This is a genomic window from Armatimonadota bacterium (genome assembly GCA_031459765.1).
GTDB classification, from domain to species: domain Bacteria; phylum Sysuimicrobiota; class Sysuimicrobiia; order Sysuimicrobiales; family Kaftiobacteriaceae; genus Kaftiobacterium; species Kaftiobacterium secundum.
On the sequence record JAVKHY010000009.1, the window covers coordinates 1 to 56,305 of the forward strand.

The 56,305-nt window shown below is 69.1% G+C and carries 60 protein-coding genes (1 of these 60 cut by a window edge); 9 read left to right on the plus strand and 51 right to left on the minus strand.

All coding sequences use genetic code 11. The annotated features are described in order from the left end of the window. The 7 genes from QN141_10300 to QN141_10330 form a co-directional block, all read right to left on the minus strand. The coding region (locus QN141_10300) for a 2-oxoacid:acceptor oxidoreductase family protein (GenBank protein ID MDR7558866.1) at positions 1-177 on the minus strand (177 nt) is incomplete at its 3' end. 3 nt (positions 178-180) lie between these two features. Continuing rightward, positions 181-933 (minus strand): thiamine pyrophosphate-dependent enzyme, encoded by a 753-nt coding sequence (locus QN141_10305; protein ID MDR7558867.1) that lies wholly within the window; start codon positions 931-933, stop codon positions 181-183. Continuing rightward, the gene (locus QN141_10310; GenBank protein MDR7558868.1) at positions 930-2,003 is read right to left on the minus strand and encodes a 3-methyl-2-oxobutanoate dehydrogenase subunit VorB; all 1,074 of its coding nucleotides are present in this window, start codon (positions 2,001-2,003) and stop codon (positions 930-932) included. Before QN141_10310 ends, QN141_10305 begins: the two co-directional genes overlap by 4 nt. Before the next feature lie 3 nt (positions 2,004-2,006). Then, the gene (locus tag QN141_10315; GenBank protein MDR7558869.1) at positions 2,007-2,240 is read right to left on the minus strand and encodes a 4Fe-4S binding protein; all 234 of its coding nucleotides are present in this window, start codon (positions 2,238-2,240) and stop codon (positions 2,007-2,009) included. Then, positions 2,241-2,906 (minus strand): hypothetical protein, encoded by a 666-nt coding sequence (locus QN141_10320; protein ID MDR7558870.1) that lies wholly within the window; start codon positions 2,904-2,906, stop codon positions 2,241-2,243. 73 nt (positions 2,907-2,979) lie between these two features. Beyond that, entirely contained in the window at positions 2,980-4,272 is a 1,293-nt protein-coding gene (locus QN141_10325) for an acetyl-CoA hydrolase/transferase C-terminal domain-containing protein (GenBank protein MDR7558871.1), read from the minus strand. A gap of 2 nt (positions 4,273-4,274) precedes the next feature. Continuing rightward, positions 4,275-5,342: an alanine dehydrogenase gene (locus QN141_10330; protein MDR7558872.1), complete on the minus strand. Its 1,068-nt coding sequence runs from the start codon at positions 5,340-5,342 to the stop codon at positions 4,275-4,277. Between the two features lie 196 nt (positions 5,343-5,538). Between QN141_10330 and QN141_10335 the strand changes: the two genes are divergently transcribed. Next, positions 5,539-6,564 carry an ATP-dependent 6-phosphofructokinase gene (locus QN141_10335; protein MDR7558873.1) on the plus strand — a complete coding sequence of 342 codons (1,026 nt, stop codon included), beginning with the start codon at positions 5,539-5,541 and terminating at the stop codon, positions 6,562-6,564. A 16-nt stretch (positions 6,565-6,580) separates the two neighbouring features. After that, positions 6,581-7,675: a tagatose 1,6-diphosphate aldolase gene (locus QN141_10340; GenBank protein ID MDR7558874.1), complete on the plus strand. Its 1,095-nt coding sequence runs from the start codon at positions 6,581-6,583 to the stop codon at positions 7,673-7,675. 3 nt (positions 7,676-7,678) lie between these two features. Here the strand turns inward: QN141_10340 and QN141_10345 are convergent, their stop codons facing one another. The 7 genes from QN141_10345 to QN141_10375 all read right to left on the minus strand — a co-directional run bounded on the left by QN141_10345 (position 7,679) and on the right by QN141_10375 (position 14,580). After that, complete coding sequence (locus QN141_10345) at positions 7,679-8,602, minus strand: hexose kinase (protein ID MDR7558875.1); 924 nt, start codon at positions 8,600-8,602, stop codon at positions 7,679-7,681. Next, positions 8,599-9,513 (minus strand): ROK family protein, encoded by a 915-nt coding sequence (locus tag QN141_10350; protein MDR7558876.1) that lies wholly within the window; start codon positions 9,511-9,513, stop codon positions 8,599-8,601. The genes QN141_10345 and QN141_10350 overlap by 4 nt, the downstream gene beginning before the upstream one ends. A 7-nt stretch (positions 9,514-9,520) precedes the next feature. Then, positions 9,521-10,414, minus strand: coding sequence for a carbohydrate ABC transporter permease (locus QN141_10355; protein ID MDR7558877.1), 894 nt, complete (start codon positions 10,412-10,414; stop codon positions 9,521-9,523). Continuing rightward, on the minus strand, positions 10,411-11,307 hold the full coding sequence (locus QN141_10360; GenBank protein ID MDR7558878.1) for a sugar ABC transporter permease: 897 nt from the start codon (positions 11,305-11,307) through the stop codon (positions 10,411-10,413). Before QN141_10360 ends, QN141_10355 begins: the two co-directional genes overlap by 4 nt. 88 nt (positions 11,308-11,395) lie before the next feature. Continuing rightward, entirely contained in the window at positions 11,396-12,694 is a 1,299-nt protein-coding gene (locus QN141_10365) for a sugar ABC transporter substrate-binding protein (GenBank protein ID MDR7558879.1), read from the minus strand. Positions 12,695-12,709: 15 nt separating this feature from the next. Further along, positions 12,710-13,525 (minus strand): glutamine amidotransferase, encoded by an 816-nt coding sequence (locus tag QN141_10370; GenBank protein MDR7558880.1) that lies wholly within the window; start codon positions 13,523-13,525, stop codon positions 12,710-12,712. Beyond that, positions 13,522-14,580, minus strand: a complete 1,059-nt coding sequence (locus QN141_10375) for an SIS domain-containing protein (protein ID MDR7558881.1) — start codon at positions 14,578-14,580, stop codon at positions 13,522-13,524. The genes QN141_10370 and QN141_10375 overlap by 4 nt, the downstream gene beginning before the upstream one ends. A gap of 133 nt (positions 14,581-14,713) precedes the next feature. Here QN141_10375 and QN141_10380 point away from each other — a divergent pair, with 133 nt between their 5' ends. After that, positions 14,714-15,478, plus strand: a complete 765-nt coding sequence (locus QN141_10380; GenBank protein MDR7558882.1) for a DeoR/GlpR family DNA-binding transcription regulator — start codon at positions 14,714-14,716, stop codon at positions 15,476-15,478. Here the strand turns inward: QN141_10380 and QN141_10385 are convergent. From QN141_10385 to QN141_10500, 24 genes are all read right to left on the minus strand, one after another. Next, positions 15,475-16,482, minus strand: coding sequence for a phosphoglycerate dehydrogenase (locus QN141_10385; protein MDR7558883.1), 1,008 nt, complete (start codon positions 16,480-16,482; stop codon positions 15,475-15,477). The two genes, QN141_10380 and QN141_10385, sit on opposite strands and share 4 nt — an antisense overlap. 1 nt (position 16,483) lies before the next feature. Beyond that, positions 16,484-18,013 (minus strand): FGGY family carbohydrate kinase, encoded by a 1,530-nt coding sequence (locus QN141_10390; GenBank protein ID MDR7558884.1) that lies wholly within the window; start codon positions 18,011-18,013, stop codon positions 16,484-16,486. Position 18,014: 1 nt separating this feature from the next. Next, positions 18,015-18,599: a glucose-6-phosphate isomerase family protein gene (locus QN141_10395; GenBank protein ID MDR7558885.1), complete on the minus strand. Its 585-nt coding sequence runs from the start codon at positions 18,597-18,599 to the stop codon at positions 18,015-18,017. Next, on the minus strand, positions 18,599-20,029 hold the full coding sequence (locus tag QN141_10400; GenBank protein MDR7558886.1) for an NAD-dependent succinate-semialdehyde dehydrogenase: 1,431 nt from the start codon (positions 20,027-20,029) through the stop codon (positions 18,599-18,601). Before QN141_10400 ends, QN141_10395 begins: the two co-directional genes overlap by 1 nt. 26 nt (positions 20,030-20,055) lie before the next feature. Continuing rightward, positions 20,056-21,102 (minus strand): alcohol dehydrogenase catalytic domain-containing protein, encoded by a 1,047-nt coding sequence (locus QN141_10405; GenBank protein ID MDR7558887.1) that lies wholly within the window; start codon positions 21,100-21,102, stop codon positions 20,056-20,058. Next, entirely contained in the window at positions 21,102-22,154 is a 1,053-nt protein-coding gene (locus QN141_10410) for a Gfo/Idh/MocA family oxidoreductase (GenBank protein MDR7558888.1), read from the minus strand. The genes QN141_10405 and QN141_10410 overlap by 1 nt, the downstream gene beginning before the upstream one ends. 7 nt (positions 22,155-22,161) lie before the next feature. Further along, entirely contained in the window at positions 22,162-22,881 is a 720-nt protein-coding gene (locus QN141_10415) for an SDR family NAD(P)-dependent oxidoreductase (protein ID MDR7558889.1), read from the minus strand. Between the two features lie 67 nt (positions 22,882-22,948). Further along, complete coding sequence (locus QN141_10420) at positions 22,949-23,719, minus strand: GntR family transcriptional regulator (protein MDR7558890.1); 771 nt, start codon at positions 23,717-23,719, stop codon at positions 22,949-22,951. Further along, positions 23,716-24,750 carry an ABC transporter permease gene (locus QN141_10425; GenBank protein MDR7558891.1) on the minus strand — a complete coding sequence of 345 codons (1,035 nt, stop codon included), beginning with the start codon at positions 24,748-24,750 and terminating at the stop codon, positions 23,716-23,718. Before QN141_10425 ends, QN141_10420 begins: the two co-directional genes overlap by 4 nt. Next, positions 24,750-26,261, minus strand: coding sequence for a sugar ABC transporter ATP-binding protein (locus tag QN141_10430; protein ID MDR7558892.1), 1,512 nt, complete (start codon positions 26,259-26,261; stop codon positions 24,750-24,752). Before QN141_10430 ends, QN141_10425 begins: the two co-directional genes overlap by 1 nt. Positions 26,262-26,270: 9 nt before the next feature. Beyond that, positions 26,271-27,029 (minus strand): glucose 1-dehydrogenase, encoded by a 759-nt coding sequence (locus QN141_10435; GenBank protein ID MDR7558893.1) that lies wholly within the window; start codon positions 27,027-27,029, stop codon positions 26,271-26,273. A gap of 73 nt (positions 27,030-27,102) precedes the next feature. Beyond that, positions 27,103-28,188, minus strand: coding sequence for a sugar ABC transporter substrate-binding protein (locus QN141_10440; GenBank protein ID MDR7558894.1), 1,086 nt, complete (start codon positions 28,186-28,188; stop codon positions 27,103-27,105). 295 nt (positions 28,189-28,483) lie between these two features. Further along, a complete protein-coding gene (locus QN141_10445; protein ID MDR7558895.1) occupies positions 28,484-29,551 on the minus strand; it encodes an aldose 1-epimerase in 1,068 nt (355 codons plus the stop codon). A gap of 37 nt (positions 29,552-29,588) precedes the next feature. Further along, complete coding sequence (locus QN141_10450; protein ID MDR7558896.1) at positions 29,589-30,548, minus strand: ABC transporter permease; 960 nt, start codon at positions 30,546-30,548, stop codon at positions 29,589-29,591. 14 nt (positions 30,549-30,562) lie between these two features. Beyond that, positions 30,563-31,462, minus strand: coding sequence for an ABC transporter permease (locus tag QN141_10455; GenBank protein ID MDR7558897.1), 900 nt, complete (start codon positions 31,460-31,462; stop codon positions 30,563-30,565). A gap of 41 nt (positions 31,463-31,503) precedes the next feature. Further along, entirely contained in the window at positions 31,504-33,051 is a 1,548-nt protein-coding gene (locus QN141_10460) for a sugar ABC transporter ATP-binding protein (protein ID MDR7558898.1), read from the minus strand. A gap of 77 nt (positions 33,052-33,128) precedes the next feature. Next, positions 33,129-34,568, minus strand: coding sequence for a sugar ABC transporter substrate-binding protein (locus QN141_10465; GenBank protein MDR7558899.1), 1,440 nt, complete (start codon positions 34,566-34,568; stop codon positions 33,129-33,131). A 310-nt stretch (positions 34,569-34,878) separates the two neighbouring features. After that, on the minus strand, positions 34,879-35,463 hold the full coding sequence (locus QN141_10470; GenBank protein MDR7558900.1) for a DJ-1/PfpI family protein: 585 nt from the start codon (positions 35,461-35,463) through the stop codon (positions 34,879-34,881). Then, positions 35,463-35,882, minus strand: coding sequence for a hypothetical protein (locus tag QN141_10475; protein MDR7558901.1), 420 nt, complete (start codon positions 35,880-35,882; stop codon positions 35,463-35,465). Before QN141_10475 ends, QN141_10470 begins: the two co-directional genes overlap by 1 nt. A gap of 128 nt (positions 35,883-36,010) precedes the next feature. Beyond that, the gene (locus QN141_10480) at positions 36,011-37,024 is read right to left on the minus strand and encodes an ArsA family ATPase (GenBank protein MDR7558902.1); all 1,014 of its coding nucleotides are present in this window, start codon (positions 37,022-37,024) and stop codon (positions 36,011-36,013) included. Then, on the minus strand, positions 37,005-38,024 hold the full coding sequence (locus tag QN141_10485) for a TRC40/GET3/ArsA family transport-energizing ATPase (protein ID MDR7558903.1): 1,020 nt from the start codon (positions 38,022-38,024) through the stop codon (positions 37,005-37,007). The genes QN141_10480 and QN141_10485 overlap by 20 nt, the downstream gene beginning before the upstream one ends. Beyond that, positions 38,011-38,292, minus strand: coding sequence for a hypothetical protein (locus tag QN141_10490; protein ID MDR7558904.1), 282 nt, complete (start codon positions 38,290-38,292; stop codon positions 38,011-38,013). The genes QN141_10485 and QN141_10490 overlap by 14 nt, the downstream gene beginning before the upstream one ends. Beyond that, on the minus strand, positions 38,289-38,735 hold the full coding sequence (locus tag QN141_10495) for a hypothetical protein (protein MDR7558905.1): 447 nt from the start codon (positions 38,733-38,735) through the stop codon (positions 38,289-38,291). Before QN141_10495 ends, QN141_10490 begins: the two co-directional genes overlap by 4 nt. A 119-nt stretch (positions 38,736-38,854) precedes the next feature. Beyond that, positions 38,855-40,630 carry a carbon starvation CstA family protein gene (locus QN141_10500; GenBank protein ID MDR7558906.1) on the minus strand — a complete coding sequence of 592 codons (1,776 nt, stop codon included), beginning with the start codon at positions 40,628-40,630 and terminating at the stop codon, positions 38,855-38,857. A 143-nt stretch (positions 40,631-40,773) separates the two neighbouring features. Between QN141_10500 and QN141_10505 the strand changes: the two genes are divergently transcribed. Both QN141_10505 and QN141_10510 read left to right on the plus strand, forming a co-directional pair. Further along, complete coding sequence (locus QN141_10505; protein ID MDR7558907.1) at positions 40,774-41,313, plus strand: nitroreductase family protein; 540 nt, start codon at positions 40,774-40,776, stop codon at positions 41,311-41,313. A 169-nt stretch (positions 41,314-41,482) separates the two neighbouring features. Further along, positions 41,483-41,905, plus strand: coding sequence for a hypothetical protein (locus tag QN141_10510; GenBank protein ID MDR7558908.1), 423 nt, complete (start codon positions 41,483-41,485; stop codon positions 41,903-41,905). Between the two features lie 97 nt (positions 41,906-42,002). Here QN141_10510 and QN141_10515 read toward each other — a convergent pair whose 3' ends face one another. From QN141_10515 to QN141_10565, 11 genes are all read right to left on the minus strand, one after another. Further along, positions 42,003-42,461, minus strand: a complete 459-nt coding sequence (locus QN141_10515; GenBank protein MDR7558909.1) for a heme-binding domain-containing protein — start codon at positions 42,459-42,461, stop codon at positions 42,003-42,005. A 60-nt stretch (positions 42,462-42,521) separates the two neighbouring features. Then, positions 42,522-42,812 carry a hypothetical protein gene (locus QN141_10520; protein ID MDR7558910.1) on the minus strand — a complete coding sequence of 97 codons (291 nt, stop codon included), beginning with the start codon at positions 42,810-42,812 and terminating at the stop codon, positions 42,522-42,524. A gap of 30 nt (positions 42,813-42,842) precedes the next feature. Next, positions 42,843-43,013: a hypothetical protein gene (locus QN141_10525; GenBank protein ID MDR7558911.1), complete on the minus strand. Its 171-nt coding sequence runs from the start codon at positions 43,011-43,013 to the stop codon at positions 42,843-42,845. 5 nt (positions 43,014-43,018) lie between these two features. Then, positions 43,019-43,585: a cytochrome c oxidase subunit 3 gene (locus tag QN141_10530; GenBank protein MDR7558912.1), complete on the minus strand. Its 567-nt coding sequence runs from the start codon at positions 43,583-43,585 to the stop codon at positions 43,019-43,021. Between the two features lie 4 nt (positions 43,586-43,589). Next, positions 43,590-43,796 carry a cytochrome C oxidase subunit IV family protein gene (locus QN141_10535; protein MDR7558913.1) on the minus strand — a complete coding sequence of 69 codons (207 nt, stop codon included), beginning with the start codon at positions 43,794-43,796 and terminating at the stop codon, positions 43,590-43,592. Positions 43,797-43,800: 4 nt separating this feature from the next. Then, positions 43,801-45,678 carry a cbb3-type cytochrome c oxidase subunit I gene (locus tag QN141_10540; GenBank protein MDR7558914.1) on the minus strand — a complete coding sequence of 626 codons (1,878 nt, stop codon included), beginning with the start codon at positions 45,676-45,678 and terminating at the stop codon, positions 43,801-43,803. Continuing rightward, positions 45,675-46,394 (minus strand): cytochrome c oxidase subunit II, encoded by a 720-nt coding sequence (gene coxB / locus QN141_10545; GenBank protein ID MDR7558915.1) that lies wholly within the window; start codon positions 46,392-46,394, stop codon positions 45,675-45,677. The genes QN141_10540 and coxB overlap by 4 nt, the downstream gene beginning before the upstream one ends. After that, positions 46,391-47,050, minus strand: coding sequence for a winged helix-turn-helix domain-containing protein (locus tag QN141_10550; protein MDR7558916.1), 660 nt, complete (start codon positions 47,048-47,050; stop codon positions 46,391-46,393). Before QN141_10550 ends, coxB begins: the two co-directional genes overlap by 4 nt. Positions 47,051-47,172: 122 nt before the next feature. Beyond that, the gene (locus QN141_10555; GenBank protein ID MDR7558917.1) at positions 47,173-47,577 is read right to left on the minus strand and encodes a carboxymuconolactone decarboxylase family protein; all 405 of its coding nucleotides are present in this window, start codon (positions 47,575-47,577) and stop codon (positions 47,173-47,175) included. 106 nt (positions 47,578-47,683) lie between these two features. Then, on the minus strand, positions 47,684-49,582 hold the full coding sequence (asnB, locus tag QN141_10560) for an asparagine synthase (glutamine-hydrolyzing) (GenBank protein ID MDR7558918.1): 1,899 nt from the start codon (positions 49,580-49,582) through the stop codon (positions 47,684-47,686). A 15-nt stretch (positions 49,583-49,597) separates the two neighbouring features. Further along, positions 49,598-51,094 (minus strand): hypothetical protein, encoded by a 1,497-nt coding sequence (locus tag QN141_10565; GenBank protein MDR7558919.1) that lies wholly within the window; start codon positions 51,092-51,094, stop codon positions 49,598-49,600. A gap of 90 nt (positions 51,095-51,184) precedes the next feature. Here QN141_10565 and QN141_10570 point away from each other — a divergent pair, with 90 nt between their 5' ends. After that, positions 51,185-52,606 (plus strand): NAD(P)/FAD-dependent oxidoreductase, encoded by a 1,422-nt coding sequence (locus tag QN141_10570; GenBank protein MDR7558920.1) that lies wholly within the window; start codon positions 51,185-51,187, stop codon positions 52,604-52,606. 110 nt (positions 52,607-52,716) lie between these two features. Continuing rightward, positions 52,717-53,268, plus strand: coding sequence for a DinB family protein (locus QN141_10575; GenBank protein ID MDR7558921.1), 552 nt, complete (start codon positions 52,717-52,719; stop codon positions 53,266-53,268). Here the strand turns inward: QN141_10575 and QN141_10580 are convergent. Both QN141_10580 and QN141_10585 read right to left on the minus strand, forming a co-directional pair. Further along, positions 53,198-53,725, minus strand: coding sequence for a hypothetical protein (locus tag QN141_10580; protein MDR7558922.1), 528 nt, complete (start codon positions 53,723-53,725; stop codon positions 53,198-53,200). The two genes, QN141_10575 and QN141_10580, sit on opposite strands and share 71 nt — an antisense overlap. Next, on the minus strand, positions 53,722-53,940 hold the full coding sequence (locus tag QN141_10585) for a hypothetical protein (protein ID MDR7558923.1): 219 nt from the start codon (positions 53,938-53,940) through the stop codon (positions 53,722-53,724). Before QN141_10585 ends, QN141_10580 begins: the two co-directional genes overlap by 4 nt. Before the next feature lie 554 nt (positions 53,941-54,494). Between QN141_10585 and QN141_10590 the strand changes: the two genes are divergently transcribed. Then, positions 54,495-55,724, plus strand: coding sequence for a hypothetical protein (locus tag QN141_10590; GenBank protein MDR7558924.1), 1,230 nt, complete (start codon positions 54,495-54,497; stop codon positions 55,722-55,724). Continuing rightward, on the plus strand, positions 55,721-56,305 hold the 5' end (the start) of the coding sequence (locus QN141_10595) for a BTAD domain-containing putative transcriptional regulator (protein MDR7558925.1). 1,530 nt of this gene lie beyond the right edge of the window; only the first 585 of its 2,115 coding nucleotides appear in the window; its start codon is at positions 55,721-55,723; its stop codon lies beyond the right edge, outside the window. The genes QN141_10590 and QN141_10595 overlap by 4 nt, the downstream gene beginning before the upstream one ends.

Below are 56,305 nucleotides of genomic sequence, written 5' to 3' on the forward strand. Positions count from 1 at the left end.
CTCGGGGGAGATCACGACGGTGCAGGTGGCGGTCCCCCCCCGCTGCTCCGGGCCGTAGGAGGGCATCCAGGTGGCGTGCTTGCCCTCCAGCACGGCGGCCCGCGTCAGCATCTCCCCCAGGAACAGGATCCCCTGCCCTCCGAATCCGGCGATGATCAGCTCCATCGAGGCGGCCATCGGTCAGAGACGCTCCTTGCCCTCGGAGGTGACGAACTCTCCCAGAGGATACGCCGGCAACATGTTGGCTTCCAGCCAGCGGACCGCCTCGATCGGCGAGAGCCCCCAGGTCACCGGGCAGGTGGAGAGGACCTCCACAAGCGAGAACCCCTTGCCGTCGAGCTGCGCCTGGAAGGCCTTGCGGATGGCCCGCTTGGCCCGAGTGATGTGCGCCACCCCGCACAGGGCCACCCGGGCCAGGTAGGCCACGCCTTTGAGGGTGGCCAGCATCTCCGCGACGTGGAGCGGATGCCCGGCCACACGAACGTCCCGACCGAAGGGCGTGGTCGTGGTCCGCATCCCGGGCAGCGTCGTCGGCGCCATCTGCCCTCCGGTCATCCCGTAGACGGCATTGTTGATGAAGATGACCGTGATCTGCTCGCCGCGGTTGGCGGCGTGCACGATCTCCGCCGTCCCGATGGCGGCCAGGTCCCCGTCGCCCTGGTAGGTAAAGACGACCCGGTCCGGCAGGACGCGCTTGATCCCCGTGGCCACCGCCGGGGCCCGGCCGTGGGCCGCCTGCTGGAAGTCCACGTTGAAGTAGTTGTAGGCGAAAACGGAGCAGCCCACCGAAGCCACGCCGATGGTGCGCCCGCGGATGCCCAGCTCGTCCAGCACCTCGGCCACCAGCCGGTGCGCCACGCCGTGGGTGCAGCCGGGGCAGTAGTGCATCGGCGTCTCGGTGAGCGACTGGGGACGGGTGAAGACCGCTTTCATCGCGCCGACACCTCCGCGGCAAGCGCTTCGATCTGCGCCACCAGCTCCGGGGGGGTGGGAATCGCCCCGCCCAGCCGGCCGTAGAACCGCACCGGCGTGCGGCCCGCGACCGCCAGGCGGACGTCTTCCACCATCTGCCCCGCGCTCATCTCGACGGTGAGGATGGCCGCCACCCGTCCCGCCGCCTCGGCGAAGGCGGCGCTCGGGAACGGATACACGGTGATCGGCCGCAGCAGGCCCACCCGCAGCCCCCTGGCCCGCGCGCGGTCCACGGCGGTGCGGGCGATCCGGGCCACCAGGCCGTACGCCGCCACGGCCACGGTGGCATCCTCCATCCGGTAGGCCTCGTACCGGACCTCCGACTGCATGCGGCGGTACTTCTCCACCAGGCGCCGGTTGTGGTGCTCCAGGGCCTCCGGCTCCAGGTAGATGGAGTTGATCAGCCGCACCGGCCCCTCCCCGGCGCCGGTCGTCGCCCAGGGCGGCGGCTCGCGTGCGGGCGGGGTGTCGGCGCGGAAGGTCACCGGCTCCATCATCTGGCCGGTGATGCCGTCGGTGAGGACCATCACCGGATTGCGGTAGCGGTCGGCGAGCTCGAAGGCCAGCGCCGTCAGGTCCGCCGCCTCCTGGATCGTGGCCGGCGCCAGCACGAGATTCCGCCCGTCGCCGTGGCCGGCCGATTTCGTGGCCTGGAAGTAGTCGGCCTGGGAGGGGGCGATGTTGCCCAGCCCCGGGCCGCCCCGCATGACGTTGATGATCACGCAGGGCAGTTCAGAGCCGACGAGGTAGGACAGCCCCTCCTGCATCAGGCTGATCCCGGGGCTGCTGGTGGAGGTCATTACCCGGGCGCCCGCCCCGGCGGCCCCGTAGACCATGTTGATCGCCGCCACCTCGCTCTCGGCCTGCAGGAAGACGCCGCCGCGGCGGGGCAGCTCGCGGGCCATGTACTCGGCGATCTCGCTCTGCGGGGTGATGGGGTAGCCGAAGTAGGCCCGCACGCCGGCCCGGATCGCCGCCTCGGCGATGGCTTCGTTGCCCTTCATCAGGACCCGCTCGGCCGTCGTCTCCATCGCTCACCCCACCGCCACGCGCGGCGCCCGCTCGACCCGGTACACTGTGATGGCGACGTCGGGACAGACGATGGCGCAGGCGGCGCAGGAGGTGCAGCGCTCCTCGTCCACGAGCGTCGCCGGATAGAATCCGCGGGTGTTCAACGTCGCGCTCACGGCCAGCACCTTCGGCGGGCAAAAGTGCACGCAGAGCTCGCAGCCTTTGCACCGTTCCACGTCGATGACGACCTTGGGCACTCAGGCCACCTCCCGCTCCCAGGGCGGGAGCATGTGGAACACCAGTGGCATGACCTGCCCCTCCAGCTCGACCGCCGCCAGCATCTCGGCGGCCACCGCCGTCCAGGCCACGGGCAGCCCCATCCGGGCCGAGGCCTCCCGCACAATCTCGAAGCCGTCCCGGACGATCTGCGGCGTCGTGGCCTCGCGCAGGTGAGGGTTGGCCACCAGCGCGGTGATGCGCCATCCCGCCGCCTCCTCGAGGGCCTCGCCCACGGCGGCAATCTTCTCCGGGGTCCGGGTGAAGGGCCGGTAGGGGTTCACCACGAGGTACACCGCCGTCTCGGCCGGGAGAAGGTGGACGACCTGGCGCAGGATCAGCGCGCCTGAGACCTCCCCGCCGGCGTCGATCACGATGCGGTCGTCGCCGGTCAGGGCGGCGAACACCTCGGGGATCAGCAGCGGCAGATCGACGGCGTTCCATTCCTCCCCGGGAGCGACGACCCGAATGCGCGCCGCCTCCAGTGCGGCGCGGGCCTCCCGGGCCCGGAAGAACGGATCGACGAGGTCGAGATCGATGAAGGAGACCGACGCCCCGTCCCGGGCCAGGGAGAGAGCGCGGTTGAGGGCCACCTCCGTCTTGCCGCTGCCGACGGGGCCGATGAAGACCTCCACCCGAGGGTTCACGCCGGCCACCCGATTCCATGGTACGGAGCGCTCGAAGGGGGCGGTATCGGGCGGGGGGCCGATATCCGGGCCCCTACAGGTACCGGAGGGCCCGCGCCTCCCGCTCCAGCTGCTCGCGAAACGCCGGGGCGGCGATGGCGATGAGCGCCCGGGCGCGCTGGCGGATCGTCTTCCCGTACAGGGCGGCCACCCCGTGCTCGGTGACCACGTAGTGGACGTGGTTCCGGGAGGTGGTCACCCCCGCGCCCGGCTTCAGCGTGGCCACGATGCGCGAGGCCCGCCCGCCCAGGGCCGTGCTGGGCAGGGCGATGATCGGAATGCCCCCCGCCGACCGGGAGGCGCCGTAGATGAAGTCCACCTGACCGCCCACCCCGCTGTACAGGCGCGTCCCGATGCTGTCGGCGCACACCTGGCCGGTGAGGTCCACCTCGATCGCGGAGTTGATCGCCACCATCCGCGCGTTCTGGGCGATGACGAAGGGGTCGTTCACATAGTCGGTGGGATGGAACTCGATGACGGGGTTGTCGTGGATGAAGTCGTACAACCGCTGCGTGCCCAGCACGAAGCCGGCGATCACCTTCCCGGGATGCAGGGTCTTGCGCTCGCCGGTGATGACGCCCCGGAGGATCAGGTCGATGATGCCGTCGCTGAAGAGCTCGGTGTGGATGCCCAGGTCCTTGTGGTTGGTGAGCCGGGCCAGCACCGCGTCGGGGATGGCGCCGATCCCGGTCTGCAGCGTGGCTCCGTCGGGGATCAGCCCGGCGACGTGGTCGGCGATCCGGGCCACCTCCTCGTCCGCCCCGCCCATCCGGATCTCGGGCAGCGGGTAGTCCACGGGCACGATGTAGTGGAGTTTGCTGATGTGGATGAAGCTGTCACCCAGGGTGCGCGGCATCCGGGGATTCATCTCGGCGATGATGACTTTGGCCGCCTGCGCGGCCGGCTTGGTCAGGCCCACCTCGATGCCGAAAGAACAGAAGCCGTGCTCGTCCGGCGGGGAGACGTGGACCAGGGCGACGTCCAGCGGCAGGGAGCCGCCCTTGAACAGCCGGGGCACCTCCCCCAGGAAGCACGGGGTGAAGTCGGCCCGGCCCTCATTCACCGCCTGCCGCACATTGTCGCTGATGAACAGGGTGTTCACCCGCAGGTGCGCCTCCATCCCCGGCGCGACGTACTCCGCCGGGCCGATGGTGAGCACCTGGACGATCTCCACGTCGTGCAGCTCGGGCGCGCGGGCCACCAGGGCCCGGAGCAGCGTCTGGGGCACCGAGCAGTTCCCCGTCAGGTAGACGCGCATCCCGGGCCGGATGAGGCGGACCGCCTCGTCGGCGCTGACGATCTTCGCCGCATAACCCGTCGCCACCATATTCACGGCCGCACCACCACGCCGGCCTGCAGCTCCCTTGACCGGCGCAGCGCCTCCTGCACGCCCAGCTCCCCCATCAGCTGCAGGTACGGCAGCACGGCATTGGTCCAGGCGTAACTGGCCGTGCGGGCGACCCGGGCCGGGACGTTGGGCACGCAGTAGTGGATCACCCCTTCGGCCACGAACACGGGGTCCCGGTGGGTGGTGGGGCGGCTGGTCTCCACGCAGCCGCCCTGGTCGATGGAAAAGTCGATGATCACGGCCCGCGGCCGCATCGCCCGCACCATCTCGCGGGTCACCAGCACGGGCGCCCGCTGGCCGGCCACGTAGACGGCGCCGATCAGCACATCGGCGAAGGCCACGGCCTTGGCCACGTTGTAGGGCGTGGCCAGCATCGTGACGATGCGCCCGCGACAGGTGGCTTCCACGTGCCGCAGGCGCGAGAGATCCCTATCCAGGATCGTCACCTGCGCGCCGGCTCCCAGGAACGCCTGGGCGGCGTTGGTGCCGACCACCCCGGCCCCCAGGATGACGACGTTGGCCGGCGGCGCCCCCGGAATCCCGCCCAGCAGGATGCCGCGCCCGGCCTGCTCGCCCCGAGGCATGCCGGCCGGTCGCGTCTCCAGCAGCGCGCCGGCGATGACCGGCGCCAGCCGTCCCGCCACCTCGCTGGTCGGCTGCAGCACGGGGAAGGTGCCGTCCTCGGCCTGGATCATTTCCGCGGCGATGGCGGTGACGCCTCCCGCGGCCAGGGCGTTGCGCAGATCCGGCGAGGCCACGCTCAGGTGCAGGAACGCCAGGAGCGTCTGACCGGCGAAGAAGGCGTGCTCCTCCGCGGTGGGGCGGCCGACTTTGACCACAACCGCGGCCCGCCGCCACACCTCCTCCGCGGAGTAGACCACCGTCGCTCCGGCCTGGGCGTACTCCTCGTCCCCGAAGCCGGCGGCCGCCCCCGCGTCGCGCTCGACCAGCACGCGGTGGCCGGCCCGCACCAGGGCGTCGGCTCCCGAAGCGGTCAGCCCGACGCGCTGCTCGCCCGGACGTACCTCCCGCGGCACCCCGAAATCCATGGTCGGATCACGCCTCCACCCGTAGCGTACGAACCGCGGGAACCCCCCAGCAATCAGGCCGGGGCCTGATGGAAATGTCTATGCCGGAATCCGGCGCACACTGTATTCCCTCTGCCCGAGGCCCCCCTAGACTGGGCTGTGAGGAACGTGGTATTTCCGTTGTGAGGACAGTGGTCTCTCTCCGGAGGCTTCCCTCATGCGTATCGCCATCCTCACCGGCGGAGGGGACGCACCCGGGCTCAACGCCGCCATCCGGGCGGTCGCGCGCGCGGCCTGGCAGGAAGGGTACGAGGTGGTCGGGATCCGCAACGGATGGTGGGGTCTTGTCCACAACGACGTCCTCCCGCTCTCTCCTGATCTGATTTCGGGCATTCTCCCGCGCGGTGGAACGGTCCTGGGCACGTCGCGCTACAACCCCTTCAAGGACGCGGCCGACCCGCCGCGGATGCTGGAGACGCTCCGATCCCGCGAGATCGACGCCATCGTGGCCATCGGCGGAGACGACACCCTCGGCGTGGCCCTGAAACTCTCGCAGATGGGAGTGCGCGTCGTCGGCATCCCCAAGACCATGGACAACGACATCCCCGGGACCGACTTCACCATCGGGTTCGACACCGCCGTCAACGTGGTCATGGATGCCTGCGACAAGCTCCATCCCACCGCCGAGGCCCACCACCGGGTCATGGTCGTGGAGGTGATGGGCCGGGACGTGGGCTGGGTGGCCGCGGTGGGCGGCCTGGCCGGGGGGGCCGACATCATCCTGGTCCCCGAGGTGCCCTTCACCCTGGACGAAGTCTGCGAGCGGGTGCGGGCGCGGCACCGACGCGGCCGCAGCTTCAGCATCGTCGTCGTGTCCGAGGGGGCCAAGATCACCGAGCTGGGGACGCAGATCGTTCAGGAGACGCGGGTGGACGCCTTCGGCCACGTGCGCCTCGGGGGCATCGGGGCCGTCCTGGCCAGAGAGATCGAAGCCCGGACCGGCTACGAGTGCCGGGTCACGGTCCTGGGCCACCTGCAGCGCGGGGGGTCGCCCTCGGTGTTCGATCGGGTCCTGGCCACCCGCTTCGGCGTGGCGGCGGTCCAGCTGATCAAGCAGGAGCGGTTCGGTCACATGGTGGCGCTCCAGGGTAACCGCATCACCGCCGTCCCCCTGGCGGAGGCGCTCACCGGGAGCCACGCCCTGGATCTTGAACTGTACAACATCGCCAACCTGTTCTCGTAAGGCGGAGGAAACGACGATGCCCGCCCTGTCCGCCGGGAAACTTGTGAACCTGCAGCGCCTGACCGACGCGGCCGGCCGGTTCAAGATGCTGGCCATCGACCAGCGCGACTCCCTGCGCAACGCCCTGGCCAAAGCGATCGGCGTCACCCCGAAGGACGTGGCCTACGGGGATCTGGCGGCCACGAAGGCCCTCATCACGGAGGTCCTGGCGCCCTGCTCGACGGCCACGTTGGTGGACCCGGTCTACGGCCTGCCGCAGGCGACGAAACTGATTCCCGGCGACGTGGGGCTGCTGGTGGCGGCGGAGGAGACGGGGTACGATCGGGCCGGCCCCGACGGCCGGCAGCGAAAGTCCCGCTTGGTCACCGGGTGGACGGTGGCCAAGGCGAAGCGGGCGGGCGCCAACGCGGTCAAGTTGCTGATCTACTACAATCCCGACGCCGACGGCGATGTCCTCCGTCACCAGCAGGATCTGGTGCGCCACGTGGGGGCCGACTGCGAGCGCGAGGACCTTCCGTTCCTGCTGGAGGTGGTGACCTATCCCATTGAGGAGCCGTCGGCCGATACCCCGGAGTTCGCCCGCAAGCGGCCGCGCCACACGATCGAGTCGGCGCGGGAGTTCAGTAAAGACGAGTACCGCGTCGACATCCTGAAGCTGGAGTTCCCCGGCGACCTGAAGTACTCGCGCCAGTTCTGCCAGGCGGTCTTCGACGGCAAGGAGCGCCCGGCGCTGTTCACTCTGGACGAGGCCCGGGGGTTCTGTCGGGAGCTCGCCGCCGCAGCCGCCCATCCCTGGGTCATCCTGAGCGGCGGCGTGGACATCAAGGAGTTCCTGGTGAACCTGGAACTGGCCGTGGAGGCCGGCGCCAGCGGCTTCCTCTGCGGCCGGGCCATCTGGAAGGACGCCGTCCCGAAATACCCGGACCTCGCCGCCATGCGCGCATTCCTGCAGACTGAAGGAGTCTACAACTTCGCCCGGGCCAACGCGGCGGCGGAACGGGCGCGGCCCTGGTTCGCCCACCCCCGCTTCGGCGGGTGGGAGGCCGTCGCCCTCGCCGACGGCGACGAGCGCTGGTACCAGCGCTACTTCCCCAACCGCCTGTTCGGATAGGGCTCAAGTCAACTGCTCGACGCGGACCCGCCGCTCCAGCGACCGGGCCACCGCACTCTCGACGGCACCCGGCAGCAGCGTGGTGACATCGGCCGCGGCGGCGGCGACGCCGAGGCGCACCGCCTCCACCAACGACCTCTTCCGGAACAGGCCGACGGCGATCCCGGCGGAGAGGCTGTCGCCCGCGCCGATGGTGTTAACCCGTTCCACCTCCGGGGGAGCGACCAGCCAGGCGGCGTCGCTCTGCACCAGCACGGCCCCCTTTTCCCCCAGGGTCACCACGACCGCCTGGGCTCCGGCGGCGAGAAGCTGACGTCCCGCCCTGGCGACGTCGTGCACCGAGGTGAGCCGGCGCCCCAGACTGTCGGCGAGTTCACGACGGTTGAGCTTGGCCACGCTCGGACCTGCGGCGACGCCGAGGCGGAAGGCCTCCCCCGGAGTGTCGAGGATCACGGGACGCGGCTTCGCCCACCCGATGAGGGAGGCGAAGAACCGCGCCGGCAACCCCGGAGGCTGGCTGCCGTTGAGCACGACTACGGAACTGCGCGGCAGATGGGCCGCGATCCGCCGACGCAGCCTACGGACCGCGACCGCATCGACGGAGGCGCCGCGCTCATTCACCACCGTCTCGCTGCGGCCGGGGTCGATGATCAGGGTGCACAGCCGTCCGGGGCCCTCGATGCGCACCGCGTCCAGGGACAGCCCGGCCTCCCGCGCCCCCCGCACGATCGGTCCCGCCGCCTCGCCGGCGACGAACCCCGTGACCAGCGCGGGGACCCCAAGCGCCCGCGCGGCGCGGGCGACGTTGAGCCCCTTGCCGCTGGCCAGGGGAATCGCTTCCGCCGCCCGGTGCACCGCGCCGACGGCAAATCCCGGCACGACCAGCACGCGGTCGTAGCACAGGTTCGGACAGACGCACAGGATCACGGCGGAACCAGCACCAGGCCGGCCGCGCCCATCAGCCCCGCGTCGCGTTCCAGCGCTCCCCGCTCCACCGCCGGCGGGGTCTGGCCGGTCAACCCGGCGGTCCGAACGGCCTGCCGGACGGATTCGACCAGGGGAGAGGCGGCGGAGAACAGTCCGCCGCCCAGCACCAGCCGCTCGGGATCCGTCAGACGCACCAGCAGCACCGCCGCCCGCCCCAGGAACTCTCCGGCCTCGCGGATCACCTCGACGGCCCACAAGTCGCCGGACGCGGCGGCGGCAAAGACCTGCTCCGCGGTCAGGATCTCTTTGGATCCCACCCGGCGGGCCGCGCGCTGCGCAATCCCCCACCCGCCGGCCACCGTTTCCAGGCACCCCCGCCCCCCGCAGCGGCAGGGCTCGCCGTCGGGAACGACGGGGACGTGACCGAGTTCTCCGGATGCGCCTTTCGACCCGCGGTAGAGCCGCCCCCCGCAGATGAACGCGGCGGCGATCCCGGTGCCGGCGCTCAGGTAGACCATCTCTTGCGCCCCGCGCCCCGCGCCCCAGTGGAACTCCCCCCAGGCGGCGGCCCGGACGTCGTTCTCCACCAGGACCGGACACGGCACAACCTCCTGGACGATGGTCCTCACCGGGAAATCGCGCAGGTCCAGGTTGGCCGAGTAGCGGACGACTCCCGCCTGCGCATCCACCAGCCCCGGGACGGCCAGCCCGACGCCCACTGGCTCCGCTCCTTTCTGGCGCATCCCGGCAAAGACCTCGGCGACCGCCCGACGGAGCCGATCGGCGATCAGGGCGTTGCCGCGGTCGTCCCCTACCGGTTGCACCGTCTGCCGGACGATCGCGGGGGCGGCACTGACGGCGGCGACGCGGAGCAGCGTCCCGCCCAGATCGACGGCGATGACCGCCTCCATGGGCCGTCTACCTCGTCGTGGTCACCGTGATCAGCCCGCGGGTGATGTAGCGGCGGAAGGCCATGGCGAAGGCCACCGGGGGCAGCATCGTCAGCACCACGGTCACCGCCACCACGCCGAAACTGACGTCCGGATTGATGGCGGTATTGGCCACGATCACGGGGATCGTCTGCGACCGGATCGTCGAGGTGACGAAGAGCGCAAAGGGAAAGTCGTTGTAGGAGAACATGAAGCTGAAGGCGGTGGCCGCGGCCAGGGCCGGCGCCGTCACCGGCACCACGATTCGCACCAGGGCCTGGAGGCGTGTGCAGCCGTCGACGAAGGCGGCCTCTTCCAGGTCCGGCGGCACCCGCCGGAAGTAGACGGTCAGGAACCACACCGTGAAGGGCAGCGTGAACACCGTGTGAATCAGGATCAGGGCGGCGTAGCGGTCCAGCAGGCCGAGGCGGTTCACGATCAGGTAATAGGGGATGGCCACGGCCATGGGCGGCAGCAGCCGGCTGGCCAGGATGAAGGAGTACAGCGGCCCGGCTCCGGGGAAGCGCAGCCGGGAGAAGGTGTAGGCGGCGAGGGTGCCGAGGACCAGATTGGCCAATGCCACGCTGACCGCCACGATGGTGCTGTTCCGCAGCGCCGGCAGCGCGTCGCGGGCCTTCTCCGAGATGCGCCCCCGGGCGATCCCGGTCTCCTCGTAGCCGGCGGGGAAGCGGCCGGTGAAGACGAACCGGTAGTTGTCCACCGTGAGCACCCGCGGGATCCAGCGGGGGGGGACGCGGAACAGTTCCTTTTCCGGCTGGATGCTGCTCAGGGCCACCCAGGCGAAGGGGGCCAGGATATAGGCGGCCAGCGCCAGGCTGAGGACCACGGGGAGACCGGACCGCAGGACACGCCGCCCGCTCATGTCGCGTAGATCTCCTCGCTGCGCAGCAGACGCAGGTACAGCGCGATGAGTGCCACCAGGGCCAGCGCCAGCAGCACGGCCAGCGCGGCGCCCTGCCCGAAGTTGAAGGCGACGAACATGCTGTTGTAGAGGTAGTAGGAGATCAGCGACGTGGCGCCCGCCGGGCCGCCTCCGGTCATCACGTAGAGCAGGTCGAAGGTGACGATCCCCACCATCGTCTCGTAGACCAGGACGATCAACGTCGTGGGCAGGACCAGGGGAACGGTGATGCGGCGCAGCGCGGCCAGGGCTCCGGCCCCGTCCACCCGCGCCGCATCGTAGAGCTCCTCGGGAATGGCCTGCAGCGCCGCCAGGTAGAGGATCGAGGTGAGGGGCACCTCCTTCCAGATGTGGGCAAAGAGCACGCAGGCCAGGGCCGACCGGGGGCGCGACAGCCAGGGCAGATAGGAGTCGATCAGGCCGAGGGAGTACAGCGCGCCGTTGAAGGCACCGTAGCTGCTGTTGAAGATCCAGGCCCAGATGATCCCGCTGATCACGGTGGGGATGGCCCAGGGCAGCAAGATGACCACATTCAGCAGGGGGGCGAGCGGCGTCCGGGCGTTGAGCAGATGGGCGACGGCGAAGCCGAGGAGCGTGGCCAGGGGCACGGCCCAGGCGACGAAGGTCAGGGTGTGCTGCCAGCTGGCGACGAAGAACTCGCTGCGCACGACATCCAGGTAGTTCTTCAGGCCGACGAAGGGCTGGCTCCACGGTCGATACAGCACCACCTCGCGCAGGCTGGTGAGCAGGGCAAAGGCGAAGGGGTAGAGGGTGAACAGCGCGACGATCAGCACCACCGGGAGCACGGTGGCGTACGCGTAGCGGGTTTCGCGGTACTGTCGCCGAGGTGGCACCGACGTCCGCATGCTCACCAGGTCCGCGGCTTCACACGGAAGGGGGACGGCGCCCCGCCGTCCCCCTTCGCCTCCCCGGCACCGGTCCCTACTTCTTCATCTCCCGCCACTTGGCGGCCGAGGCCTTCAACGCCTCCAGGGCGCTCTTCTGGCCCAGCAGCGCCTTGTTCATTTCCTTCTGGAACTCCAGGCTCCAGGAGCCCCAGAACGGTGTGAGGGCCTCCTTAGCCCGCGCCAGTTTGGCCTGCTGCTCCTCCAGGGTCACGTTCCCCCACTTGTTGATGGCGGCGCGGATCTGCGGATCCTTGTAGAGGGGCAGTTGGGCGAAGCCGAGCCCTTTGTCCAGGGCCCAGCGCTTGACGACCACGAACTCGTTCCCGGTGCGCCCGCCAAAGTACTCCAGGAACTTCCAGGCCGCCTCGCGCACCGCCGGGCCGCGGTCGGCGGCCATCTTGGTCATGGCGTAGAAGCGGACGAAGCCCACGGTCCCGTGGCTCTCGCCCGGCATCAGGGCGAACTTGAACTTCCCGGCCTGAGCGTGGGCCCCCGGGGTGTTCAGGTCGGCCAGGTTGTACTTGGGCAGGACGGCGAAGGCCACCTGGCCGGCGCCCATGGCTTTGACCAGGGGAATCTCCGTGGTCTCCAGGGAGGCCGGGTTGATGATCTTGTGCTTGCGCATGCCGTCCACGAGCCACTGCGCCACCTTGTGCGCGGCGGAGCCCTCACGGTCGTAGATGGGGTTCAGATTGGTGTCGAACATGCGGTAGTCCTTGTACGAGTACACCATGGAGAGGAAGACCTCGATGTACCAGGGGGTGATGTCCTGGAACTGGAACATGATGGGATACTCGACGATCTTCTTCTCCTTCATGGCCAGGGCCATCTTGGTCACGTCGTCCCAGGTGGCCGGCGGGGCGGAGAAGCCCGCGCGCTTCAACATCTCCTCGTTGTAGATGAAGATGATCGTGTCGGCGTAATAGGGCAGACCGTACAGCTTGCCCTTGTAGGTCATGCCCTCGATGGCGTAGGGCGCGAAGTCGGGCTTGTAGGCGTTGACCTGCGGGAAGTAGTCTTCCAGAGGCACGATCCAGTTGGCGGCGGCCCACTGCTGCAGCCAGTGGTCGGAGGAGTAGGCCAGGTCGGTCGGGGTCTTGCCGACGAACCGGGCCGTCATCACGTCCACGTACTTCTCCCAGGCGAAGTCCTGCAACGCGACCTTGATCCCGGGGTTGGCCGCCTCGAACTTCTTGATGTTGTCCAGGATCACGTCGGTGCTGTAGGACCAGACGGTGAAGGTAAGCTGCACGGGTGCGGCCCCGAACGCCGCGCTCCCCGTCAGGATCACGGTCAGGAGAAACGCCAGTACCGCAATACGACGACTGCCCATCTACGCTGCCACCCCCTATCTCGGCGGAGTTCCGTGCCGCCCGGCCAGCCACAGCGTCGCCTGGCGCCAGAACTGGTGGTAGCCGGGCCACTTCATGAAATTGACACCCCAGTGCGGTGTCGTGTCGGAGGCGAAGACCATCGTCCGCCCGCGGCCGTAGTCGCGCACGGCGATGAGGGGATCTTCGGGCGCCTGCGGCCCGGCGCGTACCGTGGCCAGCACCCTGGCTTCGGGCCGTGCCGCAGCCCGGTTGTAGCCCAGCAGCGGGGGGAAGGCGTCCCAGTCGATCCCGGCCATCACGGGATGCGTGCGGTCCCGGACCGTGATGAGGGCCCCCTGAGGCGTCTCCACACGGTCGTCGGTGGCCTGGAAGACCACGGGCAGCGCCTCCTCCACCGGCGTCCCGTGCCACACGCCGTGCCCGAAGCGTCCCTGGAAGGACAGCCAGCCGCCCACCATCAACAACCCGCCGCCCTCTTCGACGAACTGGCGGATGAGTTCGAGGCGGTTGGGCAGCACGATGGTCCGGGGGGACGTCCAGGCCTCGGGCGTGTAGAACTCCGGATAGAAGTAGAAGATGTCGGCTTCGACCTCTTCGATCACGACGACGTCGAACTTCTTCAGCTCGGCCAGTTCCCGGGGGAAACTGCTGTAGACTTCCCAGCTCGGCTGCTGGGTCACCTGAATCTCGCCGCCGCGCTCCAATCCTTCGATGAAGGCTTTGGCCCAGTTGTGGAACTGCAGCCCCTTCACCTCCAGGGCGAAGGGCGAGAGGGCGAACAGCGGGCCGAACATGGCCCCCGCTCCACCGGCATACAGCACCTTCGTCATTGCTCACCTCCCTCCAGTGGGAATCGGGCCCAGGTCACCACCGGCTGGAGAAACCGGGGCGTGTCCGGGTCAACTCCGCGGGCCCGGGCCGCGTGCAGCGCCAGCCACTGCAACCAGATCCCGTCCAGGAGCATGGCCGCCACCGAGCCCAGGGAAACGGGCAGGGGGACGGCCGTCACCCCGTCGACGCCGTCGCCCAGGGCGATGACCCGTGCGCCGAGCCCGGCCACCTGGCGCAGCACCTCCCGCTCGTAGGCCGCCCCGCGGGACGAGAGCACGCCGATGACGACGCCCTCGGAGGCGGCGGCCTTCGGGCCGTGCAGGTACTCCAGGGTGTGGTAGGCGCAACCCGGGGTCAGGGCCATCTCGGTCATCTTCAGCGCGCCCTCACAGGCAATCGCGAACATCGCTCCCGAGCCCAGGTAGACGAAGAACCGGGCCGCGAAGTCGCATCCCCGTGCCTGGTCGGACAGCCGGTCGATCTCGCCGGCGGCGACGGCGGGAATCCCCCGGAGTTCCGCGGCCTGCCGGGAGTCGCCGGCCAGATCGGCGGCGAGATACGCCAGGGCGAGGAGGAGGGAGGTGAATGAAGCGGTCATGACGATGCTGCGCTCCTCCACGGGAAGGACCAGCGCGAGCTGGCTGGCCTGGAGGAGCGGGCCGCTCCCCGCGCAGGTGACCGCTAGGGTGGTTGCCCCGCGATCCCGGAGGCGTCTCGCCGCCCACACCGTCTCCGTCGTCTCCCCGGAACGCGAGACGGCGATCAGCAGCGACGGCCGGCCGCCGAGGAGGAGGTCCTCCGAAGCGAAGAGGATCTCCGAAGACGGCAGGGCCCGGCAGGGGACGCGCAACGCGTCCTGCAGCAGATGTGCCGCCGCAATGGCGAGGTAGTAGGACGAGCCGCATCCGGTGAGGAGGATCTGGTCGGGCGCAGTGGTCTCCCACAGCTGCCGCACGGCCCGGGCCGCAGACGCCGTCTCGCCGAGTACGCGCTCCCACACCTCGGGCTGGGCGCGGATCTCCTCCTCCGTGTACCGGCCGAGCGCCTGCGCCAATGGGTGCCTCCGGCCGACTGCCCCGAGCTCCACAACCAGAATTGATCGTTTGTGCAATCATAGATTATCAATCGGTCACAATTTTGTCCAGAAGCTTGAGCGACTTGGCCAATCCTGGCACAATGCGGGTAGCATGAGGGACAGGCCCTCCGATCGCAGGCAGCGCATCCTCGAGATGCTTCGGGAGGCCGGCGAGATCAAGACCGACGATCTGGTCGTCCGGTTCGGCGTCTCACCGGCCACCGCCCGTCGCGACCTGCGCCTGTTGGAGCGGCAGGGGCAGGCCATCCGTCTGCACGGTGGGGCGGCCACCCCCGAAATTTCCCTCTACGAAGCCTCCTACCGCGAGCGCGAACGCAGCCACAGTGCGGAGAAGCGCCGCATCGCCGCGGCGGCCGCGGCCCTCGTCGCGGATGGCCAGACGCTGGCCCTCACCGGCGGGACGACGACCACGGCCGTGGCCCGGGCCCTGCGCGGGCGCGACGTGGTGATCGTAACCAACGCGGTCAACATCGCCATGGAACTCGCCCGCGAGCCGCGCACCCGCGTCCACCTCACCGGAGGGCGGCTGCGCGGGTCGTCCTACGAACTGGTGGGCCCGGCAGCCGCCCAGGCTCTGCAGGGCCTGAACGTCGATCTGGCCTTCATCGGCGTGAACGGCGTCTCCGTCGCCCGGGGCCTGACGACGTTCAACGAGGAAGAGGCGGAGGTCAACCGCGCGATGACCGCCGCGGCCCACCGTGTGGTCGTCGTGGCCGACCGCAGCAAACTCGGACGGGCGACCCTGGTGCAGATCTGCCCCATCGACGCCGTGCACGTCCTGATCACCGACCGCGACGCCCCCGCGGCGGAAGTGGCGGCGTTCCGGCAGGCGGGGATCGACGTGATCCTGAGCTAACCGGGTTCTTCCCCGTGCGGCGGGGGGTGCGCCCCGCCGGCGGGCACCGGGTAGGAGGGGGGGTCCCCACGAAGCACGGCAACGACGTCGGAGGCGGCCATGAGATCCATGCGCGTCATCGCCTCCAGCGTGTGGGCGCCGATGTGGGGGGTGAGGATGACGTTTGGCGCGCGGAGCAGCGGGCTCTCCCAGGGCGGCTCCACGGTGAAGACATCGACGGCCGCGCCGGCGAGTCTGCCCCCCTCAAGCGCGGCGGCGAGAGCCTCTTCGTCGATCACCCCGCCCCGGGCCACATTCACCAGCACGGCCGTTGGCTTCATCCAGGCCAGCTCGCGCGCTCCGATCAGTCCCCGCGTCTTTGGAGTCAGGGGGACGTGGACGGAGACCGCGTCCGCCGTGCGCAGGAGGTCCTCCAGGGGCAGGTAGGCGATGCCGTGCGCCAGGGCATAGGGACGGTCCTCCGCCACGTCGAAGGCCACCACGCGCATCCCCAGGGCGCGGGCCCGTTCCGCCACCCCTCGCCCGATCCGTCCCAGGCCGACCACGCCCAGCGTCCGCCCCCGGGCCTCATAGCCCAGCACCGGCTCCCATCGGCCCTCCCGCACCGTCCGGTCCGCGGCCACGATGCCGCGCCACAGGGCGAGCAGCAACGCCACGGTCAACTCGGCCACGGCGTCCGTGTTGGCGCCCGGCGTGTAGGTGACCGCGATGCCCAGGGCCGCCGCGCCGGCCAGGTCGATGTTGTCCACGCCCACGCCGTGTCGGGCGACCACGCGGAGCCGGGGACTCCCGGCGAGCACGCGGCGGGTGACCTGATCTGTCCCGACGATCAGGGCCTGGGCGTCGCGCGCCAGACCCACCATGCGATCCTCGGGCCAGGGCGCCCCCTGCCCCGCCATGACGACATCCAGCCCGGCCTCTTCCAGCAGGCGGATCCCGTCCGGAACGTAGCGACCGAAGGATCGCGAGGTCACGACGACCCGCGGCGAGGGCCCGGTCGCCATCTCACTGACCGGCCAGTCCGGCAACCGCCTGCCACAACGCATCGTGGCCGGCGACAAGCGACTCGTAGAGCGCCGCGGCCCGGCGATAGGGTGCGGCGCGCTCCGGATCGGGAGTGAATCGGGCCTCGGGCCAGGTGAAACGGCTCACGGCGTCATTGAGGTCGTCAAAGATTCCCACACCGTATCCGGCGAGAATGGCGGTACCCAGCGCCGCCGCCTCGGTCCGGTTCAACCGCACGTAGGGCAACTGCAGCACGTCGGCTTTGACCTGGTTCCACAGGGCGCTTTTGGCGCCCCCGCCGACCACGCGCACCTCCTCGAACCGCAACTCCGGAACCAGGTGGCGCGCCACGGAGAGGTAGATAGCGTACTCATACGCCACGGCCTCCAGCAGGGCGCGATAGAGGTGGGGAATGCCGTGCGCCCAGGTCAACCCGACCCAGGCTCCCCGCAGATCGGGACGGTTCGGGCAGACCCGGCCCCCCAGGTGGGGGACGAAAAGGAGCCCGTCGGCGCCCGGCGGCACGCCGGCCGCGCGGTCATCCAGCGTCTCGTAGCCCCATGTCGTCTCGCCGCCGGCGCGCAGCAGGTCGCGGAACCAGCGCAAATTCAGCCCGCCCCCGTTGATGTAGCCGATGACGTACCACAGCCCTTCGGGCACGAGGCGGGCCGTCAGGAGCGTGCGGTGTCTCAGGTCGGGGGAGAAGCGCGGGACGCAGGGCGCGAACACCGACGCGGTGCCCGCGGCGTCGTAGACGATGCCCGGCCGGAGAATCCCCGCCCCGAGCATCGCCGCGGCCTGGTCGCCGGCGCCGGCCACCACCGGGGTCCCCTCGGCGAGCCCGAGGCTGGAGGCGCCTGACGCGGTGAGGCGGCCCACGACCGCCCAGGGCTGGACAATCCTCGGGAACTTATCTTCCGGCAGGCCGAAACGCGACAGCAACTCCGCCGACCAGCGCCCGGCCTGAGGATCACCGAAACACGAGAAGTGGAGGTAGGTGGGATCGATGAAGGCCTCCGCAGCCTCCAGCCCGCACAGGGCCCCCGCGATGTAGCCGGCCGGCATGATGACCTTCGCCGTACGGGCGAAGACCTCGGGACGCTCCCGCTGCCACCAGAGGATCTTGGGTCCGTGGGTGTAGCTCGGTGGCCCTCCGGTCAGGGCGATGATCTGCTCCGCCGCCTCCCCCATCTCCGCCACGCAGCGTCCGCACCGAGTGTCCAGCCAGGAGTCGTAGGGCGCCACCGGACGGAAGCGCTCATCGATGAGCGCGATACCGGCCATCTGTCCGTCGAAGCCGATCGCCGCCACGTCTGCCGGTCGGACGGCGGCTTCCTGCACGCACCGGCGCACGGCGCGCGCCGTCTCGCCGAGCATCTCTTCGAGATCCTGCTCCACGTGGCCCGGCGCAGGCTGGATCAGATGGGACGGCTCGGCGGCTTCCGCCAGGACGGTGCCGTGGTCATCGATCAGGACCGCCTTCGTCGCGGTCGTGCCGACATCGACGCCGCACAGGTATCTTTGGGCCATGCTAGCCGCTCCCCCCGACGGACCGACGGGGGTTGGGCACGACGACCACCTCCCCCGCCTGATGGACAACGAGGAGGTCGAACCCCGACGCCGCGAGCGTGGCGTAGTCGTGCCCCGCGTCCGCGGGATAGGTGTAGAGGAAGATCAACGGCTCCTCTCCGGTGTTCACGCTGCGGTGCGCCCATCCCGGCGCGACGTAGACCACCGTCCCCGGCTCCAGCGGCAGGGTCCGGGCGTCGGCCCCTTCGGCCTGCACCACCAGGCAGCCCCGGCCCCGCAGTCCCACATAGACTTCCGCCGTGTCGCGGTGGCGGTGATAGTGCCCCCGGGTCATAAAGAACTCCGTGCCCACGCGTCCCGGATAGACCACGGTCACGCCGAACATCAGGTGACCGGGGGCTTCCGGCAGCGATGGTTCAAAGGTCTCGTAGATGACGGGATCACCGGCGCCGATGAGCGCCTCCAGCGCCGCCGCATCCTGGAAGACGCCGCGCAGATCGTGCGCCCGCCGCGGATGCCGCGCGGCCGGGGCCATCGCCGCCTCCGGGTCGGTGGTCAGACGCACGAGCAGTGGTTCGACCGCCATCACAAAAGCTCCAGCCGGATGTGTTTGACCAGCAGGTACTCCTCGAGACCATGGTGGGAGAGCTCGATGCCGAGTCCGCTCTCCTTCCACCCGCCGTAGGGGAACGGCACCTCACCGCCGGCGACGTTGTTGATCCCGACCGTGCCGGCCTCCAGCCGCTCCGCCACAACCATCGCGGTGCGCAGGTCGCGCGTAAAGGCGTAGGCCACCAGGCCGTACGGCGTGTCGTTGGCCATGGCCACGGCCTCCTCCATCGTGGCAAAGGGCATGATGGGCGCGACGGGGCCGAAGGTCTCCTCACGCATCACCTTCATGGAGTGATCGACGTCGAGCAGGACCGTGGGCTGGTAGAAGAAGCCGCGGGAAAACTCCGCCGGCCGCGCCCCGCCGCAGGCCACCGTGGCACCGCGGGCCCGGGCATCGGCGACGTGCTCTTCGACTTTCTCCCGCCCCTCCCGCGTGGTCATCGGGCCGAGGTCGGGATCGTCCAGCCCGGGACCGAGGCGCAGGCGCCGCGTCTCCTCGACGAAGGCCTCGACATAGGGCCGGTAGATGTCCCGGTGCACGTAGACGCGGTTGATGGCGTTGCAGATCTGCCCGGCGTTGCGGAACGCCCGGTACACCCCGGCCTTGGCCGCGGCGTCGAGCGGCGCGTCCGGGAAGACCAGGAGCGGGCAGTGGCCCCCCAGTTCCAGGGAGATGCGCTTCACGCCGTCGCTGGCCATGGCCATGATCGCCTTCCCCGTCTCGGTCTGACCGGTGAAGGCGATCTTGCGGATGGCCGGATGCTTGACCAGGGAGGTCCCCACGGTGGCCCCGGGGCCGATGACGATGTTGATCACGCCGGCGGGAGCCCCGGCCTCCATCAGACACTCCAGAAACCGAGAGACCGCCACGGGGGTGGCCGACGGCGGCTTGACGACGAGCGTGCACCCGGCGGCGAGCGCGGGGGCCACCTTCCAGGCCAGCAGGAGCACCGGGTAGTTCCAGGGGCCGATCGCCGCGACCGGCCCGACCGGCTGGCGGATCACCAGGCTGCGCCGGTTCGGGTTGTCATTGGGCAGGATCTCGCCTGCAATCCGCCGGGTCTCTTCGGCATAGTACTCCAGGGCGTCGATCCCGGCCTGGATTTCGCTCCGCGCCTCGCGCAGCGGCTTGCCCTGTTCCAGGGTCAGCAGCCGCGCCAGCTCGTCGATGCGCTCTCTGATCAGGGCCGCCCCACGGCGCAGCAGCCGGGCCCGCGCCGAGGGAGCACTCTGAGCCCAGGCGGGAAACGCCGAAGCCGCAGCCCGGGCGGCACGATCCACGTCCTCGACGGAGGCCGTGGCCGATCGCGCCACCACCGTTTCGGTGGCCGGATCGATCACGTCGGCCGGACGACCGCCTCCTTCGACCCGTTCCCCCGCGATGACCAATGGAACCCACTCCACGCCGTCTCCCTCCTTGCCGGACAGATTCAAGGCGCGCCTCCGGGACGGATCACCACCTTCAGGACGTCCGGCGCCCGGGCGCGCAGGAATGCCTCCTCAAGCTCCCCCAGGGGGAGTTGAACGGACACCAGCCGGCCGAGCGGCAGACGTCCCGAGGCCGCCAGGTCGATCGCACGGCGGTATTGACGGGCGCTGGACCCGCTGGTCCCCGTGACCGTCAGCTGGCGGTAATGAATGCGGTTGGCATCCAGGATGGGCGGGGCCGTCCCGCGCGTCAGGCCGGCAAAGACGTGGATGCGTCCCAGCGCCGCCGCCGCGGCCAGAGCCTGCTCCAGCGGCTCCCGTGCCGGGACGGCTACGATGACGACGTCGAAACCTCGACCCGCGGTGAACTCCCCCACCGCATCGGAGACCTCCTCCGGCGTCACCACCGCGTCCGCACCAAAGGTCCGGGCCTGGGCCCTCCGAAAGGATTCTGGCTCCACGGCGACGACCGATGCCGCGCCCAGCGCGCGGCTGACCAGCAGGTGCATCACCCCCATCGGCCCGGCGCCGAACACCAGCACGCGGTCGCCCCACCCCGTACGGACCGCCTCGTGCGCGTTGAGAACGCAGGACAGCGGCTCGACCAGTGCGGCCTCCTCGTCGGGCAGCGCCGGAGGGAGCGGGACAACATTCCCCCGACGCACCGCCGCCGCCGGTACGAGGACGTAGTCGGCCAGCGCGCCATCGATGCTGATGCCGAGCGCTTCATAGGAAGCACAGAGGTGGTCGAGCCCGCGGGCGCACAGGTCACACCGCCCGCAGCCGAAGTTCGGGGCCACCCCCACCCGCATCCCCTCCACCACCTCGGGAGCCGCGTCGCTCGGCTGCACGACCTCGCCCGCGAACTCGTGCCCCAGCACCCGCGACGTTCCCGGCGGGATCTTGAAGTGCCCGTGGGCGATAATCTTCAGATCCGTGGCGCAGATGGACGCGGCGCGGACGCGCAACAGCAGGTCATCCCGTGACGGCCGCGGGATGGGCCGCGCCTGCAGACTCAGTCCGCCGTCGGCGTACACGCCGGCGTGCATCACGGGGATGTCGCCTCCTCCAGCGACGAGGGCTCCGCCCGGCCGACCGCCTCCGCGTGCCCCGAGCGCAGCGAGGCCTCGGCCGCCATGACCACTTCCAGCGCCCGCAGGCCGTCGATCGCCCCCGCCCGCGGCGGGCGTCCCGTGCGGACGCTGTCGATGAACGCCTGGTCCTCCCGGCGGTACGCCTCGCGGTGGCGATCCCGCCAGCTGCGAAAGGTCCGCCCGGTGACGGCCCCGTCGCGGCTCACCCGCACCACGGTGCCCTCCGGCACCGCCCCCACGGTCACCATGCCTTGGGTGCCGAGCACCTCGAGACGCGCATCGTAGCCATAGTCGACCGGACACGCTCCCTCGATCGTGGCCAGAGCCGCGTTGTCCAGCTCTCCCACGATGACCCCCACATCGTAGAAGTCCGGGTGGTCCCGCAGGACATCGGTCGCCTTCAGGGCGCGGGCACGGGCGTAGACCCTGACGAACTCGCCGCCCGACAGCCAGCGGATGACGTCCACGTCGTGGCTGTTCACCTCGCCGAACAGTCCGTGGCTGCGTGCCGTCTCCAGCGCCCAGGGTGGAGGCAGACCCGGCCCGCGCGTGAGGGAACGGAGGAAAACGATGCGGCCGATTTCGCCCCCGGCGATCACCTCGCGGGCTTCCTCGTATTCCGGATCGTAGCGGCGCATGAACCCCATCTGGAAGATCACGCCGGCGCGGCGCACCGCGGCGACCATGGCCAGACCCTCGGCGATGGTGACGGCCAAGGGTTTCTCGCATTGGATGTGCCGGCCGGCGGCGGCCGCGGTCAGGACCAGCTCATGGTGGGTGAAGGTCGGGGTGGCGATGCACACGGCCTCAAAGGCCACAGACTCGAGGGCCTGGGTCAGCGTCTCGAAGGCCCGAGCCCCGAACTCCGCCGCCGCGGCGTCCCGCGCCGCGGCCACGGGATCCACGACGGCGACAACTTCCGCCCCCGGGATCGACCGGGCATAGTTGCGCCCGTGCACCATCCCGGCCCGTCCTGCTCCCACCAGACAGATCCGGACCCGCTCCATCGCGGTCTCACCCCGCTACCAGACCGTAGCCCCCGCTGACCCCGACGACGGCGCCGGTCACGAACGAGGCCTGGGGAGAGGCCAGAAAGGCGATCACCTCCGCCACCTCCTCCGGCCGTCCCAGACGTCCCAGCGGGACCACAGAGACAAGCCGATCGGCCGCAGCCTCCCCGCCGAGCATGGCGGTCTGGATCTTGCCGGGAGTGACGGCGTTGACCCGGATGCCGGACGGGGCGAGTTCGCGCGCCAAGGCGCGCGTGAAGGCCACCAGCCCGCCCTTCGCCGCCGCATAGTGCACGCCGGAGGTCCCCCCGGTGAGGGCGGCGGTGGAGGCCACGTTGACGATCGCCGGCTGAGGACTTCGGCGCAGCCAGGGCAGGGCGGCCCGGACGCAGAGAAAGGCGCCGGTGAGGTGGACAGCCAGCATCCGGCTCCACCGCTCCACGCTGAGGGATTCCACCGGCCCCGGATCGTAGTGCCCGGCGTTGTTGACGAGCACGTCCAGCCGGCCCCAGCGGGCGGTGAGGGTGGCCACCATCTCCTCGACCTCCTGCGGGTCGCTCACATCGGCGCGCACGACGAGGGTTTCTCCGCCCAGGGCGGCAATCGTTCCGGCCACGCTGCGCGCGGCAGTCTCGTCGCGCGACCAGTTCACGGCGATCCGGAATCCGCGGCGCGCCAAGGCCACCGCCGTGGCCGCTCCGATCCCGCGTGACCCCCCGGTCACCAGCGCCACCGGCGGCCCGGAGACCCTCGCCTCTGAATCTGCTGCCGTCCGCATCCCGGGACGTTCCTCAGGGCTCCAGCCAGATCGAGTAGCGGTAGCGGTCAGCGCGATAGAAGCCCTCGACATATTCCGCCGCCCGGCCGTCGTCGGCGAACAGCGTCCGCCGCAGGACCAGCACGGGACTGCCGCGCGGAACGTTGAGCTCCCGGGCCAGGCGACTCCCGGCGCGCCCCGCCTCGATGTACTGGAACGCCTTGGCGAACTTCACCCCCGCCTCCGTCAACATCTCATAGAGCGATCCGGAGAAGTCTTCCCGGCCGGTCAGGCCGATCCAGCGCGGCAGGTGGGAGAACGTCACCGCGATCGGCGCGCCGTCGGCGTAGCGCACCCGTTCGATCCGCAAGACGCGCTCCCCCCCGGCCACATGCAGCGCCTCCTGCACCACAGGCGGGGGAGGGACCCAGGCGACCTTCACCACCCGCGTCGACGGCTGTGCGCCCCGCAGCCGCATCTCCTGGGTGAAGCTAAGCAGCTTTGGCAGAGGCTCTTCGAGCCGACGCTGCAGGACAAAGGTGCCCCGTCCGCGGCTCCGTACCAGGTGACCTTCCTCGACCAGGGCGGTCAGGGCCTGACGCATCGTATGCCGGCTGACGTGGAAGAGGCGCTGCAGTTCCGTCTCCGCGGGAATCATCGTCCCCGGCGGGAACTCCCCGGACTGGATCTTCTGTCGCAGCAGGTCCCGGATCTGCGCATACAACGGCGCCGTGCCCGCCCGCCGCACCAGAGGACCGACCGGAGTCGTACCCACCGACGCGTCGCCGCCGCCTGCGCTCGTCATGAGCCAAACCTCCGTCGCCGCCACTGATCGAAGACCACGACGATGATGATCACCAGACCGTTGATCACCCGCTGCCAGAACGCCGACACATTGAGCAGGTTCAACCCGTTGCTCAGCACGCCCATGATCAGCGCGCCGATGACCGTGCCGACGACGGTCCCCTCTCCGCCGAAGAGGTTGGTCCCGCCGAGCACCACGGCGCCGATCGTCTGCAGTTCCATCCCCTCGCCCATCAGGGCGTTGGCGGAGTTCAGCCGGCCGGTGAGGACCAGGCCCCCGACCCCGGCCATCAGTCCGGAGAAAGCGTACACGGAAATTTTCGTCCGGTCGACGTTGATGCCCGAGACGCGCGCGGCCTCCCGGTTGCCTCCCACGGCTAGGGCGCAGCGGCCCAGGCGTGTGTGCTGGAGGACGAACCACCCGCCGATCACCGCGACCAGGGCGACGAGGGCGGGCACCGGGACGCCCATGATCGCCCCGCTGCCCAGCCAGATGAGCTCCGCGGGCAGGTAGGCCTTCAGCTGGATGGCGGTCAGGTGCGAGGGGACGGGCAACCCCTGGGTGATCAGCAGACCGACGCCGCGGGCCGTCGTGTACATGCCGAGGGTGGCGATGAAATCCGGGATGCGCCCCTTGGTGATCACGACGCCATTGAAGAAGCCGAGGGCGATCCCGACGGCGACGCCGAGCAGGAGACCGGCCCAGACGTTCCATCCCCAGTAGGCCATCGCCACCGCGGCCAGCGAACCGGCCAGGGCCATCATCGCGGCTACGGAGAGATCGATGCCGGCGCTGACGATGACCAGGGTCTGCCCCACGGCGAGGATCGCCGTGACGGCGGTCTGGGCCAGAATATTCATAAAGTTGCTCGTCGTCCGGAAGTACGGCGATACGGCCGAGAGGTACAGCACCAGGAGCAGGAGGGCGATGATCGGACCGCCCCGCAGCGCCAGGCGCGCCACGACCTGCGCCACGGCCAGTGCCTCTTCCCGAGCCTCGCCCACGGCCACCTGCACGCCCCGTTGCCCCATCACGCGACCTCCGCGTCTGAGCGGTCCAACCCCACCGCGCTTCGCAACAGCGCTTCCTGCGTCGCCTCGCCGCGCCGGTACTCGCCGACGATCCGGCCGCGGTGCATCACCAGGATCCGGTCGGCCATCGCCAGCACCTCCGGAATCTCCGAGGAGAGCATGATGATCCCCGCCCCCTGCGCGGCCAGGCGGCCCATGAGGTGGAAGACCTCGGTCTTGGCCCCCACGTCGATGCCCCGGGTGGGCTCGTCAAAGATCAGAACGTGCGCGCGGCTGGCCAGCCATTTCGCCAGCGCCACCTTCTGCTGGTTGCCGCCGCTCAGGTACATCACCAGCCGCGAGAGAACCGGCGGCTGGATGCGCAGGTCTGCCACCAGCTGTCCGGCAATGCGCGCTTCGCGCCGGTGATCGAGCACGCCGCCCCGCGTCACGGCGTCCAGACTGGCCAGGGTGATGTTGGGGGGCAGGCTGAGCATCGGCAACAGCCCCTCCCGCCGATCCTCGGTCGTGTAGCCGATGCCGCGGGCGATAGCCTCCTCGGGAGAGGAGAGGCAGACCCGCTCGCCGTCGATGAACACCTCGCCCCGGCGGATCGGCACCAGTCCAAACAGCGCCCGGGCCAGCGTGGTCCGACCGGCGCCGCGCAGGCCGAAGATCCCCAGGATCTCACCGGCATGGACCGTGAAGGTGATGTCCTGCAGGAAACCGTCCACGCTCAGTCCCTGCACCGTGAGGACGGGAGCCCCGATGGGCACGGAGACCTTGGGAAAGCGCTCATGGATCTCGCGCCCGACCATCATCCGGACGATCGCCTCTTCGTTCGCCTCGCCTGCGGCGAGGGTCCCAACCTTGCGGCCGTCGCGCAGCACGGTGACCCGGTCGCCGATCTGCTGGATCTCGCCCAGGCGATGCGACGTGTAGAGGATGCTCACCCCCTTCTCCCGCAGTCCGCGGAGGATGGCGAAGAGCCGGTCCCGCTCGCGATCAGAGAGCGCAGAAGTGGGCTCGTCCAGGAGGAGGATGCGCACCTCGGAGGCGAGGACCCGCGCGATCTCCGTGAGCTGCTGCTCCGCCACGCTGAGGTCCCGCACCCGGGCGCGGGGGTCGATGGGAACTTCCAGGCTGTCCAGCACGACTCGCGCCTGGCGGTAGATCTCAGCCCAGTCCACGAGGTGGCGCAGCCGGCAGGGCCAGCGGCCGAGGAAGATGTTCTCGGCCACGGTCAGGCCGCCGACCAGGCTGAGCTCCTGATAGACCATGCCGATCCCCAAGGCCCGGGCCTGCTGCACGTCGGCTATCTGCACCGGCCGATCCCAAAGGAGAATGCGGCCCTCATCGCGCTGGATCGACCCGCTGAGGATCTTCAGGAGCGTGGATTTGCCCGCGCCGTTCTCGCCGAGCAGCATATGGATCTCGCCCTCGGCCAGGTCCAGGTCGACGTGATCAAGCGCGTGAACGCCCGGGAAGCGTTTGTCGATGCCCTCCAGCCGGAGGATCACCGTGGGCGGCACGGCGGTTCCCTACTGGGCGGTGTATCCGCCATCCACGGACAGGATTGCGCCCGTCGCATAGTGGAGTTCGTCGGCGGCCAGACACAGGATGCCGAAGGCGATCTCCTCCGGCCGCCCCAGCCGCCCGGCCGGACGGACGGTCTCCAGCGCCCGGCGGGCGGCGGCCGGATCCCTCTGACGCCGCAGGGAGGCGGCAACCAGCGGCGTGTCGGTCGTCCCGGGGCAGATGCAGTTCACACGGATCTCCGGCGCACCGTCTACGGCCAGGCTGCGGGTCAGGCCGATCACGCCGGCCTTGGAGACATTGTAGGCCACCTGCCCCTTGATCCCCACCAACCCGGCTTCGGAGGCGACATTGACGATCACGCCGCCGCCGTGGGCGCGCATGGCCGGGATGCAGTACTTGGCGCAGAGGAACGGGCCGGTGAGGTTCACCTCCAGGAGTCGCCGCCAGTCGGCCTCGCTCGTCGCCAGGACGTCGCCCTGCAGGTAAATTCCCGCGTTATTCACCAGGATGTCCAGCCGGCCGAACCGCGCCATCACGGTCTCTACCATGCGTCGCACATCGTCGGGATTGGAGACATCGGCGGCGATGAACACCGCCTCTCCCCCGGAGGCGGCGATCTGCTCCACCGTCTGCGGCCCGGCCCCGGCGTCCACATCCACTACGGCGACCCGGGCCCCCGCACGGGCGAAGAGGACGGCGGTGGCGCGGCCGATGCCGGCCCCCGCACCGGTGATGACGGCCACCTTTCCCCCAAAATCCATCGGCCCTGCCCCTCTCGTGCTCCGGGTTCGTGCAGGGGTGGGAGCCCGCTTCAGGGCTCCCACCCCTGCTGGTTTACTTGACTCCGGCCTTGATCGCCGTCCAGTTGATCGGCTCCAGGCGCGGATTGGGATAGTATTCCCGCGCGTTGCCCTTCCACACCGTGCGGGGCCGGATGTCGAAGATCTGCGGCACTTTGTCCTTCTGCCCCAGGGCCAGCAGCACGGCAAACTTCGTGCCGTACCAGCCCCACTCGGGGAAGCCGTGCCATGTCTCGGCCATCAGACGCCCCTCGACGATGCGCTCGACGGACTCGGGGGTCACGTCATTGGTGAAGATCTTCACCTCGGTGCGCTTCGCCGCTTCGGCGGCCAGCATGGCCCCCAGGCCCATCTCGTTGCTGGCCGCCCAGATGGCGTCCAGCGTCCCTTTGGGGTTGCGGGTCAGGAAGTCTTCCGCCGCCTTGCGGCCCTTCTCGCGGTTCCAGTCCGCCGGCAGCATCCCGACGACCTTGATGCCGGGGAAGGGATCGACGATCTTGTGGAACCCGTTGACGCGGGCGGTGGAGAAGAACCCGCCCGCGATGCCCTCGATGATCGCCACGCGGGCCCTGATGTTGGCCGTCTTGGGGTCCACCGTCTTGTAGAGGTTCTGCCACCAGGCCAGGTCCAGGTAGGTGCCGGGCTTGACATCCACCTTGGGACCGGTTCCCAGCACGCCGGGACCGCCGAAGTAATCGAGCAGGGCGTAGGCGGAGATCATCCCGGCCACGGTGTTGTCGAACCCGATGTAGGACGCCACGTTCACGCCCTTAATCGGTTCCAGCAGGTTGACGATGATCACCGGGATCCCGGCGGCGTTGGCCTTCCTGATCGCCGGGATGACCACCTCGACCTCGATCGGGGAGATGGCGATGACACTGACCTTGCGCTGAATGTAGTCTTCGATAATCGCGACCTGGTCCGCAAAGGCCACATGGGTCGCGGGGGATCGGCTGATGACCTCCACGTCAATCCCGTTCTTCCTGGCGTCGGCGGCGGCTTTCTCGAAGAAGTCGGTGGCGGTCTTGAACACGCCGGTGATGTCGGGAGGCGTCCAGCCGATAACCACCTTGGGCAGCTTGGGGGCCGCTGTGCCCCACAGGCTGAGTGTCAGGAGCATCGCCACGCTCAACGCTGCGACGCGCCATAGCAGACCACCGCGACTCATTCCCTCCCCCCTCTCTTCCGGTCGGCGGGATACCGGCATCGACGGGTAGATGTCCACCTCCCCTCCCATGCGAACGTCGCGTACGCTTCGGTATCCGGCGACGCGGAGTGAATGTCCGGACGTCTTGTCATCCGTCCGGCACCTTCAAGTCTAGCCAGGCCTCCGGGGACGGAGTAGGCGAACAAATGTTTGACATCGGATTCTTCATCTGTTCCTCAGTCCTGGCCCGGTGAGTGGGCGTGCCAGTTCAGGCTTGCACCGTCCCATCCCGGCCGATGCGGCCGACGCCGGTGCCCTCATAGGCCACCGCCACCAGATCCGTCTCCACCACCTGTCCCGGCTGCAGGATCAGGGCCGAGCCGTTGTCCAGGGCGGCCTGAATGCCTGCCGGCGGATAGCTGGTGAACGGCTCCAGGGCACAGTTGTAGGTCCGACCGTACCAGGGGTAGTCGGTGTGGCCGCCGTAGACCTGCCACATCCAGAGATACTTGAAGAGGCTCGCATCCCAGGCCATGCCAAACCCCACCGCGGTCCTCCGGTTCGTGAGGCCGTACCACCCTTCGGCCAGCTCCTTGAAGAAGACGACATCGATGGACCGCGTCTGGGGCGGCCGCACGCGGGTAATGTCCTCCAACGCTCCGCTGCGGCGATTTCGGACCATCGGGAAGTCGTAGCCGTCCCCCGGCTCCCACAGACCGTTGGGGTGGATGGCCATGACCTCCACCTTGCGCGCCGGGGTCTGGACGAAGCAGTCCTCATCCAAGAAGGGCGGACCGACCGCCGGATGGTGACCCCACATCACCGCAAACTCGCCCACCGACTCGTTCACCACGCGCTCGTGGATGAACAGTGCCGCCTTCTGGGCCTGCAGCGCCATCGTGCGCTCCAGGGTCAGTGGGGAGCGGTAGCAGCGCACCCACGTCCGCAGCGCCACACGCTCCGGCGTGTCCTCGACAATCGCCGCCTCGAAGGGCAGGAGCGAGATCTCACCGTGCAGGCCCTGCCAGGCGCCCTGGTAGGGGGTTCTGGCCCAGCCCGCCGAAGGAAAGACCTCCTGCCAGCCGCCGTAGTAGTAGTCGTGGAAGGCGCCCTCGGGCTGGGCGCTGGTGGCGACGAAGGGCCGCTGCATCGGAATCGGTGACTGCCACATGAAATCGAGATCTCGCGGCTTGTAGGTGAACTCGAAGATGTCGGCCCCCTTGTCCAGGAGGATCCCCACGCGCAGGACCTGGTTCTCCAGGAACGCGACGCGCATTCCCCGGTAGGTGTAGTCCAGGGAGATCCGGCACCCCTGTTTCCGTCCCCAGGTGTACATCCTGTTCGCCTCCTCCGCGGTTGCCGCATCGCGCGGCTTACTTCACGACCCTCACCCGTCTCCAGTCGATCGTGGCCACGCTCATCCCCAGAGCGATGAGGCCGAAGGTCACCATCTGAATATCGCGGCCCAGGGCAAGCATGAGCATCCCCGCCTGCATCCAGGTGATGATGATCGTCCCGATCAGCGTCCGGTGCGGCCCCCCCATGCCCCCGGTCAGGGCGGTGCCCCCCGCCACGACGCTGGCGAAGAGCGGGATGGGCATGTCGGCCCCAATCTGCATCGAGCCGCCCCCGAGCTGCGCCATGTACAAAACTCCGGCCAGCCCGGCGAGACAGCTGCTCAGCATGAACACCTGGATGCGCTGCCTGGGCACATCGATCCCGGAGAGCCCGGCGGCGACGGGGTTCCCCCCGATGGCATAGACGCGCCGGCCGAAGGGGGTGAGCAGGGCCAGGAAGGTGCTGAGGACCCACACGCCCAGGGCCCAGTAGAAGATCGCCGGCAGCCCCGCGAAAAAGGTCGTGGCCAGGGCGCGGAAGGTCTCGTCCCGCACGATGTGCAGGAAGCCGCGGGAGAGAAAGAGCCCGATCCCCTCCAGCACTACGGACACGCCCAGCGTGGCCATGAACGAGGGCACATTGTAGCGGGCGAAGAGCACCCCGTTGACGAAACCCGACACCGCGCTCACGAGCAGGGCCAGCGGGACGACCCACAGCCCGAGACGGTCCAGGTACAGGGCACAGATCAGCGCGGCGAGCTTCAGGACGCTGACCACGGAGAAGTCGAAGGACCCCATGACGATGACGAAGGTCAGCCCGCAGGCGGCAATCAGGAAGTAGGACATGGCGTAGACGCAGGTCAGGAATCCCTGATAGGTCAGAAAGGAGGGGTTGATCGCCTGGAAGGCGACGATCGTCAGGATGGCCGCCCCGATCGGCCCGATGGTGGTCATCCGGTGGCGAAACCGCTCCCGGGAGGACGTCAGGCTGGCCACGGCGCCCGTGCTCCTCACGTCACCGTGACCCCCCGCAGCCCGCGGCTGCCGACGACAATAGAAATGATCAGCAGGAGTCCCAGGAGGAGCTGCACGAGCTCCGGGCGCAGCAGGGAGAGGATCAGACCGCGATCGACGACGGCAAAGGTCAGCGCCCCGAGGATCGTCCGCTGGGGCCCGCCGCTCCCGCCGACCAGCGGGGTCCCCCCCAGGACGATCGCCACGAGCGGCCAGACCACGTTGTTCAGGTTGAGCTCCACCGGCGTGGCGCCGCCGAGGTGCTGGAAGAGAATCATCGCCCCGAACCCTGTGAAGGCGCCGCTCAAGGTGAACCCCAGAATCTTGTAGCGATCGACGTCCACGCCGGCCAGGCGCGCCCCTTCTTCGTTGGACCCGATCGCGTAGAGGTAGATGCCCACCTTCGTGCGTGTCATGATGAAGACCGCCGCGACGATGAGCGGAATCGCCCAGAGCAGCGGCGTAGGCACCAGCGGGATGAGCGGCGCCGTGATGAACTCATAGCCCCGGACCGACCGCGGATACCCTCCGGAAAGCCTCGCCGTCAGGCCCCAGTAGGTCACCAGCAGGCTCAGGGTGAGGATGAAGGAGGGCACCTTGGCCTTCACCTGAATCACGCCGACGATGAACCCGCTGGTCAGCCCCAGAAGCAGGATCACCAGGATCGCGGCCGCGCCCAGGACGGGCTTCAGGAGCCACACCAGCACGCCCCCCAGCATCCAGATCCCGACATAGGTGAGGTCCAGGGCGCCGGTGACGACCATGAGGGACGGGCCGAGGGCGAACAGCATGAGCGTGACAAACTGCCTGAGGATGGTGGAGATGTTCAGCCCGCTCAGGAACCGGTCCGGATAGAGGAGGGAAAAGACCAGCACGAAACCCACCAGGGCCAGCACAGCCGGCAGATTGCTCGGGGCGCGGCCGCCGCGCCGGACCGTCAGTGTCCGCCCGCCGGGGGTCTGCGGAGCGTCGTCATCTCCGCGAACTCCCCGGGGGTGAGGGCGCGCTGCACCCGGCCGTCCCTGATCAGGAGGATGGTGTCGCACAGCGTGGCGTACTCCTTCGGATCATCACTGACCAGCAGCATCGCCGTGCCCTGCCTCTTCATCTCCCCGAAGATCTCGTAGATATCGGCCCGGGCCCCCACGTCGATGCCGATGGTCGGATCCTCGAGCAGGAGGATCTCAGGGCTCCGCTCCAGCCACTTCCCCACGGACACCTTCTGCTTGCTCCCGCCGCTCAGGGAGTAGCAATCCGTGTTCACGCTGGGGGTCCTGATGCGGAGCTTCCGGACGACCCTTTCGGCCATCGCCCGCTCGGCCTGGAGACGGATCACAGGCAGACGCTTCCCGACGATCCTGGCGATGTTCAAAATGGAAATATTCTGCGCCACCGGCCAGTTAAGAAACAGCTCCTTCCCGGTCTCCCCGGAGAAGTACCCCACCCCCCGTGCCAGGCGCAGGTGGGGCGGTTCGTCAGCCCTGACCCGCCGGCCCTTGATGGTGAGGGATCCCGCGTCGAAGGGGGACAACCCGGCAATGGTGGCCACGATCTCGCTCTTGCCCGATCCCGCCGGTCCGAAGAGGCCCAGGCACTCGCCCCGGCGCAGGGCGAAGGAGACGTCGTAGTAGGCTCCGCGTTTCGTCAGCCCCTCGGCGGCCAGGACGACGGCCTCGTCCACGACGCGCCGTGCCCCCCAGGCCGGGGCGAACTCGGCGGCCTCCCGGCCGACGATGGCCCGGAACAACTCCTCCTCGGTGATCTTCTCTTCGGACAGATCGAAGTGGGCGACCAGCCGGCCGTCCCGTAGCACATAGACTCTGTCCGCAAACTCCATCACCTCGGGAATGACGTGCGAGACAAAGATGAAGGAGGCCGTGCTCTTCATCGCCAGGAGGTCGCGGAAGAGTTCCCGGCGCTCCTCCAGCGTGAGGGGCGCTGTGGGCTCGTCGAGAATAATCACCGGCGGCACGGTGAGATCGTTGCAGGCCAGTCGCACGCTCAGCATCGCCCTCGCGATCTCGACCATCTTCTGGGTGGAGGCCGGGAGTTCGTACATCACATCTTCGGCCGTGCAGGGGACGTGCAGCTCGTCCAGCATCGCCTGCGCCTGCCGCTTCATCGCCTCGAGCCGCAGTCCCGTCAGGGCCGTGTAGCGGTCCTCCTGGCCGAGGAGGAGAAACTGGTAGACCGGCAACAGGGGAATGACGCCCTTTTCCTGATAGACGATGGAAATTCCCCGGCGCGCCGCCTCCGTAGGGTTTCGAGGAAAGGGCACGCGGGAGCCCCGATACCACAGCTCTCCCGTGTCAGGGGCGTAGGCCCCGACCAAAATCTTCATCAGGGTCGACTTGCCGGCGCCGTTCTCCCCGACCACCCCGACAATCTCACGGGGGCGGACGGCCAGGCCGACGTTCTCCAGGGCGCACACTACGGTATCGAAGGTCTTGGAGACACCGGCAACCTCGAGCACCGGCGGCTGCATCGGGATCACTCGAACTCGGGCGGTGGCCGGCGGTCAACGCCGGCCACCGCGAGAGGATCGGCGGGACCCACCGGCGGCTACACCCAGACCGGCTCCGTCTTCAGCTCCGGAGGGAACCCCTTGGCGTATTCCTGCGCCTGTTCCCAGGTGTCCGCCCAGCGGAAGTCGAGGAAGTGCTTGTGCAGCGCGGCGACATGCTTCTTCAGAGCCTGAATGCTGCCGAACTTCCTGAGCTTGGCCGGGAAGTAATAGTCATGCTGCCCCAGATGCGTGCCGCCGCCGGCATGGCGGTCGTAGGCCAGACCGAGCTCCTGGCACTTCGAGAGCGAGAGACGCCGAAAGTCATAGGGGTAGTTGGGCGTCTTCGCCTTCATCTGCTTGAGAATCTTCTCCAGATTCTCCGCGGTCGGGCCCAGCTTGAAGTTCGGATGGTAAATCAGCCGCGCCCCCCTGGCCAGCTCCTCGATCTCTCCAGGCCGCCCGTAGCAGTCGATCCGACCGGCCTGCACCATCTCATCCTTCAGCGGATACCAGGCGCCCACACACATGTCGTAGAGCATGGGGACCATGCGCCCGCCAAAGTAGGGGATGGCAAACCCGGCGGTCACCAGGAAGTTGCCCTTCAGGATGGCCTCCGCCGTGGTCATCTCCATATCCCGGGAAGCGGTGTAGGGGCCCAGCTTCAGGCCGCGGTCTTCGCACGCCTTCAGGGCGCCCATGGTCTGGGAATCGTTGGCGCCCCACAACGCCTCGTAGTCGGTCCGGATGGCCAGCGACGCTTCGGCCGCCTTGCGGCCCCCCTCGTAGTTCCACTCCCCGTATTGGTGACCGAGAACCTGCATCTCGGGATAGAACTGCCAGGCCTGGAAGACGCCGAGGTTGATATAGACGGTGGAGCAGGTGGCCACCGTCTTGTGCGCCTGATGGTGCAGCAGTTTCCGCTTCCCGTTCCGCCGCATCTTTTCGAACAGCAGCATCAGGGGGAGGAACGTCTGCTCGTCGGAGAGCGGCGTGTTGTCGACGACCCATCGCGGGCCGAGGTCGCCCGGGAAGATGTCCCCGGTGTAGCCGAAGTGGGTGGCCATGAACACATTGCGTTCGTTGCAGATCTTGGTCAGCGCGGGCATGATGGCCGCCGAGGGGCAGTTGTAGATGATCGCCTTGGCCCCGGCGGCGATCATGCTCTCGGTGGTCTGGATCCAGGCCGCATCGGACTCGGCCACCGCGCCGGCGAACTTCAGGCCGAGCTGCCGGCAGGCCTGCTCGCTGGCCTGGTAGCACATCATCAGGTACTCCTGGGCCAACCCCCAGGTGATGTGCCCGATGGTGAACCGTTCGCCGGGTTTGGCGTTCTGATACTGGCGGGCGAGTTTGCGCCTCTCGTCAGCAGCCGCGGCGGCTTCCGCCTTTGTCGGTGTCGGGACGAAGGATCGGGCGTAGGTCCCCGCCCACAGCCCCATGCCGGTCAGTGCCGCGCCGCGAACGAATTCGCGGCGGGTCAACCCGCTTGTGCCCATCTTCTCCCCCCTCCTCGTCTGGGCGTCGCTCTGAATCCGCTCATGGGCCACTGGCCGCGCACCGTTTCCCGGCGCGCGGCTAATGTACGGACATCTTGTCATCCGTCCGACATCTAGAGTCTAAGAGGGAGATACACCGATGGCTATCGGGCGTGGGGCGGATTTCGAACCCGGATCAAACGTTCTGCGCGCCACGCGCGGAAGGTTCGCTGGGCGTCCATCGCACCGTCGGCTCGGAGCCGCCCCGACCGCGTCGCTTCGGTTCGCCAGGTGGCCGAGGTACGCTCGGCCGTACAGCCGGGCGATCCCTTCAGGCCGCCTTGCGATGCTCGATCCGGGTGCCGAGTGCCTCCAGGAACCTGGCCAGCCACGCGGGATGGGCCGGCCAGGCCGGGGCGGTGATCAGCATCTCGTCCGCCACCGCCTGATCCACCGGCACATCGACCCACGTCGCGCCCGCCAGCTTCACCTCCGGGCCGACGGCGGAGTAGCCGGTGCACCGTCTGCCCCGCAGGACGTCCGCCGCCGCCAGCACCTGCACGCCGTGGCAGATGGCGGCGATGGGCTTGCCGACTTGCGCGAAGTGCCGGACAATCTCCAGGACCCGCGGCTGCAGGCGGATGTACTCGGGCGCCCGCCCGCCGGGGATGACCAGGCCGTCATAGTCGGTCTCCCGGATCTCGTCGAAGGTCGCGTTGAGGGTGAAGTTATGGCCGCGCTTTTCGCTGTAGGTCTGATCCCCTTCGAAGTCGTGCACCGCCGTCCGCACCGCCTCGCCCTGCTTCTTGCCCGGACAGGCGGCGTGGACCGTATGGCCGACCATCTGCAGGGCCTGGAACGGGACCATCACCTCGTAGTCCTCGACGTAGTCCCCCACGAGCATCAGGATCTTCATTACCCACCCTCCTTTCCGACTTCTCGCCCTGACTCACCGTCAGCGACGTGGCATTCCAGGTTGCCGAAGGCCTCCATGAGCGCCCGGAGCTCCCCGTCCCCAAGAGATCCGGAGAGCTCCACCTGCACGGTGCGCCGGGTCCGGTCGCAGTAGCACTGCAGCCGGGCCGCCGGCACCAACCGGCGGAAGACGATCCCTTCGCGCCGCCGGCCGCACTGAAACTGGGCCGTGTGCCCACCGGCCGGCATGGCTCCGGCCGTCGTCACCTCGGCCAGCGGCGCCCTCATGGGGCGCAGGCGGCCCGGGCTGATGCGGACCACGAGATCCGCCCGGATCCCCCGCAGGCGATCCACCACCACATGACGCGTCTCCCCGGCCGCCACCCACTGCCGCCCCCCCTGGCGCAGGGTCGTCTGCACGTCGGGGGCGACGGTGGCGCGGGTAATGGCCCAGGGCTCGGGCAGGATGAAGGCGACGAAAGCCGCCGCCCCCGTGATCGGATTGAAGGCTTCCAGGGTTCTCTTCGCCAGCGCGGCGCCTCCGCAACTCAGGCGAACAGCACCTGCGCCACACGCTCCAGGACCGGCACACCGCGGACCTCCGTCTCGAAGAGCGGGACGACGGCGCGCACCATGCCGGGGAAGGCCCGGGCGATCTCCTCGCGGTAGGCCTCCTGCGCGATGACCCGGTTGAGGACGAACTGCGGCGTGGTCTCCGTGACCAGGCCGCGCTCGATGACCCCGTTGACGATGACCCCGCCGACGGGAATGCCGAACTCGTGGAACCAGGAGATGAACCGTCTGATCACCGCGATGGGCAGTGCCTCCGGCAGGGTGACGAAGAAGAACGCCGTCAGCGCGCTGTCGGTGAGCAGCCGCCGGGCGGCCTCGATGCGATCGCGAAACCGCAGCAGGTAATCCAGCAGCGGATCGGCCTCGTCCTTCTTGCTGTAGGAGAGGAGGCGGCGCAGGGAGCGCGCCTCCTCGCGACTGCGCACCATCTTCTGCACCCACATCGCGTACACGGCGGACATCCCCAGCAGCCGCCGGGCGTTGGCGGTCGGCGCCGTATCGAAGACGTACACCTCGTACTCGTCGCGGAAGATGATGTCGATCATGCTCTCGAACATCGCCGATTCCTCGAAGGCCGGGTTCATCGTGGCCGACTCGACAAAGGCGTCGGCTCTGGTGCGGATCTCAGCATATTTGAGGAACCAGTCGATCTTCTCTTTGATCTCCCGCTTCGATCGCTCGATGGTCTCCCGCGTGTCGATCTCGTGCGCCCACAGCGACGGCACGCCGGCCACCGGCGTGGCGCGGCCGAACACATCCTGGTCCAGCAGGCCGCTCAGACTGTGCACCGGATTGGTGGAGACCAGCAGGACGCGGCGGCCCTGGCGGGCCAGGGCCAGGGCCGCCGCGCCGGCCATCACGGTCTTGCCGACCCCGCCCTTGCCGCCGAAATAGAGGTATTTCAATGTGGGCATCGCGTCGACGACCTGACGCATCGACCGCTCCACCAGGGCCTCCCAGCCGGCCGGTCTAGTCAGTTGCTGGACCACGCCCGTTCCCTCCAAACATGGCGTCGGCCATCCGCTCGATCATCGCCAGGCCGGTCACGTCCCGCTCGAACTCAGGGACGTAGGCCAGGACCTCCCCCCCGAACAGCGTACGGATCTCCTCCAGGTGGCCCCGCTGCATCTGCAGGCGGCGACGCAGGTACTCGGGGATGTCCTGCTGGGCCAGGGTTTCGGGCAGGACGCGGTTCACGATGTACCCGCTGATCGGCACCTGGAACTTGGCGAACAGCTGGGCGGCCTTCCGTGTATCCAACAGGGCCATCTCCTCGGGGATGATGACAAAGAAGAAGGCGGTGCGGGCGGCATCGGTCAGGATACTGCTGCTGATGGTGATGCGCCGGCGGATGTCCTGCAGCTCGGCCAGGATCAGATCTTCTTGGAGCTGCTCCCCCTTCATCCGCGCCGCCATCTCCGCGTACTGCTGCATCTCTTCCCGCAGCCGGGTGATGCGCTCGATCCACTCGTCGTAGACGCTGGCCATGCTCAGGTAGTAGAGGGCGTGGCCGAGGGGCACCAGATCGTAGATGAAGTAGTCGTACCCCCCGGTCACGACGATATCCACCACCTGGTCGAAGATCGCGCTCTCCTCCATGGCCGGTTCGGCCGACGCCGCCGCGATGTAGTGCTCGATCTCCTCCGGCACGCGGTCGAACCCGTACATGTCGAGGATCTTCTGGCGGATCTCCTGCTGGTAGGCGCGGATCCGCTGGTCGGCGTCGATCTCCTGGGCAAACAACCCCGGCACGATCTCCACGGGGCCCCGGCCGAAGATGTCGCGCTGGAAGATATCGGACAGCGACGCCTGGGGGTCCACGGAGAACACCAGTACCTTGTATCCCCGGCGCGCCAGATGGTAGGCGGTGGCCGCGGAGAAGGTCGTCTTCCCCAGCCCGCCCTTGCCGCCGAACATGATGTATCGGCGGTCGGGGAAGTCCGTGAAGTATCGCGCCAGCCGGCTGCCCGCCGGCTCAGGAGAGGGCATCGGTCAGATCCTTCTCCCGGAGCATGCTGCGCTTCCAGGTAGAGATCTGGGGGACGACATAGGGCAGCAGCCGCAGCGAGTAGTAGGGGGGCAGGATCGGCACGCCCAGCAGATCCCCCATGGTGATGAGAATGAAGAGGTGCTCCATGCTGCCGCGGGTCTTGAGGGCGTGCCGCGTCATCTCGTGGGCTGCCATGCCGTAGACGAAATCCTTGAGGCTGCGCCTCGCCCGCTCCAGGAACGCCGGCTTCTCGTCAGGATGCTTCATGTCTTGTCTCCTGTGCCGCTCCGCTTGGCCCGCAGGCGCTGCTGGATACGCTCAACCAGCAGGTGCTCCTCCCAGCCCGTGATGCGTTCGCGCCCGTCCAGAAGGAACGTCGGATAGCGGCGGATCCGGTGGCGCAGGGACGCCATGAACCAGTGGAGGGAGGGCGGGGCGACAATGCGGATGACGACGCTCCGGCCGAACCGCTGCTGGATGGCATGCAGCAGGGCCCACAGCCGCCGATACTCCTCCCGCATCGCCGGCGGATACCGCCGGACCTCGTCCCGGTGCACCGTCCGCCCCACCCCGACGAGGTCGATCGCCGACCCCTCACGCATCAGGGTCAGGCCCGAGGCGAGGAGGATGGGAGCGAAAACCTCGACACGGACAGGCGGCGGCGGAGCAGGCGGCGGCTCCGGCCACTCCGTCGGGCCGGCTCCCGCCACCGGGCGAATCCGGACGACCTTCCGGCGATGCGGCAAATACGCGTTCCTCGTGCCCCGGATGTCTCGACCCGGGCGGCGGCGGTGGGAGGGAGCCTCCTCCCACCGCCCCAACATCGATTCTAGCCGGCGGGCGCCCGGCGGAGGGAGACCACCGCCTTCGAGAACGACCGCACCCCGTCCAGGGCCAGCACCACCGCCAGAATGACCAGCGCAAAGGCGATGATCGCCGCCACCAGATTGCCGAAGACAAAGGCCGCGGCCAGGCCGGGCTTGAACGCCGCCTGCAGACTGACCCACCCCGTGACCAGGAGGGCGGCCACGGTCGTGATGTACATGAACGCCGCCGGATAGGCCACCCACCGGTACGTCTTCCCCTGGTTGGCCAGCCAGATCGACACCAGCATCAGCGCCAGCCCGGCGAAGAGCTGGTTGGAGCCGCCGAACAGGATCCAGATGCGCGCCCAGAATCCGGTCCACAGGATGAGCAGGGTGAACAGAATCCCCACGATCGATCCGAAATGGGGGTTGCGGAACGCGGGGAAGCGCTCGCCGACCAGCTCGGCGCTGGCCACCCGCATGAAGCGCAGCACCAGCTGCATCACGGTCAGGGCCATGATGCACAGGAAGATGGAGCCGAACGCCGCGCCGAAGGAGGTGGAGATGCCGAGAACGTTGAGGAACTTGGCCATCCCGCCGGCGAACACCGCCCCGCCGCCGCGGGCCAGTACTTCCTTGTACCCGGCGAAACTGCCGAAGCCGGCCACGGCGAAGGTGAGGGCCAGCACGGCCAGCACGGCCTCGGTGTACATGGCCCCGGCCGTAACCGGCAGCGTGTCGGTCTCCTTCTCCAGCTGGCGCGACGTGCCGGAGGTCGTGACCAGGCTGTGCCAGCCGGAGATGGCTCCGCAGGCAATGGTCACGAACAGGATCGGCCACAGCGGGGTGGCCACCCCGGGCGCCAGGACGCCGACGGCGTTGAACCCGGTGAAGGCGGGGAAGTCGCCGAACCCCGGCCAGCTGATCAGAATCCCGACGATCGACCCCACGATGCCCACGATGACCAGCCAGAAGGATACGTAGTTCACGGGCTGGGCGAAGCGCCAGATCGGCAGCACCGAGCCCAGGTAGCAGAAGACCAGGGCCAGGATGCCCCAGATCCACACGCCCCAGGTCATGGGGCCGTAGGGGGTCATGTAAAAGACGTTCTTCACCTCTTTATCGGCGATCACCACCGTGGAGCCGGCCAGCCCGTTGAACCACTCCACGATGCGGCTGAGCGGACCAGTCTGCCCCAGCCAGACGCCGACGAAGGCGATCACCACCGTGACGATGGTCGTCGTGACCAGGTCCCGCTTCAGGCGGTAGGTCATGTGCCCGGCCAGCACGCCGGCCAGGGTGACGATGATGAAGCCGATGGGCACTTTGGGATTCGCCATCAGCCCGGCCACGATGGACCCGAAGGCGCCCATGATGAGCAGCAGGTAGAAGTACAGGAAGGACAGGAGGATGTTGCGCGCGCGGGGCGAGATCAACTTGTAGCTCAGCCCGCCCATGGTCAGCCCCTCGTGGCGCATGGCCATCATGGCGGAGGAGTAATCCTGGACCCAGCCGATGAACAGCACCCCCAGGATCAGCCAGAGCAGGGCCGGGAGCCATCCCCACTGCGCCGCCACGATGGGACCGACGATCGGCCCCAGGGCGGCGATGGATTTGAACTGGTAGCCGAACAGCACGCTACCCGATGCGGGCATGAAATCCACGCCGTCCTGGTACAGCCGGGCCGGCGTCGCGCGATGGGGGTCTGGCTGCAGGACCAGCCGGTCCATGCGGGCGGCATAGAGCCGGTAGCCCAGCCAGACAATAATAATGGTGGCAACCAGCATCAGGGCTGCCATAGAATCGCCTCCCCCGGGAGGGTCGATGCAGGCTCAATTTGCATTCTTTACCTCGAGCGCGTGCAGAACAATCAGGCCGGTGCAGTATTCGAAGATTCTTGAGCGACAACTCAGGAATCGACGGCAGCGGAGGAGGCGCAGCGATGCGAGGCGTGGAGGAAGCCCTGGGGTTCTTCGCCACGGTGCGGGGGCGGCATTCCATACGCGCCTTCGCCGATCGGCCGGTCGCCTCGAAGACGCTGCAGGCCATCCTCGACGCCGCGAACCGGGCGCCGTCGGCGGGCAACCTGCAGGCCTATGAGATCTACGTCGTCACACACCTGACCACGCGGGAGGCCCTGGCCCGGGCGGCCCTTGACCAGATGTTCGTGGCTCAGGCCCCCGTGGTGCTGGTCTTCTGCGCCCATCCGACGCGCTCGGCGCGGAGGTACGGAGAGCGGGGGAGGACGCTGTACTGCCTCCAGGACGCGACGATCGCCTGCGCCTACGCCCAGCTGGCCGCCACGGCGCTGGGTCTGGCCACGGTGTGGGTGGGGGCCTTCGACGAGGAGGCCGTGAGGCGTGCCCTGGGCGCCCCTCCGGGCCTCCGGCCGGTGGCCATCCTGCCCGTCGGGTTCCCGGCGGAAGCGCCGGAGATCACCGGCCGACGGCCGCTGGAGGACCTGGTCCGCTACATCAGGTGACAGAATCAGCTTGGGTGAGCGATGATGAGAGCGAGAGGCATCCGATACAACGCCGAACCGATGCCCCGCGCCGGGGGAACCCGTGTACCATGAGCGATGCCACCGGCACGGGGCTTCGATCCGGTGACCGGGGAAGACCGATCCTGAGTGACAACCGGGGGTGGTTGGCATGACCCGCAGGCCCTTCGAGATCATCGCGGAGTGCGAGCTGCCCAGGTTCCCTGCGCAGAAAGAGATCACGCGCATCGGCGACCAACTCGAGCAGGCGCGCCGCGCCAGACCGGAGATTGTACGCGTCACGGTGACTCCGCCGGCGGTCTTCCGGAAGAACCGCTACATCCTTGAGGCGCGGGCCGTGGTGTGGGCGGAGGATGTCCCGGGCGCCGTACGGAGCGTGGAGGGGCTGGTGGCCGCTGCCGGCGTCCCCTGCCTGACCGTCCTCCCCTCGGGCCGGGCCCTGTCGACGGCGGAGGTCCCGCCTCCTCCGGAGACCGTGGCCGCGGGAGGGAATACGGGACGCCGCCGGGGATCCCCGACCGGGCGCACCTCCGGAGAGCGCAAGAAGCGGCCGCGGCGCCCTCGGGCCGCGTAGCTGTTGCCTCGCCTCCTCGGTTCCGCCCGCCGCCCGCCGCAGGCCCCCGGGTCGGCGGGCGGCGGCCGCCGGGTTTCGAATCACGTCAGTCGCGGTCTTACTCCCCTTCGGCGGGAGGGCCATCCTCCTCCTGTGGCCGCTCACCTCCGAAAGTCGCATCCAACCCCCTGATCAGATCCTGCGTGTCGCCCGCGGATAGCTGCGCGGCGGGCCGCAGGAGGACATAGAGCCGCGGCGGCATCCTTCCGGCGCGCACCACCTCGGCCGCGTCGTCGCCCTCGCTCTCCGTAGCGCCCCACGTCGAGACATTGAACTCCTTCCTGCCCTCCCGGACGTCGCGGGCAATCCACCACGATACGGGCGCGATGTGGCTGTACCACGGCCAGACGGTGAGATGGCTGTGGCAGTCCCCGCAGGCCCGTAGGAACAGCGCTCGGGTCCGCGGGCTGTCCCACCGCGGCTCGGCCACCACCGGGGGGTTGGTGTGAACGCGGCCGTAGGGAAGGACCTGGATGGCCACCGCCGCCAGCAAGAGGACAACAACTCCCCAACGCATTGACGTGCACCTCCCGAGGGCCCGGATCACCGGAGCCCTCCTGCCGATCCGCCGCCGCCGTCACAGCCGGGAGGCGACGTAGAAGACCACACTGAGCCCGACGCCGACGGGCACACCCAGGGCGACCCTGTGCCGCAGCACCATCCCCGGACCAATGCGCGGGCGGACCTCCAGCCCGAGGTTGCCGGAGGGGAGAAAGAAGCAGGCATAGCGCAACGCCGTGGGGCGGTCCAGAGAGATGGTCAACGCGGTCCCGGCCGGGACCCCAGAGGGCCCAGCCTGATGGGCCACCTGGTCTTCGTTCCGGACGACCAGCGCGTCGCCGGCGACAAAGACCATCTGCGACGGCACGGCAGATACCGACTGCCCGCGCGCCACCGCCTACGCCGTGCCCGGCGGGATCACCACCTCCACCCGCCGGGGGGAGCGTCTCGTTTCCGGGGACAGCATCGCCGCCGAGGCGGCGACGAGGACCGCGGTCAGCACAGTTCCGCCGACGAAGGGAATGAGGAGCCACCACCGGCGGCGCCACGTCGTCGGGACCCGCACCATGCTCCCTACGCCGTCACCAGGTATAGCGTGGGATAGATGAAGACCCACACGACGTCGACATAGTGCCAGTACTTCACGGCGGCCTCCACGGGCCAGTACTCCTCGGGGGAGTAGCGGCCGCGGCGGCCGTGGAGGTAGACGCCCAGCAGCAGGAGGACCCCGCTCAGGACGTGCAGGCCGTGGGTCCCGGTGAGGGTGAAGAAGACCGTCCCGAAGCGGTCGCGGGGCGGGAAGTGCACAAATGCCTCCGCCCATTCCAGGCCCACGCCAACCAGGAAGAGCGCACCCAGCACGACGGTGGCCAGCGTGTTGGCCAGGAACCGCCTCCGATCCCCGCAGATGATCGAGGCCTCCGCCCGATAGGCGAAGAGGCTGCTGGCCAGCAGGACGGCGGTGATGAACAGCCCCAGAGCCTGGTTCAGCTCCGCCGGCCGGGCGAACCCGGCCAGGTAGTACCGGGCGCTGATCAGCGCCGCGAAGAGGAAGCTCTCGGAGACGAAGAACAGCCACAGCCCCGCGCGCAGGGTGCGCAGGCGGCGGGCGGGGGCACGGACCGTCGCTACCGCGGCCATCGCCTCACTCCTCCGGCTGCCATGTCTGGCCCAGGTGCATGAAGTAGTACAGGATCAACCAGGCGTCGGCCAGGTTGATCAGGATCAGGTAGGGCACAGGGTGGGGCACCCGGAAGGCCACCGGCAGCTCGGCCGCCGTCAGCACCAGGAGCGCGATCAGCACGCGGAGTCCCAGGCGAAACCGATCGGGCAGGGCACGCTGATTCGCCATCGGCTCAGCCCTCCACCGGCGCACCCGGTCCGGCGGCGCCGGCCACGGCCACCACGGCGTGCACCGCGCCCGGCACGCCGTAGTCGTAGGGGTGGCCCGTCACCTGCGGAGGAGACGGGAAATTCCCTTCCGGCGGAGGCGAGGGCACCTGCCACTCCAGGGTGCGCGCCCGCCAGGGGTTGGCCGCCGCCTGCGGCCCGCGCCGCCACGAGTGGACCATGTTGAAGACGAAGACGAGGAAGCTGGCGCCCAGCAGGAACGCCGAGACGGAAATGAACAGGTTCACCGGGCCGAGCGCCGGCGGATAGTCGGCGATCCGCCGGTTCATCCCGAACATCCCCAGCCAGAACATCGGGATGAAGGTGGTGTTGTAGGTGATGAACATCCACCAGAAGTGGAGCCGCCCCAGCCCCTCGTCGTACAGGCGGCCGGTGATCTTCGGGAACCAGTAGTAGATGCCGGCGAACAGGGCGAAGATCATGCCGCCCATGATCGTGTAGTGGAAGTGGCCGACCACGAAGTAGGTGTCCTGCAGGTGCAGGTCGGTCGGCACGTCGGCGTTGAAGATGCCGGTGACGCCGCCGATCAGGAAGTTGAAGAGGAATCCCAGGGCAAAGAGCATCGGGGTCCGCAGCCACAGCTTCCCCATCCACAGGGTGCCCAGCGCCGCCAGGAAGATCAGTCCCGTGGGGATGGAGATCAGCTCCGTGGTGGCCATGAAGGGTCCGTGGAGGTACTCGGCCATGCCGCTCGTGTACAGATGGTGCGCCCAGACGACGAAGCTGAGGGCGACGATCCCCAGGAATCCTCCGACCACCCAGCGGTAGGCGTACAGCGGCTTGCGCGAGAAGTGCGTCAGCACCTCGAGGGCGATGCCGAAGCCGGGGAGGATCATGATGTAGACCGCCGGGTGGGAGTAGAACCAGAAGACGTGCTGGTACAGCAGCGGCGCCCCCCCGCGCAGGGCGGAGAAGAAGGCCATGCCCGCGATGCGGTCGAGCAGAATCATCACCAGGCCGGCGGCCAGGAACTGGGTGGCCGTGAGGCTGATCAGCGACGCGGCGAAGACCGACCAGACGAACACCGGCAGCCGCCCCCAGGTCATCCCCGGCGCCCGCAGGCGGCCGATGGTGACCAGGAAGTTCACTCCCCCCAGGATCGAGGACAGGCCGAAGGTGATCACCGCCAGGTTGAACAGGACCTGGCCGGTGGCGTTGACCTCGCTGAGCGGCGGGTAGGCCGTCCAGCCCGTGTCGAATCCGCCGGCGAAGAAGGTGGACACCAGCAGCACGGCCACGGGGGGAACCAGCCAGTAACTGAGGGCGTTGAGGCGCGGGAAGGCCATGTCGTCGGCGCCGATCAGGAGGGGGACGGCGTAGTTGCCCAGGCCGCCGATGATGGCGGCCACGGCGACGGCGATCATGATGATCCCGTGCATGCTCATCACGTGGGTGTAGCGGGCGGCGGTCATGATCGTCCGCCCGGGGGCGGCCAGCTCCACCCGCATCAGCATGGCGAACAGCCCGGCCAGGAGGAAGAGCGCCACGAAGGTGACCAGGTACTGGACCCCGATGACCTTGTGGTCGGTGGTGAACCGGAAGTAGCGGGGCCAGCCGTGGACCTCCTCCCGGCGCAGGGGCAGGCCGAACCAGCCCCGGGCCCAGGCATCCCACACCCCCACGCCCAGCAGCCAGCCTGTCAGGCCGAACAGATACCCGATAGAGATTGCCGCCTCCGCCGGCCAGGCCGACCGGCCCAGCAGCGTCGCCGCCCCGACGGTGGCTCCTCCGCCCAGGAGAAACCCGATCACGCCAACGATCAGCCCCCTGACCACCGGCAGCAACGCCCCAAAGGGACCGCTCTGCATTGAGTCGTCCGTCATCGCGACTTCCCCCTGGCCACCCACGCCTCGAACCCGCCGGCGTCCACGACCCGCACCGGGCTGGCCATCAGGTTGTGGCCCAGGCCGCACAGCTCCGCGCACTGCAACCGCAGGTGGTAGCTGTCCTCGTAGGATCCGGCGACGGTGGGCGTGACGAAGACGCGGGTCGTCATCCCGGGCACCGCGTCGATCTTCACCCGGAAGGCGGGGATCCAGAAGGAGTGCAGTACGTCGGTGGCCGTGACGTCGAAGCGCACCCGCCGACCGACCGGCAGCACCACCTCCCGGACCGTCATGTCGTATTGGGGGTAAGAGATCTTCCACTGCCAGCGCGAGCCCTCCACCTGCACCACCAGGTCGGCGGTGGGATTGGCGCGCAGCTCGGCCAGCCCCCGCAGTCCCGGGTTGAAGATGACGTAGACGGCCAGGGCCGAGGTCACCCCCAGCCAGACCCACGGGACGATCCCGCGCCCAAAGAGCGGCGGCCCTTCCTCACGGGGCTCCCCGCGGACACGGAAGCGGACCAGGCTGTAGATCAGGACGGCGAGGACAAAGGCGAAGACCGGCACGCTGAGCCGCAACAGGAGACGAAAGGCCTCGTCGATGATGGCCGCCTCGCGCGCGGCGGCCAGCGGCAGGAGATCGACCCGGGCGGCCCAGAGGCCGGCCGCGGTCAGCGCCGCCCATAGGAGCGCCGCCGCGAGATGGCGCCTCACGCCCTCATCCCCTCGGACCCTACGACGCCGCGGGGCGTCGCCGTCGCCAGGTACTCGCACCGGAAATCGCCCCGCACGATGCACTGTCGTCGCCGGAGCCGCAGGCCGGCCAGCCTGCCCAGCACGGCGGGACAGAGGCGGCACAGCTCCGGAGCCCGCAGCGCGGCGGGCAGGACCGGACAGCTGTGCACAGTGACGGTGAAACCTCCGCCGGTGCGCCGCACCTCGGTCGTTGCCGGGTCGAACAGAACGGCCAGGGCGGCCCGCAGCCTGGTCTCCGGCTCCGGAATCTCCCCGATCTCCCGCCGGCCGGCGGCGATGTCGCCGGCGGCCGCGGCGAGCAGCGTGCCGAAACGGCGGGGCGAGCGGCGCCGGGCGGCGGCCAGCGTCGCGGCCAGAACGGAGAGGGCGAGATCAGGCGACCCGCCTCCCCCGGAGGCTGTGGGCCGGTACCGGAAGACAAGGGGCGGACGGCCACGGGGGGCGCGGGAAGGGGCCTCGGTGACCAGCCCGTCCCTCTCCAGCCTCAGCAGGTGATGCCGGAGGGTCGCCCGCGACAGCCCTGTCTCGCGCTGCAGGTCGGCCATCGTGCACCCGCCGCGTCGCAACACCTGCAACACTCGGGCGCGTGTCGAAGGGTCTGTGGCGTAGGTCATTCGGGGACGGGCCACGGAAGTTTTCGATGATTTCAATCAACAAAAATATTGGAATTCAAAATACCAGCCGTCCGGGCCCATGCCTATCGGGCGGAGACCTGATTCTGCTCCGGGAGACGAGCCTACCGTCCCCCCTGTCGGTAGGCCTCGTCCACCTCTACCTGGAACCCGTTGGCCAGCGCGTTGGTCTGGTTGGCCATCCCGACCACCGCCATCAGTTCGGCCAGCATCTCCTCGCTCATCCCCTTCTTCCGGGCCGCGGCGGTGTGGCTGTGGATGCAGTAGCGGCAGCCGTTAGTCACACTCACGGCGATGTAGATCAGCTCCTTGGTCAGCGGGTCAAGGGCCCCGGGCCCCATCACCGCCTTCACGCCCTCCCAGGTGCGCCGCAACAACTCCGGCTGGACGGCCAGGGCCTTCCAGAAGTTGTTCACCCAGTCGACCTGGCGCGTGGCCATGATGTCGTCGAACACCTCTCGCACCGCCGGACTCGCCGTTCCATACTCCACCAGCTCGACCGTCGCCATCTGCTCCTCCCCCGTGATTGATCATGCCGACGGTACCATCCTGACGCCCGGCACCGCGCCGCTGCAAGCCCCACCACGGCCAGGCCTCCGGCCGAGCCGGCAGGTCTCAGAGGCGGTAGCGGTCGTGCAGGATCGCGAAGGACCCGACCATGAGGACCAGCGGGTCGGCGAGCCGCCGCCGCTGCGGGTCGAGCCGGGGCACCCGGTCCAGCAGCGCCAGCACCCCCGCGGGATCCAGGAAGGGCACCGAGCGGAAGGACGGAGCGCGCACCGCGTCCTGGATGAGAGCCAGGGTCCTGCCCTGCTCGCCGAGGGACAGAGGCGGGGCCAGGAAGCCGTGCTTGGGCCGCCGGGAGATCGCAGGCGGGACGAAAGGTTCCACGGCCGCGCGCAGCAGCCCCTTCGGCCTGTCCCCCATGCGCAGCAGAGACACCGGGAGCGCGCTGACGGCGTCGAACAGGACGTGGTCGAGGAAGGGCAGACGCACCTCGACGCCGTGGGCCATATCCAGGCGGTCGGCGGCCAGGTGATAGTTGACGAAGAAGGACTTCGTCCAGACGTACAGGAGTTGCCTGGCCGGCTCGCGCCCCACCACCCGCCGGAGATCCAGTCCCAGCAGGAGATCCCCGTAGGGATCGCGTCTTCGGAATTTCTCCAGGAACTCCGCAGCGATCACGGAACGGATCATCGCCAGCCCGTCCGCCAGCGCGTGCCGGCTCGGGGCGGAAACGGCGGCCAGGCGGCTCAGCCGGTACAGCCACGGCGAAATCTCCGCCGTCACCTGCTCCGGCCGATCCGCAGACCCGAAGCTTCGGAGGAGGCGCCGGAAAAGGCTCTCGCCACGGTTCGGAGCGTCGGAAGAGGGGGGCTGACAGAAACCGTATCCGGCGAACAGCTCGTCGCCGCCCTCCCCCGACAGCACCACCTTGTATCCGGAACGCTGGACAAGACGGCTCAGCAGAAAGCGCGCCGATGCGTGACCGTTCAGCTGAACCGTCTCTCCGTGCAGGACGGTGTCGACGAAGGTCTCGGCGAGCGCAGCCTCGCCCACGGGGAGAGGATTGAAACGGGCGCCGACGTGGCGCGCCATCCGGGCCGCCGGCTCGCGTTCGTCGAATCCGTCTCCCTCGAAGGCGAGCGTGAACACCGTCAGCGGATGACCGGCGTGCGCCGCAGCGAGCCCCAGCACGGAGGAAGAGTCCAGGCCGCCGCTCAGGAGGACGCCCGCGGGAACGTCCCCCCGCAGCCGGAGGCGGACGGCCTCCTCGAGGAGGTGGCGCGTGCGCTCGACGAGCTCATCGCCGCGGAGACCGCGAGGCCCCCGTCGGGCCCAAGGGAACGTGATGTCCCAGTAGCGCACCAGGCGGCTGGAACGGGCGGTGGCGAGCAGGAACTCCCCGGGAGGAACCTGGCGGATGCCCCTGAACAGCGATCGTCGCCGGTCCATGCAGAAAAACAGGTAATCGTACACCGTCTCCTCATCCCAGGCGGCGGGCAGACCCGCGGCCAGCAGGGCCTTGCCCTCCGAGGCCAGGAAGAGCGTGCCGCCGTGTTCCGCGTAAAACAGGGGCTTGATCCCGAAGCGGTCGCGGGCCGCAAAGAGCTGCGCGCGCCGATCGTCCCAGAGGATGAAGGCGAACTCGCCGCGCAGATGCCGCAGGCAGTCCGTCCCCAGTTCCTCGTACAAGTGCAGGGCGACCTCGCTGTCCGACCGGGTCCGGAAGCGGTGGCCGCGCCGCTCCAGATCGCGGCGGATCTCGGCGTCCCCGTAGAACTCCCCGTTGACGACGAGGCGCACCGCCCCATCCTCGCTGCTCAGCGGGTGGGCGCGCGACGCCAGGTCCACGATGCTGAGCCGGGTGTGCCCCAACCCGACGCGCCCCGCGGGGGAGATCCAGACGTTCTCGTCATCGGGTCCGCGGTGCCGGAGCGCCGTCGTGGCCCGGGTCAGCGCCACCCTGCTGACGGGACCGTTCCGTGAGTAGACGCCGACGATGCCGCACATGATCGCACAGCCGGCTCAGGGAGCCATGGAGGAGATCTCGACCTGGTCCGGCCGGCAGGTGAACCGCAGGAGACGACTGGTCCGCACAGACGGCGCGGAGTGCTCCGGGACCACGACCCGCTCGACCGTGGCGAAGACGTCCACCGGGCCGACGGGGCCCCGTCGCAGGCAGTAGCGGCGGGCCGCCCGGCGGAGGATCGACTCCTTCAGCTCACCCCGCCGCGATCGAGGGATCTTGGCCCAGGTCACCCCGTGGAGGTTGGCCTGGAGCAAGGTGCTGCGCGGCGAGGACGGGAAGAGGTCCCGGGGGTCGCCGAGGACCGCGGAGCCGCCCCGGCGCTCGATCAGCGTGTACCGGAAGACGAAGTTACGGTCGTCGATCCAGTCGAACAACCGGTAGCTCTGGGAGATCCCGACCATCCACAGCGGCAGGTGGAAGGGATTGACCGAGAGGACATCGGCCACCACGCGCTCGCTGGCAAACTCCTCGGGAGGGCCTCCGGCCTCTGCAGTCGGCGTCCGCCAGGGGGGATTCTGGATGTCGGCGACCATCTGCAGCGCAAGACAGGCGACCACGAAGGCTCCCAGCCGGTCCGCCCGGCGGGCCGGAGGGACCGGCGCCGGGAGGGGCGGCGGCCCGGATCGGCAGAGGAGGCGCATCAGATCGTGCCGGAGGATCAGGACCAGAGCCCCCGCCATCCCCAGGTTGGCCAGAGGGATGTCCATCGTCGCCACGATACCGAGGTGGAAGGCCAGCAGGACCGGGACGAGCAGCCACTTCACCGGTCGGACCGGCCACAGCACCAGGAGCGCCAGCAGCGGTTCGGTGAGCAGCACGGCGTGGTTGACCGCGGCGAGCGCCGGGAGGTGGCGCGGTTCCCAGAATGTCGGGGCCCGGGAGACGGACAGCTGCAGGATGACATAGAGCGCCGTGCCCTGACGCCACATCGGGCTCGTCCACTTCCACAATCCGGCCACGACGTAGACCATCGCCAGATTGATGAGGAAGAGCCGCACGGCGGCCCCCGGCACGGTCCGCCGGATCCAGTTCTCCGGCACGCGGCGGCCGCCGGCCAGCCAGTCCGAAAGCGTCAAGGTGGTGCCGACGGGCAGCAGGATCGACCAGAAGAGCAACAGGTGCATCACGCCGTCCTCAACGTAACTCACGGGGAAGTTCCAGCGGTAGGTGGAGACGGCGACGAGGTAGAGCGCGGCGGCGGCGAGCCTGGGTCGGACGCCCAGGACCAGCAGTAACGACGCTCCCAGGGCGAGAAGATAGGTGAACCGGATCAGGGCCTCGCTCATCCCGGCCTGGAAGAGGCCCATCCGGCTCGCCCAGAAGATCCGCTGCAGCAACGCGTGGTCGAGCAGCCCGTCCGGGCTGCTGAAGTCGTCGATCTCGGTCCAGGTGCGGAGGAAGTACAGGAAGGTGATGCCGCCGACGAGGATCCGGAAGACGTCCACGGGGAGCGCATAGACGGGGCACATGAAGGCCCGCGTCAGGCTCCACATGACGGAGTCACCGGTCAGCCGGGCCGTCGTCTCGCTCCGCCGAGGAGCGGGCGAGAGGTGTGCCGTGACGGCCGCGGAGGCCCCTGCCGGGTGAGCGATCTGTATGACGCGGTCGTGGTGGGCGCCGGGCCGAACGGCCTGGCGGCGGGAATCACCCTGGCCCGCGCGGGCCTCCGCGTCCTGATCCTGGAGGCGGCGGCGACCGTCGGCGGAGGAGCGCGCTCGGCCGAGCTCACGCTGCCCGGCTTCGTTCACGATGTCTGCTCCGCCTTCCATCCCCTGGGCCTGGCCTCGCCCTTCATGCGCTCACTCCCGCTGGAATCTCACGGCCTGCGCTGGATCCATCCTCCGGTGCCCCTGGCCCACCCCCTCGATCGCGGTGCGGCCGTCCTGCTGGAGCGGACGGTGGAAACCACCGCGCAGGGCGTGGATCCGGACACAGACGCCTACCGCCGTCTGATGCAGCCGCTGGTCGCCGGCGCCGACGCGCTGCTCGACGACCTTCTGGGGCCGCTGCGACTGCCGCAGCATCCCGTCCTTACGGCCCGATTCGGCCTGGCCGGCCTCCGCTCCGTGCGCGCCGTCGCCGGGCGGTTTTCCGGCCCGAAGGCCCGGGCCCTGCTGGCCGGACTGGGCGCGCACGCCATCCTTCCCCTCCACGCCCCGGGCACCGCCGCGTTCGCCCTGATCCTGGGGATGCTGGGCCACCTCGTCGGCTGGCCCGTGGCGGAAGGGGGAACGCAGCGTATCGCCGACGCTCTGGCCTCGGTCTTCCGGTCGCTGGGCGGCACCATCCAGACCCGGTCGCCGGTGACGTCCCTCGCGGACCTCCCCTCCTCGCGGGCGGTCTTGCTCGATCTGAGCCCCCGGCAGGTCGCGCACATTGCCGGGGACCGCCTTCCGGACGGCTACCGCCGTCGCCTTGCCCGCTACCGCTACGGTCCCGGCGCATTCAAGGTGGACTGGGCCCTCGACGGCCCCATCCCCTGGGCCGCGCCCGAGTGCCTCCGGGCCGGCGTCGTACACGTCGGCGGCACGCTCGAGGAGATCGCTGCGGCCGAGGACGCGGTGGCCCGAGGCCGGGTGCCCGAGCGGCCCTTCGTGCTGGTCGGCCAGCAGAGCCTGTTTGACGCGAGCCGCGCGCCCTATCCTCGACAGACGGCGTGGGCGTACTGCCATGTCCCTTCTGGATCCCGGGAGGAGATGACCGGGCGGATCGAGGCGCAGATCGAGCGCTTCGCCCCCGGATTCCGCGAGCGGATCCTCGCCCGGAGCGTCCGCTTCCCTGCCGATCTGGAGCGCGAGAACCCCAACTTCGTCGGGGGCGACATCGCCGCCGGCTCCCAGGACCTGCGGCAGCTCCTGGCGCGCTCGCTCCGTCGCGATCCCTACGCCACCCCCGTCAAGGGCCTCTACCTCTGCTCGGCCTCCACCCCGCCGGGGGCGGGCGTTCACGGCATGTGCGGCTACCACGCCGCCCGCTCCGCCCTGCGGCGGGAGTTCGGGATGTGAAATATTCCTCCACTTCCGGCGTCGGAACGACGAGGGGAAGGGGGGCGTTCGGCGAAGACGCCTCCCCGGCACGGCTTTCGGCAGACGGTGGGCTTGTCAGGGAGGGGCCGATGGAGACCATTGCCGTGGAGCGGTTCGTGGAGGCGGTGGCAGCCCTGCTGGAGGAAATCCACGTCGGGCCGCCTGATCCCCACTCCACCTGGGTGACGAGCAACGAACCGGGGTCTGGGGTGGTGGGGACTCTTGAGGGCATTCCCGCGGATGTGGCCTCCCGTCCGCCGGCCCCGGGCATGAACACCATCGCCGCCCACGCCGAGCACCTGCGGTACGCGCTGGAGCTGGCCATCCGCGCCCTCGACGGCGAGGACGCATACGCCACCGCCGATTGGGCGGGCAGCTGGCGGACGCAGACGGTGGATGGACCGAGGTGGGACAGGCTGCGCGCGGCCCTGCGGGAGCAGCACCGCCGTCTCCTGGACATCCTCCGCGACCGCCGGGACTGGTCGGATCGGGACACGCTGTGGGGAGTGCTGGCCCTGGTCGGCCACGGGGCCTACCACCTGGGAGCCATCCGCCAGCTGGCCCGGCTGCTCACATCTTCCAGATCGCGGGGCCGGTCCCGGGGCGGAACACGAAGACCTGAATCACCTGGCCGCTTCTGACAACAAAGGCTGCACCGATGTCATTGAAGATGAGACGTGTCAACCCGGTCCCGACCGACGTCGTCCTCGTGGGCGCGCCGTAGGCTGCGGTCACGGCCTCGAGCGGATCTCCCGGACCCACGTTCCTGGCTGTCTTGTAGTTGCTGGAGACCACCATGAGATAGATGGCCTTCCCGGTCTGGGGATCGTTGATCCCCATGCCGAAGAGCACGTGCGACCAGTACACGGTCATCACGCCCGGCTGGACATCGTCTCCGGGCCGGATGTCGACAATGGCCGAGCCCTGGCCGCGCGGCAGGTTCGGGGGTCTGACCATCTGCTCCACCTCGCCGACCGTCATCTCGAGGGTCCACCGGCCAATGCGCTCTCCCGGCACGATCAGGCGGTCGTCGGGGGGCTGGGCTCCCCCGGGAAGCGCGAGCCACAAGACGGCGACGACCGCCCCGATGATCCTCACCGCCGGTCCCCCTGACCTGTTTGAAACTCCGTCGGCTCCCCGCCCGGGAGCAGGACCAGAGCCAGACCGAGGCCGGTCGCGGCGGCGAAGAAGACACCACCGACCCAGAGTTCGGGAGTTAGCGCGACGAAGATGGTCTGCGCAAGTCTCCGTTCCCGGAGTGCCGACATCCCCAGCGCCACCGTGGTGAACATCGTCGTGGTGGCCAGCGTCAACCGACAGCAGGGACGGAAGGAGCCGCCGGAGCGTGGGGTCCGTTCCGGGTCCGCCCAAGCGGCGCGCAGCGGGCTTGCCCATGTGCCACAGCATGTCCCTCACCGTCCCGAGCGTGAAGATCCCCAGGCCCAGGGTCCGCCAGGAGACCGTCGCGAGGTCCAGGGCCTTGACCGCGACTTACCTCCTCGAGGGCCCGGCCTGCTGCCACGATACGTCGACGCGGCCTGCACCGCACAGTGCTGATTGTCCCCCTTGCCTGGAGATCGTGTCCCGATTTTCCGGGACACGCTCGACGCGCGCCGCTGATTCCCGGACCGTCCTCATTCCCGGTGGCGTCTAAGACGGAGAAACTGTCCGGAGCCCCAGGTCGGTGGGAAGCTCGGTTTGCAGAACCGCTGGGAGGAGGCGCCGCAGCGTACTTCACAACGCGCGCCGAGTCGCGTACCATCAGGGCAAGTGGTTTACCGAACGGCTCCAGGGCACGATCCTTACAGAACTGTCGCGGTGAACGGTAGGAAGCAGGGACCGACGGCGTGGAACTAGCCAGTCCAACATGGCCGTCCCCGCCCACATCCCCAGCGCAAAGATCACCCCGCCTCGAATCGGCGTCCCGCTCTTGAAGCGTGAGCGACTCCTGTCCATGGTCCACGAGGGGCTGACGCGCCGATTGCTCATCCTGTGCGCGGAGGCCGGATACGGGAAGACCAGCCTGCTGTTGTCTGCCCTCCCCGAGGTTGGCGGGCCCGTAGCGTGGCTCACCCTCGATGAGTCCGACGCAGATCCCAACCTGTTCGGCGCCGGCTTGATCGCGGCCGTCGGCGCCGTGGTGCCGGAGACCGGTGACCTGGTGCCGGGCATCCTGACGATGGGACCAGACATGGCGGAGCTGCGTCGGGCCTTGCTGGGTGCGCTGGACAGCCTGCCTGAGACGGTCATCGTCCTTGACGACTTCCATACCGTTGAGCGCAACCCAGAGATCGTGCGCCTGGTAGACGATCTCCTCGGCCACCTTCCGCCACCTATCCGCCTGGTCATCGCCACGCGGACCTGGCCGCGCCTGCAGGTCCTTCCCCGCCTCCTGGTCCAGGGCCAGGCCACAACGGTCGACCACAGCCACCTCAAGTTCTCACGGGACGAGACCGCAGCGTTCTTTCGCGCCAGCCACAGCCTCGAGATGGACGATCTCCTCGCCGGCGGCCTCACCGAACGCACCGAGGGATGGCCGGCCGCCCTGCAGCTGATTGCCCTCAGGGCCAAAGCCCAGGGCCGGGCCGATGTGCACGGCACTCCGCGAGAGATCTACGATTACCTGGCCGCCACCGTGCTGGACACGCTCGACCCGGTGACCCGAGGCTTCGTCCTGCGCGCGTCGATCCTGACCGAGCTCTGGCCGTCGGTGTGCCAGGCGCTGGTGCCGGAGGTGGACGCGGGGACGATGCTGGCGGAAGTGGAGCGCAGCAACCTCTTCCTCTACCGCCTCGACGACGCGGGCCCACGGTATCGCTTCCACCAGTTGTTCGCTGAGTTCCTCCGGCAGCGCTTGAGCGACGAAGAGGGATCGAAGGCGGTCTCGGCCCTGCACTATGCGGCGGCGCAACGGTTTGAAGCAGAAGGCATCCCCGACCTTGCCGTGCGCCACTACTTCGCGGCGGGAGCGCTCGGGGAGGCCGAGCGGGTGATGAAGCCGCTGCACGGCGACCGGCTCACCTCCCGTCTGGCCTATGCGTTCCGCGACCTGGCCTGCGGCTGCCCGAGGACGTTCAGCAGCAGTACCCGTGGATGACGCGCTGCGGGGCCAGCGCGTGCCGATACGTCGGCGACTACGCCGGAGGCCTTGCCCTCGCGGAGCGTGCCGCCGCAGCGGCGAGAGGGCGTGATCCCAACCTCTGGGCGTTTTCCATGCACGGGATCGCCGTCATGCTGCTGCACATGGACCGGTTTGAAGAAGCGGCACGCACATGCCAGGAGGCCCTGGCCTCTTTGGCCGCTGATGTCGAACCGCGCTGGAAGATCGCCCTGCTGGTCGTTCTGGCCGACAGCCTTCTGCATCTGGGACGGCTGGGTGAAGCGGAAAGTCTTCTCCCCGCCATCGAGCGCGCCGCCCCGGTCCCTCAACCCGGGAGGGGACTGCGCGAGAAGTATTTCCGCGCGGCTCTCGCTCTGGCGCGCCTGGAGTTCGCTCGTGCGGCCGAGCTCTATCGGGCGGCGCTGGACGAGGCCACAGCCGTCGGCTCTCAGACCTACGAAACCTGGATTCTGGCCGACATCGTTGCCGTCGAACTCGGACGTCGCGATCTGGCAGCGGCGCGAACTGCCCTGCAGCGGGCGCAAACCTCCCACGCCGGCACGGGTGAGCGTCAGACC

What these genes read in the sequence shown, in the direction of transcription:
- QN141_10305 (MDR7558867.1), bottom strand. Translation starts at nt 933, where the DNA reads ATGAAAGCGGTCTTCACCCGTCCCCAGTCGCTCACCGAGACGCCGATG.
- QN141_10310 (MDR7558868.1), bottom strand. Translation starts at nt 2,003, where the DNA reads ATGGAGACGACGGCCGAGCGGGTCCTGATGAAGGGCAACGAAGCCATC.
- QN141_10325 (MDR7558871.1), bottom strand. Translation starts at nt 4,272, where the DNA reads ATGGTGGCGACGGGTTATGCGGCGAAGATCGTCAGCGCCGACGAGGCG.
- QN141_10330 (MDR7558872.1), bottom strand. Translation starts at nt 5,342, where the DNA reads ATGGATTTCGGGGTGCCGCGGGAGGTACGTCCGGGCGAGCAGCGCGTC.
- QN141_10335 (MDR7558873.1), top strand. Translation starts at nt 5,539, where the DNA reads ATGCGTATCGCCATCCTCACCGGCGGAGGGGACGCACCCGGGCTCAAC.
- QN141_10340 (MDR7558874.1), top strand. Translation starts at nt 6,581, where the DNA reads ATGCCCGCCCTGTCCGCCGGGAAACTTGTGAACCTGCAGCGCCTGACC.
- QN141_10350 (MDR7558876.1), bottom strand. Translation starts at nt 9,513, where the DNA reads ATGGAGGCGGTCATCGCCGTCGATCTGGGCGGGACGCTGCTCCGCGTC.
- QN141_10355 (MDR7558877.1), bottom strand. Translation starts at nt 10,414, where the DNA reads ATGAGCGGGCGGCGTGTCCTGCGGTCCGGTCTCCCCGTGGTCCTCAGC.
- QN141_10365 (MDR7558879.1), bottom strand. Translation starts at nt 12,694, where the DNA reads ATGGGCAGTCGTCGTATTGCGGTACTGGCGTTTCTCCTGACCGTGATC.
- QN141_10370 (MDR7558880.1), bottom strand. Translation starts at nt 13,525, where the DNA reads ATGACGAAGGTGCTGTATGCCGGTGGAGCGGGGGCCATGTTCGGCCCG.
- QN141_10380 (MDR7558882.1), top strand. Translation starts at nt 14,714, where the DNA reads ATGAGGGACAGGCCCTCCGATCGCAGGCAGCGCATCCTCGAGATGCTT.
- QN141_10385 (MDR7558883.1), bottom strand. Translation starts at nt 16,482, where the DNA reads ATGGCGACCGGGCCCTCGCCGCGGGTCGTCGTGACCTCGCGATCCTTC.
- QN141_10390 (MDR7558884.1), bottom strand. Translation starts at nt 18,013, where the DNA reads ATGGCCCAAAGATACCTGTGCGGCGTCGATGTCGGCACGACCGCGACG.
- QN141_10395 (MDR7558885.1), bottom strand. Translation starts at nt 18,599, where the DNA reads ATGGCGGTCGAACCACTGCTCGTGCGTCTGACCACCGACCCGGAGGCG.
- QN141_10405 (MDR7558887.1), bottom strand. Translation starts at nt 21,102, where the DNA reads ATGCACGCCGGCGTGTACGCCGACGGCGGACTGAGTCTGCAGGCGCGG.
- QN141_10410 (MDR7558888.1), bottom strand. Translation starts at nt 22,154, where the DNA reads ATGGAGCGGGTCCGGATCTGTCTGGTGGGAGCAGGACGGGCCGGGATG.
- QN141_10420 (MDR7558890.1), bottom strand. Translation starts at nt 23,719, where the DNA reads ATGACGAGCGCAGGCGGCGGCGACGCGTCGGTGGGTACGACTCCGGTC.
- QN141_10425 (MDR7558891.1), bottom strand. Translation starts at nt 24,750, where the DNA reads ATGGGGCAACGGGGCGTGCAGGTGGCCGTGGGCGAGGCTCGGGAAGAG.
- QN141_10435 (MDR7558893.1), bottom strand. Translation starts at nt 27,029, where the DNA reads ATGGATTTTGGGGGAAAGGTGGCCGTCATCACCGGTGCGGGGGCCGGC.
- QN141_10440 (MDR7558894.1), bottom strand. Translation starts at nt 28,188, where the DNA reads ATGCTCCTGACACTCAGCCTGTGGGGCACAGCGGCCCCCAAGCTGCCC.
- QN141_10445 (MDR7558895.1), bottom strand. Translation starts at nt 29,551, where the DNA reads ATGTACACCTGGGGACGGAAACAGGGGTGCCGGATCTCCCTGGACTAC.
- QN141_10460 (MDR7558898.1), bottom strand. Translation starts at nt 33,051, where the DNA reads ATGCAGCCGCCGGTGCTCGAGGTTGCCGGTGTCTCCAAGACCTTCGAT.
- QN141_10465 (MDR7558899.1), bottom strand. Translation starts at nt 34,568, where the DNA reads ATGGGCACAAGCGGGTTGACCCGCCGCGAATTCGTTCGCGGCGCGGCA.
- QN141_10470 (MDR7558900.1), bottom strand. Translation starts at nt 35,463, where the DNA reads ATGAAGATCCTGATGCTCGTGGGGGACTACGTCGAGGACTACGAGGTG.
- QN141_10485 (MDR7558903.1), bottom strand. Translation starts at nt 38,024, where the DNA reads ATGCCCTCTCCTGAGCCGGCGGGCAGCCGGCTGGCGCGATACTTCACG.
- QN141_10490 (MDR7558904.1), bottom strand. Translation starts at nt 38,292, where the DNA reads ATGAAGCATCCTGACGAGAAGCCGGCGTTCCTGGAGCGGGCGAGGCGC.
- QN141_10500 (MDR7558906.1), bottom strand. Translation starts at nt 40,630, where the DNA reads ATGGCAGCCCTGATGCTGGTTGCCACCATTATTATTGTCTGGCTGGGC.
- QN141_10505 (MDR7558907.1), top strand. Translation starts at nt 40,774, where the DNA reads ATGCGAGGCGTGGAGGAAGCCCTGGGGTTCTTCGCCACGGTGCGGGGG.
- QN141_10510 (MDR7558908.1), top strand. Translation starts at nt 41,483, where the DNA reads ATGACCCGCAGGCCCTTCGAGATCATCGCGGAGTGCGAGCTGCCCAGG.
- QN141_10515 (MDR7558909.1), bottom strand. Translation starts at nt 42,461, where the DNA reads ATGCGTTGGGGAGTTGTTGTCCTCTTGCTGGCGGCGGTGGCCATCCAG.
- QN141_10525 (MDR7558911.1), bottom strand. Translation starts at nt 43,013, where the DNA reads ATGGTGCGGGTCCCGACGACGTGGCGCCGCCGGTGGTGGCTCCTCATT.
- QN141_10530 (MDR7558912.1), bottom strand. Translation starts at nt 43,585, where the DNA reads ATGGCCGCGGTAGCGACGGTCCGTGCCCCCGCCCGCCGCCTGCGCACC.
- QN141_10535 (MDR7558913.1), bottom strand. Translation starts at nt 43,796, where the DNA reads ATGGCGAATCAGCGTGCCCTGCCCGATCGGTTTCGCCTGGGACTCCGC.
- QN141_10540 (MDR7558914.1), bottom strand. Translation starts at nt 45,678, where the DNA reads ATGACGGACGACTCAATGCAGAGCGGTCCCTTTGGGGCGTTGCTGCCG.
- QN141_10550 (MDR7558916.1), bottom strand. Translation starts at nt 47,050, where the DNA reads ATGACCTACGCCACAGACCCTTCGACACGCGCCCGAGTGTTGCAGGTG.
- QN141_10555 (MDR7558917.1), bottom strand. Translation starts at nt 47,577, where the DNA reads ATGGCGACGGTCGAGCTGGTGGAGTATGGAACGGCGAGTCCGGCGGTG.
- asnB (MDR7558918.1), bottom strand. Translation starts at nt 49,582, where the DNA reads ATGTGCGGCATCGTCGGCGTCTACTCACGGAACGGTCCCGTCAGCAGG.
- QN141_10565 (MDR7558919.1), bottom strand. Translation starts at nt 51,094, where the DNA reads ATGTGGAGCCTGACGCGGGCCTTCATGTGCCCCGTCTATGCGCTCCCC.
- QN141_10575 (MDR7558921.1), top strand. Translation starts at nt 52,717, where the DNA reads ATGGAGACCATTGCCGTGGAGCGGTTCGTGGAGGCGGTGGCAGCCCTG.
- QN141_10590 (MDR7558924.1), top strand. Translation starts at nt 54,495, where the DNA reads ATGGCCGTCCCCGCCCACATCCCCAGCGCAAAGATCACCCCGCCTCGA.